57 protein-coding genes (2 of these 57 cut by a window edge) are annotated in these 56,621 nt (G+C 54.7%); 42 read left to right on the top strand and 15 right to left on the bottom strand.

Translation table 11 applies throughout. From position 1 onward, the window contains the following. The 19 genes from flhD to flhE all read left to right on the top strand — a co-directional run. A protein-coding gene (flhD, locus tag ACQ3G7_RS10520; protein ID WP_263100435.1) for a flagellar transcriptional regulator FlhD crosses the window boundary here: on the top strand, positions 1-287 show its 3' portion. Its footprint begins 64 nt before the window's first position; only the last 287 of its 351 coding nucleotides appear in the window; the start codon falls outside the window, past its left edge; the stop codon is at positions 285-287. Between the two features lie 2 nt (positions 288-289). Continuing rightward, on the top strand, positions 290-868 hold the full coding sequence (flhC, locus tag ACQ3G7_RS10525) for a flagellar transcriptional regulator FlhC (protein WP_263100436.1): 579 nt from the start codon (positions 290-292) through the stop codon (positions 866-868). Positions 869-991: 123 nt separating this feature from the next. Beyond that, positions 992-1,879, top strand: a complete 888-nt coding sequence (gene motA / locus ACQ3G7_RS10530; RefSeq protein ID WP_263100437.1) for a flagellar motor stator protein MotA — start codon at positions 992-994, stop codon at positions 1,877-1,879. Further along, positions 1,876-2,823: a flagellar motor protein MotB gene (gene motB, locus ACQ3G7_RS10535; protein ID WP_263100438.1), complete on the top strand. Its 948-nt coding sequence runs from the start codon at positions 1,876-1,878 to the stop codon at positions 2,821-2,823. Before motA ends, motB begins: the two co-directional genes overlap by 4 nt. A 4-nt stretch (positions 2,824-2,827) precedes the next feature. Continuing rightward, positions 2,828-4,900, top strand: a complete 2,073-nt coding sequence (cheA, locus tag ACQ3G7_RS10540) for a chemotaxis protein CheA (RefSeq protein WP_430889772.1) — start codon at positions 2,828-2,830, stop codon at positions 4,898-4,900. 22 nt (positions 4,901-4,922) lie between these two features. After that, positions 4,923-5,426 (top strand): chemotaxis protein CheW, encoded by a 504-nt coding sequence (cheW, locus tag ACQ3G7_RS10545; protein ID WP_061494351.1) that lies wholly within the window; start codon positions 4,923-4,925, stop codon positions 5,424-5,426. A gap of 392 nt (positions 5,427-5,818) precedes the next feature. After that, positions 5,819-6,388, top strand: coding sequence for a Csu type fimbrial protein (locus ACQ3G7_RS10550; RefSeq protein ID WP_430889773.1), 570 nt, complete (start codon positions 5,819-5,821; stop codon positions 6,386-6,388). 91 nt (positions 6,389-6,479) lie between these two features. After that, the gene (locus tag ACQ3G7_RS10555; protein ID WP_430890127.1) at positions 6,480-6,953 is read left to right on the top strand and encodes a Csu type fimbrial protein; all 474 of its coding nucleotides are present in this window, start codon (positions 6,480-6,482) and stop codon (positions 6,951-6,953) included. 14 nt (positions 6,954-6,967) lie between these two features. Then, positions 6,968-7,729, top strand: a complete 762-nt coding sequence (locus tag ACQ3G7_RS10560; RefSeq protein ID WP_430889774.1) for a fimbrial biogenesis chaperone — start codon at positions 6,968-6,970, stop codon at positions 7,727-7,729. Then, positions 7,705-10,098, top strand: a complete 2,394-nt coding sequence (locus tag ACQ3G7_RS10565; protein WP_430889775.1) for a fimbria/pilus outer membrane usher protein — start codon at positions 7,705-7,707, stop codon at positions 10,096-10,098. Before ACQ3G7_RS10560 ends, ACQ3G7_RS10565 begins: the two co-directional genes overlap by 25 nt. Next, the gene (locus tag ACQ3G7_RS10570; RefSeq protein WP_430889776.1) at positions 10,098-11,063 is read left to right on the top strand and encodes a Csu type fimbrial protein; all 966 of its coding nucleotides are present in this window, start codon (positions 10,098-10,100) and stop codon (positions 11,061-11,063) included. The genes ACQ3G7_RS10565 and ACQ3G7_RS10570 overlap by 1 nt, the downstream gene beginning before the upstream one ends. Positions 11,064-11,149: 86 nt before the next feature. Beyond that, entirely contained in the window at positions 11,150-12,805 is a 1,656-nt protein-coding gene (gene tar, locus ACQ3G7_RS10575) for a methyl-accepting chemotaxis protein II (RefSeq protein WP_430889777.1), read from the top strand. A 241-nt stretch (positions 12,806-13,046) separates the two neighbouring features. Then, on the top strand, positions 13,047-13,916 hold the full coding sequence (gene cheR / locus ACQ3G7_RS10580; RefSeq protein WP_061494354.1) for a protein-glutamate O-methyltransferase CheR: 870 nt from the start codon (positions 13,047-13,049) through the stop codon (positions 13,914-13,916). Further along, positions 13,913-14,962, top strand: a complete 1,050-nt coding sequence (locus tag ACQ3G7_RS10585; RefSeq protein WP_263100445.1) for a protein-glutamate methylesterase/protein-glutamine glutaminase — start codon at positions 13,913-13,915, stop codon at positions 14,960-14,962. The genes cheR and ACQ3G7_RS10585 overlap by 4 nt, the downstream gene beginning before the upstream one ends. 17 nt (positions 14,963-14,979) lie before the next feature. Next, positions 14,980-15,369, top strand: coding sequence for a chemotaxis response regulator CheY (cheY, locus tag ACQ3G7_RS10590; protein ID WP_023480048.1), 390 nt, complete (start codon positions 14,980-14,982; stop codon positions 15,367-15,369). Positions 15,370-15,380: 11 nt separating this feature from the next. Beyond that, complete coding sequence (gene cheZ, locus ACQ3G7_RS10595) at positions 15,381-16,025, top strand: protein phosphatase CheZ (protein ID WP_263100447.1); 645 nt, start codon at positions 15,381-15,383, stop codon at positions 16,023-16,025. A gap of 218 nt (positions 16,026-16,243) precedes the next feature. Beyond that, positions 16,244-17,395, top strand: coding sequence for a flagellar biosynthesis protein FlhB (flhB, locus tag ACQ3G7_RS10600; protein ID WP_430889778.1), 1,152 nt, complete (start codon positions 16,244-16,246; stop codon positions 17,393-17,395). After that, entirely contained in the window at positions 17,388-19,466 is a 2,079-nt protein-coding gene (gene flhA, locus ACQ3G7_RS10605; RefSeq protein WP_430889779.1) for a flagellar biosynthesis protein FlhA, read from the top strand. The genes flhB and flhA overlap by 8 nt, the downstream gene beginning before the upstream one ends. Then, positions 19,466-19,876 (top strand): flagellar protein FlhE, encoded by a 411-nt coding sequence (gene flhE, locus ACQ3G7_RS10610; protein WP_263100450.1) that lies wholly within the window; start codon positions 19,466-19,468, stop codon positions 19,874-19,876. The genes flhA and flhE overlap by 1 nt, the downstream gene beginning before the upstream one ends. Before the next feature lie 28 nt (positions 19,877-19,904). On the opposite strand, the gene ACQ3G7_RS10615 is transcribed toward flhE, so the two are convergent. Continuing rightward, the gene (locus ACQ3G7_RS10615) at positions 19,905-20,087 is read right to left on the bottom strand and encodes a hypothetical protein (RefSeq protein ID WP_430889780.1); all 183 of its coding nucleotides are present in this window, start codon (positions 20,085-20,087) and stop codon (positions 19,905-19,907) included. An 89-nt stretch (positions 20,088-20,176) separates the two neighbouring features. On the opposite strand from ACQ3G7_RS10615, the gene ACQ3G7_RS10620 reads away from it, so the two are divergent. Together ACQ3G7_RS10620 and bglB are read left to right on the top strand one after the other, a co-directional pair. After that, positions 20,177-21,754, top strand: coding sequence for an MFS transporter (locus ACQ3G7_RS10620; protein ID WP_430889781.1), 1,578 nt, complete (start codon positions 20,177-20,179; stop codon positions 21,752-21,754). A 10-nt stretch (positions 21,755-21,764) separates the two neighbouring features. After that, positions 21,765-22,904, top strand: coding sequence for a beta-galactosidase BglB (bglB, locus tag ACQ3G7_RS10625; RefSeq protein ID WP_430889782.1), 1,140 nt, complete (start codon positions 21,765-21,767; stop codon positions 22,902-22,904). A gap of 113 nt (positions 22,905-23,017) precedes the next feature. On the opposite strand, the gene argS is transcribed toward bglB, so the two are convergent. Then, the gene (gene argS, locus ACQ3G7_RS10630) at positions 23,018-24,751 is read right to left on the bottom strand and encodes an arginine--tRNA ligase (RefSeq protein ID WP_430889783.1); all 1,734 of its coding nucleotides are present in this window, start codon (positions 24,749-24,751) and stop codon (positions 23,018-23,020) included. Positions 24,752-24,897: 146 nt separating this feature from the next. On the opposite strand from argS, the gene ACQ3G7_RS10635 reads away from it, so the two are divergent. Beyond that, positions 24,898-25,458 (top strand): VOC family protein, encoded by a 561-nt coding sequence (locus tag ACQ3G7_RS10635; protein ID WP_430889784.1) that lies wholly within the window; start codon positions 24,898-24,900, stop codon positions 25,456-25,458. Positions 25,459-25,529: 71 nt separating this feature from the next. Next, positions 25,530-26,273 (top strand): copper homeostasis protein CutC, encoded by a 744-nt coding sequence (gene cutC, locus ACQ3G7_RS10640; protein WP_430889785.1) that lies wholly within the window; start codon positions 25,530-25,532, stop codon positions 26,271-26,273. Between the two features lie 85 nt (positions 26,274-26,358). On the opposite strand, the gene cmoB is transcribed toward cutC, so the two are convergent. Genes cmoB through ACQ3G7_RS10665 form a run of 5 tightly spaced genes read right to left on the bottom strand, consistent with a single transcriptional unit; the run spans position 26,359 to position 29,936 of the window. Then, positions 26,359-27,330 (bottom strand): tRNA 5-methoxyuridine(34)/uridine 5-oxyacetic acid(34) synthase CmoB, encoded by a 972-nt coding sequence (gene cmoB / locus ACQ3G7_RS10645; RefSeq protein ID WP_263100457.1) that lies wholly within the window; start codon positions 27,328-27,330, stop codon positions 26,359-26,361. Further along, on the bottom strand, positions 27,327-28,067 hold the full coding sequence (cmoA, locus tag ACQ3G7_RS10650; protein ID WP_430889786.1) for a carboxy-S-adenosyl-L-methionine synthase CmoA: 741 nt from the start codon (positions 28,065-28,067) through the stop codon (positions 27,327-27,329). Before cmoA ends, cmoB begins: the two co-directional genes overlap by 4 nt. A gap of 39 nt (positions 28,068-28,106) precedes the next feature. Continuing rightward, positions 28,107-28,502, bottom strand: coding sequence for an MAPEG family protein (locus ACQ3G7_RS10655; RefSeq protein ID WP_263100459.1), 396 nt, complete (start codon positions 28,500-28,502; stop codon positions 28,107-28,109). Between the two features lie 52 nt (positions 28,503-28,554). Continuing rightward, the gene (locus ACQ3G7_RS10660; protein ID WP_430889787.1) at positions 28,555-29,373 is read right to left on the bottom strand and encodes a DUF72 domain-containing protein; all 819 of its coding nucleotides are present in this window, start codon (positions 29,371-29,373) and stop codon (positions 28,555-28,557) included. Continuing rightward, positions 29,370-29,936: a hydrolase gene (locus ACQ3G7_RS10665; protein WP_430889788.1), complete on the bottom strand. Its 567-nt coding sequence runs from the start codon at positions 29,934-29,936 to the stop codon at positions 29,370-29,372. The genes ACQ3G7_RS10660 and ACQ3G7_RS10665 overlap by 4 nt, the downstream gene beginning before the upstream one ends. Positions 29,937-30,202: 266 nt before the next feature. Here ACQ3G7_RS10665 and aspS point away from each other — a divergent pair, with 266 nt between their 5' ends. From aspS to ruvC, 4 genes are read left to right on the top strand one after another with little or no spacing between them, the layout of a single operon-like run. After that, on the top strand, positions 30,203-31,981 hold the full coding sequence (gene aspS / locus ACQ3G7_RS10670) for an aspartate--tRNA ligase (RefSeq protein WP_430889789.1): 1,779 nt from the start codon (positions 30,203-30,205) through the stop codon (positions 31,979-31,981). A gap of 1 nt (position 31,982) precedes the next feature. After that, positions 31,983-32,426 carry a dihydroneopterin triphosphate diphosphatase gene (nudB, locus tag ACQ3G7_RS10675; protein WP_411554197.1) on the top strand — a complete coding sequence of 148 codons (444 nt, stop codon included), beginning with the start codon at positions 31,983-31,985 and terminating at the stop codon, positions 32,424-32,426. Between the two features lie 26 nt (positions 32,427-32,452). Beyond that, positions 32,453-33,193 (top strand): YebC/PmpR family DNA-binding transcriptional regulator, encoded by a 741-nt coding sequence (locus tag ACQ3G7_RS10680; RefSeq protein WP_430889790.1) that lies wholly within the window; start codon positions 32,453-32,455, stop codon positions 33,191-33,193. 34 nt (positions 33,194-33,227) lie between these two features. Continuing rightward, the gene (ruvC, locus tag ACQ3G7_RS10685; RefSeq protein ID WP_061496707.1) at positions 33,228-33,749 is read left to right on the top strand and encodes a crossover junction endodeoxyribonuclease RuvC; all 522 of its coding nucleotides are present in this window, start codon (positions 33,228-33,230) and stop codon (positions 33,747-33,749) included. A 25-nt stretch (positions 33,750-33,774) separates the two neighbouring features. On the opposite strand, the gene ACQ3G7_RS10690 is transcribed toward ruvC, so the two are convergent. Beyond that, on the bottom strand, positions 33,775-34,593 hold the full coding sequence (locus ACQ3G7_RS10690) for a helix-turn-helix transcriptional regulator (protein ID WP_430889791.1): 819 nt from the start codon (positions 34,591-34,593) through the stop codon (positions 33,775-33,777). Between the two features lie 95 nt (positions 34,594-34,688). On the opposite strand from ACQ3G7_RS10690, the gene ACQ3G7_RS10695 reads away from it, so the two are divergent. From ACQ3G7_RS10695 to ruvB, 3 genes are all read left to right on the top strand, one after another. Beyond that, entirely contained in the window at positions 34,689-35,570 is an 882-nt protein-coding gene (locus ACQ3G7_RS10695; protein WP_430889792.1) for an SDR family oxidoreductase, read from the top strand. A gap of 99 nt (positions 35,571-35,669) precedes the next feature. Continuing rightward, complete coding sequence (ruvA, locus tag ACQ3G7_RS10700) at positions 35,670-36,281, top strand: Holliday junction branch migration protein RuvA (RefSeq protein ID WP_430889793.1); 612 nt, start codon at positions 35,670-35,672, stop codon at positions 36,279-36,281. An 8-nt stretch (positions 36,282-36,289) separates the two neighbouring features. Next, on the top strand, positions 36,290-37,300 hold the full coding sequence (gene ruvB / locus ACQ3G7_RS10705) for a Holliday junction branch migration DNA helicase RuvB (RefSeq protein ID WP_430889794.1): 1,011 nt from the start codon (positions 36,290-36,292) through the stop codon (positions 37,298-37,300). A 43-nt stretch (positions 37,301-37,343) separates the two neighbouring features. Here the strand turns inward: ruvB and znuB are convergent, their stop codons facing one another. Both znuB and znuC read right to left on the bottom strand, forming a co-directional pair. Further along, entirely contained in the window at positions 37,344-38,129 is a 786-nt protein-coding gene (znuB, locus tag ACQ3G7_RS10710; RefSeq protein ID WP_430889795.1) for a zinc ABC transporter permease subunit ZnuB, read from the bottom strand. Continuing rightward, positions 38,126-38,881, bottom strand: a complete 756-nt coding sequence (znuC, locus tag ACQ3G7_RS10715; protein ID WP_430889796.1) for a zinc ABC transporter ATP-binding protein ZnuC — start codon at positions 38,879-38,881, stop codon at positions 38,126-38,128. Before znuC ends, znuB begins: the two co-directional genes overlap by 4 nt. Positions 38,882-38,959: 78 nt before the next feature. Between znuC and znuA the strand changes: the two genes are divergently transcribed. The 3 genes from znuA to lpxM all read left to right on the top strand — a co-directional run bounded on the left by znuA (position 38,960) and on the right by lpxM (position 42,353). Beyond that, positions 38,960-39,904, top strand: a complete 945-nt coding sequence (gene znuA, locus ACQ3G7_RS10720; RefSeq protein ID WP_430889797.1) for a zinc ABC transporter substrate-binding protein ZnuA — start codon at positions 38,960-38,962, stop codon at positions 39,902-39,904. Between the two features lie 15 nt (positions 39,905-39,919). Beyond that, on the top strand, positions 39,920-41,251 hold the full coding sequence (gene mepM / locus ACQ3G7_RS10725) for a murein DD-endopeptidase MepM (protein ID WP_430889798.1): 1,332 nt from the start codon (positions 39,920-39,922) through the stop codon (positions 41,249-41,251). A 130-nt stretch (positions 41,252-41,381) separates the two neighbouring features. Further along, positions 41,382-42,353 (top strand): lauroyl-Kdo(2)-lipid IV(A) myristoyltransferase, encoded by a 972-nt coding sequence (lpxM, locus tag ACQ3G7_RS10730; protein WP_263100472.1) that lies wholly within the window; start codon positions 41,382-41,384, stop codon positions 42,351-42,353. 53 nt (positions 42,354-42,406) lie between these two features. On the opposite strand, the gene pyk is transcribed toward lpxM, so the two are convergent. Together pyk and ACQ3G7_RS10740 are read right to left on the bottom strand one after the other, a co-directional pair. Beyond that, the gene (pyk, locus tag ACQ3G7_RS10735; RefSeq protein ID WP_263100473.1) at positions 42,407-43,849 is read right to left on the bottom strand and encodes a pyruvate kinase; all 1,443 of its coding nucleotides are present in this window, start codon (positions 43,847-43,849) and stop codon (positions 42,407-42,409) included. 126 nt (positions 43,850-43,975) lie between these two features. Further along, entirely contained in the window at positions 43,976-44,845 is an 870-nt protein-coding gene (locus ACQ3G7_RS10740; RefSeq protein WP_263100885.1) for a MurR/RpiR family transcriptional regulator, read from the bottom strand. 340 nt (positions 44,846-45,185) lie between these two features. Here ACQ3G7_RS10740 and zwf point away from each other — a divergent pair, with 340 nt between their 5' ends. The 3 genes from zwf (at position 45,186) to kdgA (ending at position 49,386) form a co-directional block, all read left to right on the top strand. Continuing rightward, a complete protein-coding gene (gene zwf, locus ACQ3G7_RS10745) occupies positions 45,186-46,661 on the top strand; it encodes a glucose-6-phosphate dehydrogenase (protein ID WP_061496682.1) in 1,476 nt (491 codons plus the stop codon). A 234-nt stretch (positions 46,662-46,895) separates the two neighbouring features. Further along, positions 46,896-48,707 (top strand): phosphogluconate dehydratase, encoded by a 1,812-nt coding sequence (gene edd / locus ACQ3G7_RS10750; protein ID WP_430889799.1) that lies wholly within the window; start codon positions 46,896-46,898, stop codon positions 48,705-48,707. A gap of 37 nt (positions 48,708-48,744) precedes the next feature. Then, entirely contained in the window at positions 48,745-49,386 is a 642-nt protein-coding gene (gene kdgA / locus ACQ3G7_RS10755; RefSeq protein WP_430889800.1) for a bifunctional 4-hydroxy-2-oxoglutarate aldolase/2-dehydro-3-deoxy-phosphogluconate aldolase, read from the top strand. A 65-nt stretch (positions 49,387-49,451) separates the two neighbouring features. On the opposite strand, the gene purT is transcribed toward kdgA, so the two are convergent. Next, positions 49,452-50,630 (bottom strand): formate-dependent phosphoribosylglycinamide formyltransferase, encoded by a 1,179-nt coding sequence (gene purT, locus ACQ3G7_RS10760; protein ID WP_430889801.1) that lies wholly within the window; start codon positions 50,628-50,630, stop codon positions 49,452-49,454. Between the two features lie 132 nt (positions 50,631-50,762). Here purT and ACQ3G7_RS10765 point away from each other — a divergent pair, with 132 nt between their 5' ends. The 4 genes from ACQ3G7_RS10765 (at position 50,763) to ptrB (ending at position 54,419) form a co-directional block, all read left to right on the top strand. Next, positions 50,763-51,104, top strand: coding sequence for a YebG family protein (locus ACQ3G7_RS10765; RefSeq protein ID WP_430889802.1), 342 nt, complete (start codon positions 50,763-50,765; stop codon positions 51,102-51,104). Positions 51,105-51,162: 58 nt separating this feature from the next. Next, positions 51,163-51,516, top strand: a complete 354-nt coding sequence (yebF, locus tag ACQ3G7_RS10770; RefSeq protein ID WP_430889803.1) for a protein YebF — start codon at positions 51,163-51,165, stop codon at positions 51,514-51,516. An 87-nt stretch (positions 51,517-51,603) separates the two neighbouring features. Next, positions 51,604-52,266, top strand: coding sequence for a tellurite resistance TerB family protein (locus tag ACQ3G7_RS10775; protein ID WP_430890128.1), 663 nt, complete (start codon positions 51,604-51,606; stop codon positions 52,264-52,266). A 77-nt stretch (positions 52,267-52,343) separates the two neighbouring features. After that, a complete protein-coding gene (gene ptrB, locus ACQ3G7_RS10780; protein ID WP_430889804.1) occupies positions 52,344-54,419 on the top strand; it encodes an oligopeptidase B in 2,076 nt (691 codons plus the stop codon). Here the strand turns inward: ptrB and exoX are convergent. Then, positions 54,401-55,063 (bottom strand): exodeoxyribonuclease X, encoded by a 663-nt coding sequence (gene exoX / locus ACQ3G7_RS10785; RefSeq protein ID WP_263100480.1) that lies wholly within the window; start codon positions 55,061-55,063, stop codon positions 54,401-54,403. The genes ptrB and exoX overlap by 19 nt on opposite strands. An 11-nt stretch (positions 55,064-55,074) precedes the next feature. Then, entirely contained in the window at positions 55,075-55,305 is a 231-nt protein-coding gene (locus ACQ3G7_RS10790; RefSeq protein ID WP_263100481.1) for a DNA polymerase III subunit theta, read from the bottom strand. A gap of 137 nt (positions 55,306-55,442) precedes the next feature. Between ACQ3G7_RS10790 and yobA the strand changes: the two genes are divergently transcribed. Together yobA and copD are read left to right on the top strand one after the other, a co-directional pair. Next, complete coding sequence (gene yobA / locus ACQ3G7_RS10795) at positions 55,443-55,817, top strand: CopC domain-containing protein YobA (RefSeq protein ID WP_430889805.1); 375 nt, start codon at positions 55,443-55,445, stop codon at positions 55,815-55,817. A 2-nt stretch (positions 55,818-55,819) separates the two neighbouring features. Continuing rightward, positions 55,820-56,621: the 5' portion of a copper homeostasis membrane protein CopD gene (gene copD / locus ACQ3G7_RS10800; RefSeq protein ID WP_430889806.1), read on the top strand. 68 nt of this gene lie beyond the right edge of the window; only the first 802 of its 870 coding nucleotides appear in the window; the start codon lies at positions 55,820-55,822; its stop codon lies beyond the right edge, outside the window.

Below are 56,621 nucleotides of genomic sequence, written 5' to 3' on the forward strand. Positions count from 1 at the left end.
AGCGTTTGATCAGCCAGGACAAAGCGTCCGCAATGTTCCGTCTTGGCATTAACGAAGAAATGGCTACCACACTGGGTGAGTTAACCCTTCCGCAAATGGTAAAACTGGCTGAAACTAACCAGCTTATCTGCCAGTTCCGTTTTGACAGTCACCAGACCATTACTCGTCTGACCCAGGAATCACGCGTGGATGACTTACAGCAAGTCCACACCGGGATTTTACTTTCCACACGCCTGCTTAATGAGTCTTCACAGACCGGCGATGCGGCCAGAAAGAAAAGGGCTTAAAGATGGGCGAAAAAAGCATTGTTCAGGAAGCCCGCGACATCCAGTTAGCAATGGAACTGATCACGCTGGGCGCACGTTTGCAAATGCTGGAAAGTGAGACGCAACTGAGCCGTGGTCGTCTCATTAAACTCTACAAAGAGTTGCGTGGTAGCCCGCCGCCGAAAGGCATGCTGCCATTTTCCACCGACTGGTTCATGACCTGGGAGCAAAATATCCATGCATCCATGTTCTGTAACGCCTGGCAATTTTTACTGAAAACAGGTCTGTGCAGCGGTGTTGATGCGGTCATCAAAGCATACCGACTCTACCTCGAACAATGCCCTCAAGCTGAGGAAGGACCACTGCTGGCGCTGACCCGCGCCTGGACGCTGGTTCGTTTCGTGGAAAGCGGAATGCTGGAGTTGTCTCGCTGTAATTGCTGCGGTGGTAATTTTATTACTCATGCACACCAGCCTGTTGGTAGTTTCGCCTGCAGTTTATGCCAGCCGCCGTCTCGCGCGGTAAAAAGACGTAAACTTTCCCGCGATGCTGCCGATATTATTCCACAACTGCTGGATGAACAGATCGATCAGGCTGTTTGACCGAATCAGGTGGAAAACACTCCAGCAGCGGTGCAGTAATGCCGCTGCTTTTTTTTGCCTCCGATTCGTTAACTCTCTGAAATGTTTATCCCTAGCCTTAGTCATTAGCAGAAGGATGATGTCGTGCTTATCGTATTAGGTTACCTGGTTGTTCTTGGCGCAGTCTTTGGCGGTTATATGATGACCGGCGGAGAACTCGGCGCACTTTATCAACCGTCTGAACTGATCATCATCGGTGGCGCGGGTGTTGGTGCATTCATTGTAGGCAACAACGGTAAAGCCATCAAAGGAACGCTGAAAGCGATGCCTTTGCTGTTTCGCCGTTCGAAATACACCAAAAGCATGTATATGGACTTGCTGGCGTTGCTTTATCGCCTGATGGCGAAATCACGCCAACAGGGTATGTTCTCTCTGGAACGCGATATTGAAAACCCCAAAGAGAGCGAGATTTTTGCCAGTTATCCACGGATTCTCGCGGACGCAACCATGCTTGAATTTATCGTGGATTACCTGCGACTCATCATCAGTGGCAACATGAATACCTTCGAAATTGAAGCGCTGATGGATGAGGAGATCGAAACGCACGAAAGCGAGGCCGAAGTTCCGGCGAATGCGCTGGCGGCGGTAGGGGATTCTCTCCCGGCATTCGGTATCGTGGCGGCGGTTATGGGCGTGGTGCACGCACTGGCGTCGGCGGACCGTCCGGCGGCTGAGCTGGGTGCATTGATTGCTCACGCGATGGTGGGGACGTTCCTCGGTATTCTGTTGGCGTACGGTTTTATCTCTCCGCTGGCCAGCGTACTGCGCCAGAAGAGTGCTGAAACTGCCAAAATGATGCAGTGCGTGAAGATCACATTGCTGTCGAATCTTAACGGTTACGCACCGCCAATCGCGGTCGAGTTTGGTCGTAAAACGCTGTACTCCAGTGAGCGTCCGTCGTTTGTCGAACTGGATGAACACGTGCGTGCGGTGAGAAACCCTAACCAACAGACGACGACTGAGGACGCATGAAAAATCAGTCCCATCCAATCGTTGTTGTAAAACGAAAAAAACATAAAGGCCACGGCGGCGGCGGTCACGGCTCCTGGAAGATAGCCTATGCCGACTTTATGACGGCGATGATGGCGTTTTTCCTGGTGATGTGGTTGATCTCCATCTCCAGCCCGAAAGAACTTATCCAGATTGCGGAATATTTCCGCACGCCGCTGGCAACTGCGGTCACGGGTGGGCCGAGAATTTCTAACAGCGACAGCCCGATTCCGGGCGGTGGCGATGACTACACACAGCAAAAGGGCGAAATACAAAAACAGCCCAACATTGATGATTTGAAAAAACGCATGGAGCAATCGCGCCTGAGTAAATTGCGCGGTGATCTGGACCAGTTAATTGAAGCCGATCCCAAGCTGCGCGCATTACGTCCGCATCTGAAAATCGACCTGGTGCAGGAAGGGCTACGCATTCAGATCATCGACAGCCAGAACCGGCCGATGTTTAAGACCGGCAGTGCGGAGGTTGAGCCCTATATGCGAGATATTTTACGGGCGATTGCGCCAATACTAAATGGGATCCCCAACAGGATCAGCCTGTCGGGCCATACCGATGATTTCCCTTACGCCAACGGCGAGAAAGGGTACAGCAACTGGGAGCTCTCCGCCGATCGCGCCAACGCGTCGCGCCGTGAGCTGGTTGCCGGAGGGCTGGACAACGGCAAGATCCTTCGGGTGGTCGGCATGGCAGCAACAATGCGCATGGCTGACGCAGGTCCGGATGAAGCAATCAACCGCCGAATTAGTCTTTTGGTTCTTAATAAGCAGGCAGAACAGGCCATTCTGCATGAAAACGCCGAAAGTCAGAATGCGCCAGTAAGCGCGATTACACAGCCAGAGGCAGCGGGTGCAACCGCGCCAGCGTCTCCGGCAGCAGTTTCCACATCGCCACAAGCCGAACCGAGGTGATAGCGTGAGCATGGATATTAGCGATTTTTATCAGACATTTTTTGATGAAGCTGACGAGTTGTTGGCCGATATGGAACAACACTTGTTGGATTTGGTGCCCGAAGCACCGGATTCAGAACAGCTCAACGCCATCTTTCGTGCTGCGCACTCAATAAAAGGTGGTGCTGGCACATTTGGCTTCACCATCTTGCAGGAAACCACCCATTTAATGGAAAACCTGCTCGATGAGGCGCGGCGTGGAGAGATGCAGCTCAACACCGATATTATCAACCTGTTTTTGGAAACCAAAGATATTATGCAGGAACAGCTCGACGCCTATAAAAGCTCGCAAGAGCCAGATGCCGCCAGCTTTGAATACATCTGCAATGCTCTGCGCCAGTTGGCGTTGGAAGCAAAAGGAGAGGTTGTTCCCGCCGCTGCGAGCGCCGCGAAACTCTCCGTTGTTGATGCTGCTGCGCCGGAATCTGAAACCGCTGCCGCGCCGGCCGCTGAAAGCGACGGTAAACTGCGTATTGTTCTGTCTCGCCTGAAAGAGAGCGAAATTGGATTACTGGAAGAAGAGCTCAGCAATCTGGGTACGCTCAGCGATGTCGTGAAGGGCACTGATACCCTGAGCGTGACGCTGGATGGCGGTGTTGGCGAAGACGATATCATTGCGGTGTTGTGCTTTGTGATTGAAGCCGACCAAATCGCGTTTGAAAAATCTGCGGCGGCATCTGCGCCTGCTGCGGCCGAAACGGCGGAGGCTGCTACTGCGGCTGTCGACGATACGACAGAAGCTGCGCCGCAAGCGGTTGTGCCGGTAGTGAAACCTGCTGCGGCGCCTGCGCTGAAAGCGGTGGCGAAAGAGCAACCGGCAGGCCGTGAAAAACCCGCCGCTCGCGCCAGCGAATCCACCAGTATTCGTGTTGCCGTTGAGAAAGTGGACCAGTTGATTAACCTGGTGGGTGAGCTGGTTATCACCCAGTCAATGTTGGCGCAGCGTTCCAACGAACTGGATCCGGTCACCCATGGCGATCTGATCACCAGCATGAGTCAGCTTCAGCGCAACGCCCGCGACCTGCAGGAATCGGTGATGTCCATCCGTATGATGCCGATGGAATATGTCTTCAGCCGTTTTCCTCGCCTGGTTCGCGACCTGGCCAGCAAGCTGGATAAACAGGTTGAGCTGACCTTGCAGGGGAGTTCAACTGAACTGGATAAGAGCCTGATCGAGCGCATTATTGACCCGTTAACGCACCTGGTGCGTAACAGCCTCGACCATGGGATTGAGTCTCCGGAGAAACGTGTTGAAGCCGGCAAATCTCCGGTGGGCAACCTGATCCTCTCGGCGGAGCACCAGGGCGGGAACATCTGCATCGAAGTGACCGACGATGGTGCAGGTCTGAACCGTGAACGTATCCTGGCGAAGGCGATTTCTCAGGGTATGGCCGTCCACGAAAATATGACCGATGAAGAAGTGGGGATGCTGATTTTTGCACCGGGCTTCTCTACCGCAGAACAGGTGACTGACGTTTCCGGTCGCGGTGTCGGTATGGACGTGGTGAAACGTAACATCCAGGAAATGGGTGGTCACGTTGAGATCAAGTCTAAGCAAGGATCTGGCACAACAATTCGTATTCTGCTGCCGCTGACGCTGGCGATCCTCGACGGGATGTCAGTGAAAGTGAACGACGAAGTCTTCATTCTGCCGCTGAACGCAGTAATGGAATCTTTGCAGCCGCGTGAAGAAGATCTGCACCCGCTCGCGGGTGGGGAACGTGTACTGGAAGTGCGCGGTGAGTATCTGCCGCTGGTGGAACTGTGGAAAGTGTTTGACGTCATGGGCGCGAAAACCGAAGCCACGCAAGGTATCGTCGTGATTCTGCAGAGTGCTGGTCGTCGTTATGCACTGCTGGTTGATCAACTGATTGGTCAGCACCAGGTGGTGGTTAAAAACCTGGAAAGTAACTATCGCAAAGTGCCGGGGATTTCTGCGGCCACCATCCTTGGTGATGGTAGTGTCGCGCTGATCGTCGACGTATCGGCGCTGCAGGGATTAAATCGTGAACATCGTATGGCGCACACAGCTGCCTGATTTAGTTAAAAAGGTATAAAACATGACCGGTATGAGTAATGTAGCAAAACTGGCGGGCGAGCCATCAGGTCAGGAATTCCTGGTATTCACTCTGGGCGATGAAGAATACGGTATCGATATTCTCAAAGTGCAGGAAATTCGTGGCTATGATCAGGTGACGCGTATCGCCAATACCCCCGACTTTATCAAAGGCGTCACCAACCTGCGTGGTGTGATTGTGCCGATTGTCGACCTGCGTGTGAAGTTCAGCCAGGGCGACGTTGAGTATGATGACAACACCGTGGTTATCGTGCTGAATTTCGGCCAGCGTGTGGTGGGGATTGTGGTGGATGGCGTGTCTGATGTGCTCTCTCTGGCATCCGATCAGATTCGTCCGGCGCCGGAATTCGCCGTTACCCTGTCTACCGAATACCTGACGGGCCTGGGCGCGCTCGGCGACCGTATGCTGATTCTGGTAAACATCGAAAAACTGCTCAACAGCGATGAAATGGCGCTGCTGGACATCGCTGCGACCCACGTAGCGTAATTATTCGGGCGAGTGACAGTCGTCACTCGCCCTTATTTTCTCTTCTCTCCACTCCCTTCCCAAAATATATTCTGTAGCCAAAATGGAATGCGGATAAATGCTTTCGCAGGCTGTGTTTTGCTTTTGAAATATATAGTGACATTTATCACATTTTAATTCATATATCCTTTGCATAAAGCCATTCAGACAGTGTTTTTCATGGTTAATTAATTGATTTTATTGGTTTAATTAAAGAAAAACTTCGTTACATTCTGCAACCTTTCGCTAAGTGGTTGAAGCGTCCGGGGTAAACTAAATTTCAGTTATTCCAGCTTTGTTTTTTGGCGTGTTTTCCCGGTGGCTTATTCATTCGTGGTTAACGGCACGCTTTATTATTTCCGGAGGCGATAGCGATGAACAGAAAACTTCTCATTGTCCTTGCAGGTGGGACGCTGGCGTTGATCGGGCATAATGCCCAGGCGGTAAACAGCAGCGGCACTATTGGTGCAACATTGACGCTGACGAATGGCTGCCTTATTAACGGCTCTCCCAGCCAGAATGGCATCAACTTCGGTACGCTGGATTTTGGTACACACCCGGCCACATTTTCGCAATTAACCACACAATTAACGGGCGCCAGCGGCGGCAACAGCTTTGGCATCCAATGCACGACCACGGATTACACCGTACAGATCACGGGCAATACAAACTCCACAGCGCCAGGGACCGTCGTCGGAACACCTGGTACGCCCGCACGTTATTTAGTGAATACTGCCAACACCACCCAGGGCGTTGCCTACAGCCTCTACAGCGATAGCGGCTTCAGTAACGTCATCACCAATAACACCAATATCCCGAGAGCATCGACCAGCGGTGGTGTAGACAACTACACCCTGTATGGCCGGATCTCCGGCGGTGGAAACAGCGTGAGCGTCGTGCCGGGTACGTACACCGATACGATCAACGTGAGCGTGACGTACTAATTCTCTGCACATGATATCAGCCGGCACTGGCGCTTCCTTCACGGGAAGCGGGGGGATCCTGCGCGCAATTTCAGGCGTGATATTGCTGGTAATGCTGGCGCGGCAGGATGCGCTTGCGGTGACGACGCAGACGTTCACCGTGGGGGCGACAATAGCGCCGGGCTGTTCGGTCGCGAGCGGCAGCGGCGGTGTGTTTGGCACGCTCAATTTCGGTACCCGTACCGGAGTTCAAAGCGGGCAAGTCTCTACCAGTTTTGTGCCTGGCGCAGCGCTGTCTTTGGGGTGTACTCCAGGCGTGGCGCTAAGCATGAGCATTAACGGCGGGCAGAATTACTCCACGGTGCGCAACCTGCAACGCACTGGCGGCACCGACCGCGTGCCCTATCGGCTCTACAGCAGCAGTACGCTGGCGGCGAACACGGAAATCGGCGTTAACCAGTCCGTTTCTGTTGCCTATACCGATAGCAATAACATCGCGTTATCCATTTTTGGCGCGGCAACATTGACCGGGTTCAGCCCGGCGGGAACCTATACCGATCAACTGACCGTGACCTTGTCATGGTAATAAGGGAGACGTGCATGAAAGCGACCTTATCCGCCCGGGTGGCAGGATTCATGCTGGCAGCCGGGCTGATGACAGCAGGCTATGTGCAGGCTACGGCGACGATTTTATTGTGGCCCATCGATCCGTGGATGGGGGCAAACACGAATGCGACTGAATTGTGGATCCAGAATCAGGGTGAAACACCGGCCACCATGCAGGTGCGCATTGTGCGCTGGCGTCAGGAGGGGGGACTTGAACGCTACCAGCAACAACATGATGTGGTCGCCAGCCCACCGATCGTACAAATCGAAAAGGGCAGTAAGCAGTTGATCCGCTTGATTAAACAAACACAAATCCCGGCAGGTGTTGAACAAGCTTATCGCATCATTGTTGACGAAATCCCGCAGAAGGATGATCCGGAGACGCCAAAGATTGGCCTGAAACTGCAAATGCGTTACTCCATTCCGCTGTTTGTCTACGGTCAGGGTATCGCCACGTATGCCGGGCGTGCTCACCCTGCGTTGGTTGATGCCAGTGACTTACACTGGCGTATTGTGCGTGACAAAGGTCAACCTGCGCTTGAAATTCGCAATAACGGGGATGTGCATGTCCGGTTAAGTAAAGTGACGGCGCGCCAGGGCGGGCAAACACGCCAGATTGCCGAGGGACTACTCGGGTATGTTTTGCCGCACAGTGCGCGTAGCTGGCCGTTGCCAGCAGGCGTGACCAGCCCCACAGAGCTGAATGCGACGATCAATGCCCGGGAAAGCCAATGGCAGTCATCCGCAGGCAACTGATCGTGGCGTTGACCGCGATGCTGCTGGTGAGTGCCGTTCGGGCTGAGCCGGGTGACGATATGCTACCGCCGCCGCCCTCTGCAAACGCGATGAATGAGCAGGCGGTGTTTCATTTGAGTCTGGTGATTAACCACTTTGACACGCAACAGGTGGTGCCGGTTACCCGGCGTCAGCAGGATTTTTATATTGCCAGCGCCGACCTGCTTCGGGCAGGTATTCCGGCAGAACATGTGCCGCCGGGCGAGGTCAATCTCTCAAACATGCCGGACGTGCATGCTGACTACGATAGCGAAGGCCAGCGATTAATGCTGTCCGTGCCCAAAGAGTGGGTTCCTGAGCGATTCACTGACTTTAATAATGAGGGACCGCGCAGCCTGCTCCATTACGGCCGTGGGGCGTTAATGAATTACGACGTCTATACCAGCACCACCGAACATGTGGGTGGTCAGGTGGCGCTCTGGCATGAATTCCGCTATTTCAATGGTAATGGTGTGCTCTCCTCAACGGGGACCGTACGCAAGACGCTCACCGGCGATCTGCGGCAAAAAGAGGGATACGTGCGTTACGACTCTACGCTGACCTTCAGCGATGAAGACGACGCCATTGAATGGAACATCGGAGATGTGATCTCGGATGCATTAAGCTGGAGCAGCAGCGTTCGTGTTGGCGGTATCAGCTATGGCCGCGACTTCTCTTTGCGCCCGGATCTCGTCACCTGGCCACTGCCTGCGTTCTCCGGGGAAGCGGCGGTGCCGACCTCGGTTGATGTCTTTATTAACGGTTATCGCGCGGGTAACACACAGCTTCAGCCTGGCCCGTTTACCCTCACCAATATGCCATTCATCAACGGTGCGGGGGACGCGGTGCTGGTAACGAAAGACGCACTGGGGCGGCAGGTGAGCACCACGCTTCCTTTTTATGTTGCCAGCAATTTGCTGAAACCGGGGTTGAGCGATGGCGCAATCACGGTGGGTGCCTTGCGGCGTCGCTACGGCGTTGAAAATTTTGATTACGGGCCGCCCGTGGGCAGTGGATCGTATCGCTATGGCATGACCGATTATCTGACGCTGGAGGGGCATGCGGAAGCGGCAGAATCGCTGGTGCTTGGCGGTGCCGGTGCCGTGCTGAAACTCGGACGTCTGGGTGTCGTGAACGGGGCATGGACAGAGAGCCGGATGTTCGGCGCCAGTGGTAACCAGCTCAACTGGGGTTATCAATACAACACCAGTCGGTTCAGCGTCAGCACACAGCACAGTCGACGCAATCGCGGCTTCGGTAACCTGGCGTTGTACGACCAGCGCGCGGTCTATAACAATGTGCGCGATCCCGGGCAGTACGCGTTTGCCAGCCTGAGCCGCAATACCGATCAATATTCGCTGACGTTTACGATGGGGGATTATGGCAATGTCGGCGCAGCCTGGATTGGCGTGCGCAGCTTTGATGATAAAAAAACGGAACTGTTGAACCTGTCATGGAGCCGGAATCTGTGGGGCGACAGCAGTATTTACCTGGCGGCAAGCCGCGATAACCAACAAGGTGACTGGACATTCGCTATGTCACTGCAAATCCCGCTTGGTGACAGCGACAGCACCGCTATCAACATGGAAAGTACGCCGAACGCAGGGTCAACGCAGCGTATCAACTACAACCATGTCATGCCTACCGATGGCGGCTTTAGCTGGAATATGGCGTTGGCCAATCAGTCACAGTCACGCTTTTATCAACAAGGCACGGTGGGCTGGCGCAACAATAATGTCGAGTTCCAGGGCGGGGGCTACGGTGAAAACACCATGATGACCTGGTGGGGGGAAGCACTGGGGGCGGTGGTATTCATGGATGGCGAACTGTTTGCCGCCAACCGCATTAACGACGCGTTTGCGGTGATCAGTACCGAAGGCCACGCCGGGGTTCCGGTAAACTATGAGAACCAGCCGGTTGGTAAGACTAACCATAATGGTTACCTGTTGGTGAGCGGCGTTTCTGCTTATTACCCGGCCAGTTACCGTATCGATACGCTGGATTTACCCGCTGACACGCAGATAAAAGATACCGAGCGCAAGATTGCACTGCGTCGTCGCAGTGGCTATCTGGTGGAATTCCCGATGGTGCAGGAGCGTGTTGCCAGCGTGATCCTTCACGATGAACAGGGCGAAGACATTCCGGTTGCCAGCCAGGTGATACGTCAGGGGAAGGCCAACGCCACGGTGGGGTACGACGGGATAGCGTGGCTGGAAAATCTGGATGAAGTCAATACGCTGCGCGTCATGCTGCCGGATGGCGCCAGCTGCGATGCCCGCTTTACGCTTCTCGCCAATCCCGATCATAAATTGCAAACCTACGGACCGCTTATTTGTCAGAGGAGCCCATAATGCGACGGCTGATAGTGATTCTGGTTCTGCTGTGCAGCGCATTTCCGGCATGGTCGGCGTGTACCGTCAGCACCACCAACGGCGCGTTTGGCTCCGTGACCTCATTTGTCCTGAACAGTAATGTGCAGACAACAACGGCTAACCTGATCGTCAGGTGTGATGCGGCCCTCAACCTGCTGACGAATGACTCCGTCACGCTCACTCTGACGGGCGCATCGGCGACCGCATCGAACCGTGGAACCCTGAAGCGAACCGATGACGCAACCATAACGGATGCAATTCCGGTGCGAGTTTGCGGGCAAAGCGGTTGTGCAAATAGCAGCGAAGCGACGATCAGCGGCAACAGCTATACCTGGAGCGGCGCAGTATTACTGGCGCTGCTGGGAACGCGCACCTACACCTTACCGCTCTATTTTCAGACGGTTGCCGGGCAGAATGTAACGGCCGGTCCCTATCAGGTTACGCTCAACTTCAGCGTGGCCTATAGCGTCTGTTCGGTGGGCGTCCTGAACCTGTGCTCAACGGCGCAAACCGGAACGGCGACAACCAGCTTGCAACTGAACATGACGGTCACCAATGACTGCACCACCATCAGAGCACCGAATGTCAACTTCGGTAGCGCCCCGCTGGTACGCAATTTCCCGACAGTTTCACAATCCATTGCAGTGACCTGCACCAAAGGCAGTACCTATACGGTCGGGATTAATGATGGAGGTTATGCCAGCGGCGGCATACGCAATATGGCCAGTGGCAGTAATCGTCTGAGTTATGAGATCTATAAAGCGGCGACCACGAACCGCTGGGGGAGCAGCGGGGCAGAGCGCTGGTCCAGCGGCACATCATCACAAGTGAGCACGGATGGTTTGCTGCGCACTTACAATTACACCGCCAAAGTCCTTCCCACCCAGACCACACCTGCCGGGGGAGCTTATAGCGATACATTAACTGTGGATATTGCGTTTTAAGTCACAATTTAATTCCCTTTCGCAAATGTAAAGTTCCCTGGCTGCATGCCGATAACACCGTTAAGAACTTATCAAGAAGGTGTTGCATGTTGAACCGTATCCGCGTCGTTACAATGCTTATGAGCGTGCTGGTGGTGTTTGCACTGTTGCAGCTCGTCTCTGGCGGTCTTTTTTTCTCGTCACTTAAGCAAAACCAGCAAAGCTTCGCAGTCTCCAATGACCTGCGTATGCAACAAACTGAGCTGGGCAAAGCCTGGGAGTTAATGCTGCAAACCCGCATTAACCTGAGTCGTTCTTCCGCACGTATGCTGCTCGATCCGGGTAACCAGCAGAGCAGTGCGAAAACCGATCTGCTGAACAGTGCGAAAAACTCACTGGCGGACGCCGCAAAACATTACGACGCCTTCCGTGCACTGCCTTCGCTGCCGGAAATGGATGACGCGCGCCAGAACCTGGATGAAAAATACCGCACCTATAATGCCGCCCTCAGCGAGCTGGTGCAGTTCCTTGAAAACGGCAATATCAACGGTTTTATGGCGCAACCGACTCAGGGGATGCAAAACGCCCTCGGCGATGCGATGACCAAATACGCAGGATTGAGTGAAAACTTGTATCGCAACGCCTGGGATCAGAGCGTCAGTGACTATACTTTTGCCAAATGGCAGATGGCGATCCTCGCGCTGGCGCTGGTGATCGTGCTGGCGGCAGTCTGGTATGGCATTCGTCGAATTCTCCTGTCGCCATTATCGTCTGTTATCCGTCATATTCGTGAGATTGCCGGCGGCAACCTGACGCATACGCTGACCATTGCCGGGCGTAGTGAGATGACCGAACTGGCGCAAAGCGTTGATCATATGCAAAACGCGCTGATCGAAACGGTCACCAATGTTCGCCAGGGGTCCGATGCGATTTATGCCGGCACCAGCGAAATTGCCGCCGGTAACAACGATCTTTCTTCCCGTACTGAAGAGCAGGCATCCGCCCTGGAACAAACCGCCGCCAGTATGGAAGAGTTAACCGCCACGGTGAAACAGAACGCTGACAACGCTCGTCAGGCCTCTCAACTGGCACAAAGCGCCTCCGAAACGGCTGAGCGCGGCGGCAAAGTGGTGGATAGCGTAGTGAAAACAATGCACGACATCGCAGCCAGTTCGCAGAAAATCGCCGATATTATTAGCGTCATCGACGGTATCGCATTCCAGACCAACATCCTTGCCTTAAACGCAGCGGTAGAAGCCGCGCGTGCAGGCGAGCAGGGGCGCGGTTTTGCGGTGGTTGCGGGAGAAGTGCGCAATCTTGCCAGCCGTAGTGCCCAGGCAGCCAAAGAAATTAAAGCTTTGATTGAAGATTCTGTCTCCCGTGTCGATACCGGATCTGTACTGGTTGGTAGCGCCGGGGAAACCATGTCGGACATTGTTAATGCGGTTACGCGGGTGAACGACATCATGGGTGAAATTGCATCGGCGTCTGATGAGCAGAGTCGTGGCATCGACCAGGTTGCGCTGGCGGTATCCGAAATGGATCGCGTCACGCAGCAGAACGCGTCGCTGGTGCAGCAATCGGCAGCCGCGGCGGCTGCTCTTGAAGAACAAGCCAGTTTACTGACGATGGCGGTATCGGCCTTCCGCCTCTCTGCAGTATCCGGCGCTCCGGCGCGACGCGCTTCTACACCGGCGGCACAGACCCCGGCGAGAAACCGCCCGCAAACAGCCGGGCAAGAAGAAAATTGGGAAACGTTTTAACCCTTTTTTTGCGGATAGTTTGCCGCTTGAAGACTTAACATCACAGCGAAGTACGCAAGCCGCTTATCAGGCCTGCGTAACGACAAGGAGCATCAGTTGATCTGTCGTGATAATAACCTGTCGTCATATTTTATGACTGTACTGACGGCGGTGTTAAAGATTAAAGAGTGGGTCGAAAGACCTCAAGCGGCACCGCCCAACGCTGTGCCTGTTGAATACTGAACCTAGTTGAGAAGGCGCTATGACATCATCTATGCCCAGCGGGCAGACGTCATCAATATTACAGCAGATGACACAACGCCTGGCGCTGTCCGACGCGCACTTTCGTCGGATATGTCAATTGATTTACCAGCGTGCGGGGATTGTCCTCGCAGATCACAAACGCGACATGGTTTACAACCGACTTGTCCGCCGTTTGCGTTCGCTAGGATTAGATGATTTTGGTCGTTATCTGAGCATGCTGGAAGCGAACCAGAACAGCGCTGAGTGGCAGGCGTTTATTAATTCGCTCACCACCAACCTCACCGCGTTCTTCCGGGAAGGGCATCACTTTCCTGTGCTGGCTGAACATGCGCGTAAGCGTACGGGTGAATACCGGGTCTGGAGCGCGGCGGCATCAACGGGAGAAGAGCCGTACTCTCTTGCCATCACGCTTGCCGATGCTCTGGGCATGGCACCCGGGCGCTGGAAAGTGTTTGCCAGCGATATCGATACCGAAGTGCTGCAAAAAGCGCGCGCCGGTGTGTATCGCCAGGATGAACTGAAGACGCTCTCGCCCCAGCAGATGCAACGCTACTTTATGCGTGGCACTGGCCCTCATGCCGGGTTGGTGCGCGTCCGGCAGGAACTGGCGAATTACGTTGATTTCACCACGGTGAACTTGCTGGACAAGCAATACAACGTACCGGGGCCGTTTGACGCAATTTTTTGCCGTAACGTTATGATTTATTTTGATAAAACGACGCAACAGGACATTCTGCATCGTTTCGCTCCGCTGCTTAAGCCGGACGGATTACTGTTTGCCGGGCATTCGGAGAACTTCAGCAACCTCGTGCGTGAGTTTACCCTGCGTGGGCAAACCGTTTATGCGCTGAGTAAGGATAAAGCATGAGTAAAATCAGGGTATTGTCCGTCGATGATTCCGCATTGATGCGCCAGATCATGACAGAAATAATCAATAGCCACAGTGATATGGAAATGGTTGCGACGGCGCCAGACCCGTTAGTCGCCCGGGATTTAATCAAAAAATTTAACCCGGATGTCTTAACGCTGGATGTGGAAATGCCGCGTATGGACGGACTGGATTTCCTTGAAAAATTAATGCGCCTGCGCCCGATGCCCGTTGTGATGGTCTCTTCCCTGACGGGAAAAGGATCGGAAGTGACACTGCGTGCGCTGGAACTGGGGGCGATTGACTTCGTCACCAAACCCCAGATCGGTATTCGTGAAGGGATGCTGGCCTATAGCGAGATGATCGCCGAGAAGGTACGTACGGCTTCACGTGCGCGTCTGTCGGCGCATAAACCGATGGCAGTACCGGCCACATTAAAAGCCGGGCCGCTACTCAGCTCGGAAAAATTGCTGGCAATTGGCGCGTCAACCGGAGGAACAGAGGCAATTAGGCATGTACTCCAGCCATTGCCTCTCTCAAGTCCTGGTATTCTTATCACTCAGCACATGCCGCCGGGTTTTACCCGCTCATTTGCTGAGCGTTTGAATAAGCTGTGTCAGATAAGCGTAAAAGAAGCCGAAGATGGCGAGCGCGTCTTGCCAGGACATGCCTACATTGCGCCCGGCGATCGGCATATGGAACTGGCGCGCAGCGGGGCAAACTATCAAATTAAGATCCATGACGGACCGCCGGTGAATCGGCACCGTCCGGCTGTGGATGTGCTGTTTCATTCGGTGGCGAAATATGCGGGGCGCAACGCCGTGGGGGTTATTCTCACGGGGATGGGCAACGACGGCGCAGCCGGAATGTTAGCGATGCACCAGGCAGGCGCCTGGACCATCGCACAAAACGAAGCAAGTTGTGTGGTGTTCGGCATGCCGCGCGAAGCTATCAATATGGGTGGCGTCAGCGAAGTGGTCGATCTTAGCCAGGTAAGCCAGCAGATGCTGGCGAAAATCAGTGCCGGACAGGCAATACGTATTTGAACTAGGAGTAAAATTTTATGGCGGATAAAGAGCTCAGATTTCTGGTTGTGGATGATTTCTCCACGATGCGTCGAATCGTACGCAACCTGTTAAAAGAGCTGGGGTTCAACAACGTCGAAGAAGCCGAAGACGGCGTTGACGCGCTGAATAAACTCCAGGCCGGCGGCTTTGGATTTGTCATCTCTGACTGGAACATGCCGAACATGGACGGTCTGGAGTTGCTGAAAACCATCCGTGCGGACAGCAACATGGCCTCCATGCCGGTATTGATGGTAACGGCCGAAGCGAAAAAAGAGAACATTATCGCTGCAGCGCAGGCGGGTGCCAGCGGCTACGTAGTGAAACCGTTTACGGCAGCAACCCTGGAAGAGAAGCTCGGCAAGATCTTCGAGAAACTTGGCATGTGAGGACTGGATAAATGATTCAACCTTCGATTAAACCAGTGGAAGAACATTCACCCAGCGATATTATTGCCCGGATCGGCAGTCTGACTCGCATGCTGCGCGACAGCTTGCGCGAATTGGGTCTGGACCAGGCGATTGCTGAAGCAGCGGAAGCGATTCCCGATGCCCGTGATCGTTTGGACTATGTAGTACAAATGACCGCGCAAGCGGCAGAGCGTGCGCTGAACAGCGTGGAAGCCTCTCAGCCACATCAGGATGAGATGGAACGTGGTGCGAAAGACCTGAGCAAGCGTTGGGACGAGTGGTTTGAAAACCCCATCGAGCTGGCGGACGCCCGTGAACTGGTGACCGATACCCGTAAATATCTGGGTGACGTCCCGGGGCATACCAGCTTCACCAACGCACAGTTGATGGACATCATGATGGCGCAGGATTTCCAGGACCTTACCGGTCAGGTTATCAAACGCATGATGGATGTGGTTCAGGAGATCGAACGTCAGTTGCTGATGGTTCTGCTGGAAAACATTCCGGATCAGAGCGCGCGTCCGAAACGCGAAAACGACAGCCTGCTCAACGGACCTCAGCTCGACGCCACCAAAGCGGGCGTTGTGGCAAGCCAGGACCAGGTGGACGATTTGCTGGACAGCCTGGGCTTCTAATCTTTTTAGAATCAGTATTTTACCAAAAATCGGGTAGGGGAGAGACTACCCGATTTTTGGCTTTCCCGCCGTTTTAACTCCACATTTATCGCTGCAACAGCGCAACGATTGCTCTGCTCAAATGGCGAAAACCCCCCGTTTTTATGCCTTACTCTGCCCATTAGACCGTATTGACTCTGGCATTATGTCATCAAACCTGTAACCCGTGGATGTACGCCGTGGCCTCTGAAGACAGCGACGACAAAACAGAAGCCCCCACAGCGCACCGACTAGAAAAGGCGCGCGAAGAAGGGCAGATCCCCCGATCCAAAGAGCTGACATCCGTGCTTATCATGTTGGCGGGCATTTGCATCCTGTGGTTTGGCGGGGAATCATTCGGTCGCCGGTTGTCAATCATGCTCTCCACCGGGTTACGTTTTGATCACCATATCGTCAACGACCAGAACCTGATCCTCGGGCAAATTATCATCATGCTGAAAAACGCATTGATAGCCATGTTGCCGCTGTTGACCGGCGTCGTGATCATTGCATTAGTTGCGCCGGTGATGCTCGGGGGGCTGGTATTCAGCACCAAATCACTGGCGTTTCAGTTCTCCAAACTGAACCCGTTAAGCGGGATTAAGCGTTTGTTCTCTGCGCAGGTCGGGGCCGAGCTTGTTAAAGCGCTGATGAAGGCGCTGTTTATGGGCGGCGTGGCGGGCGTGTTTCTCTGGCACCACTGGCCAGACATGATGCGTCTGATGAGCGAGTCGCCGTTTAAAGCGATGGCCAGCGCCCTTAATCTGACCGGACTGTGCGCATTACTGGTGGCGTTGAGCATTATCCCGATGGTGGGATTTGACGTGTTCTGGCAGATCTACAGCCACCTGAAAAAACTGCGCATGTCCCGTCAGGATATCCGCGATGAATTTAAACAGAGCGAAGGCGACCCGCATGTGAAGGGCCGTATTCGCCAGATGCAGCGCGCGGCGGCGCGCCGCCGGATGATGGCCGATGTGCCAAAAGCTGATGTGATTGTCACCAACCCGACGCATTACGCCGTGGCGTTGCAGTATGACGAGAACAAAATGAGCGCGCCCAAAGTGGTGGCGAAAGGGCAGGGGCTGGTGGCACTGCGTATTCGCGAACTGGGCACTGAAAATCGCGTACCGATTCTGGAAGCACCGCCATTGGCGCGTGCACTCTATCGCCATGCTGAGATCGGTCAGCAAATCCCCGGTCAGCTCTATGCGGCGGTTGCCGAAGTGCTGGCGTGGGTATGGCAGTTGAAACGCTGGCGTTTGTCAGGCGGACAACGACCCGTTAAACCTGAGAATCTTCCGGTGCCAGAGGCGCTGGACTTTTTGAACGAGAAGGACACTGATGGCTAATCTGGTAGCAATGCTGCGTCTGCCCAGCAATCTGAAATCGACCCAATGGCAGATCCTTGCCGGGCCGGTGCTCATCATGCTTATTCTGTCGATGATGGTGCTGCCGCTGCCAGCGTTTGTCCTCGACCTGCTGTTTACCTTTAACATCGCGCTGTCGATCATGGTGCTGTTGGTGGCCATGTTCACCCAGCGTACCCTGGAATTCGCTGCGTTCCCGACCATCCTGCTGTTCACGACCTTGCTACGCCTGGCACTGAACGTTGCCTCGACCCGTATCATCCTGATGGAAGGGCATACCGGTTCCGCTGCGGCTGGGCGGGTGGTAGAAGCATTCGGCCACTTCCTCGTTGGCGGTAACTTCGCCATCGGTATTGTGGTGTTCGTGATCCTCGTCATCATCAACTTTATGGTTATCACCAAGGGTGCCGGACGTATCGCTGAAGTTGGCGCGCGTTTCGTGCTCGACGGGATGCCGGGTAAACAGATGGCGATCGATGCGGACCTCAACGCCGGGATCATTGGCGAAGACGAAGCAAAACGCCGCCGTTCAGAAGTGACGCAAGAAGCGGACTTCTACGGTTCAATGGACGGTGCGAGTAAATTTGTTCGCGGGGATGCCGTCGCCGGTATCCTGATTATGGTGATCAACATCATCGGCGGTCTGCTGGTAGGGGTTTTGCAGCATGGCCTGTCAATGGGCGACGCGGCTGAAAGCTATACGCTTCTGACCATCGGTGATGGCCTGGTTGCGCAGATCCCGGCGCTGGTTATCTCCACCGCGGCGGGCGTTATCGTTACGCGTGTCAGCACCGACGAAGACGTCGGCCAGCAAATGGTGGGGCAACTCTTCTCCAACCCGCGCGTGATGATGCTGAGTGCAGGCGTTCTGGGGCTGTTGGGTCTGGTGCCTGGCATGCCGAACCTTGTGTTTCTGCTGTTTACCGGTGCGTTGCTTGGCCTTGCCTGGTGGTTACGTGGTAAAGAACAGAAAGCGCCAGTGGAAGCCGCGCCGGTCAAATTACCGGAAAACACGCAGGCGGTGGAAGCCACCTGGAGCGATGTGCAGCTCGAAGACTCGCTGGGCATGGAGGTCGGCTATCGTCTGATCCCGATGGTGGACTTCCAGCAGGATGGCGAACTGCTGGGGCGTATTCGCAGTATTCGTAAGAAATTCGCGCAGGATATGGGCTTCCTGCCGCCAGTGGTGCATATCCGTGACAACATGGATTTACCACCGGCCCGTTATCGCATCCTGATGAAAGGTGTTGAAATTGGTAGCGGTGAGGCGTATCCGGGCCGCTGGCTGGCGATAAACCCAGGCACCGCAGCCGGCACGTTACCTGGTGAACAGACCGTTGACCCGGCCTTTGGTCTGACGGCTATCTGGATCGAGAGCGCGCTGAAAGAGCAGGCGCAGATCCAGGGCTTTACGGTGGTGGAAGCCAGTACCGTGGTGGCGACGCACCTCAACCATTTAATTGGTCAGTTTGCATCGGAACTGTTTGGCCGCCAGGAAGCACAGCAGTTGCTTGACCGGGTAAGCCAGGAAATGCCGAAGCTGACTGAAGATCTGGTGCCAGGCGTGGTCACGCTGACCACCCTGCATAAAGTGCTGCAAAATCTGCTGGCCGAGAAAGTGGCGATTCGCGATATGCGCACGATTCTGGAAACGCTGGCGGAACACGCGCCGATGCAGAACGATCCGCACGAACTTACTTCCGTCGTGCGCGTGGCGCTGGGGCGTGCTATTACCCAACAGTGGTTCCCTGGCAATGACGAAGTTCAGGTGATTGGCCTTGATACCCCGCTGGAGCGTTTGCTGCTGCAGGCCCTTCAGGGCGGTGGCGGTCTGGAGCCGGGGCTGGCCGATCGTCTGCTCGAACAGACTCAGGAAGCGCTGGTACGCCAGGAAATGCTGGGCGCGCCGCCGGTGCTGTTGGTCAACCATGCGTTGCGTCCGTTGCTGGCCCGCTTCTTACGTCGCAGTCTGCCGCAACTGGTGGTGTTGTCGAATATGGAAATGTCGGATAACCGCAATATCCGTATGACGGCCACTATCGGAGGGAAGTAATGCGTTATTTTGCCTGGTTACTTGCGTTACCGCTGTTTGCTCACGCCGCCGGAGAGGGCGCGTGGCAGGCCAGCAGTATTGGCATTACGCTGAATAATCGTGGTGTGTCCGCCTCGTCAGCGCCGCTGGCTTCATCTCAGCCGGTGAACGGCTTAATGACGCTGGTTGCCTGGCGTTATGAACTGAACGGGCCGACCCCGGCGGGCTTATTAGTTCGCCTCTGTTCGCAAACGCGCTGTGTTGAGCTTGATGGTCAGAATGGCACAACCACCGGCTTTACCGGTGTCCCGGCCATTGAACCATTGCGTTTTGTCTGGGAAGTCCCTGGTGGTGGGCGCCTGATACCGGCGTTGAAAGTGCAGAGTAATCAGGTGATCGTCAATTACCGCCAGCCCGCTAACAACGGGTAGCCGTTTCGTTGTTAACCCTCTCAATCAGTTAGTCTTCTTCGTCGTGTAAATCCTGCCGTTTGGCAGGATTTTGCTGTCGGCATCTCATTTTTGACCCCGTCTTTTGAAGCAAAAGAAACGCTGTTTTATAAATCAGTGAAGCGCGTGATGGCTCTCTTTGCATTTTTGCCAGTGCCGCCCTTTTACTGGCAGAAACAGAAAGGTTTCCCATGGCGCATCCTCTTACTTTAGCCGTGTAAGAATTTCCTTTGGCGCAGCCGTAATGCCAGGGGTCCCCAATAATGAATAGGGTTGACGGCAATGAAAACACGAAAAATTGGATTGGCTAATTACCTCGCCTACGGCTCAGGCGATTTTCTGGGGGCGGGCACGACCGCGTTGACCGCAGCATGGTTACTTTATTTCTACACAACCTTCTGTGGCCTGACGCCTATCGAAGCGACATTTATCTTTGCAGCCGCGAGGGTGCTGGATGCTGTCGTCAGTCCGCTGATGGGCTTTTTAACCGATAACTTTGGCACAACCTGGCTGGGTAAACGCTTCGGTCGTCGTAAGTTCTTTATCCTGCTCGGTATTCCCTGCGTCTTCAGCTACTCGATTATGTGGGTAGGGGAGATGAGTTTCTGGTATTACCTGCTGACCTATCTGCTGTTCGATGTGGTCTACACCATGATTCTGGTACCGTACGAAACGCTGGTACCGGAAATGACCGATGACTTTAAACAGAAAACCAAATTCTCCGGGGCGCGCATTTCTATGGCGCAAATGTCAGCCATTCTGGCCTCTTTCCTGCCCGGTATTCTGCTGACGCACTTCGGTAAAGAAAACCCGATCTCCTTCTTCTACGCAAGCCTGGTGTTCTCGGTACTGTGTGCAATGATGCTGACGTTTGTCTGGTGTTTCACCTGGGAACGCCCGCGTGAAGAGTGGACAGAAGCGGCTCTGCGCGCAGAGGCAGAGAAAAAGAGCCTCACTCTTGGGCAGAGTCTGCGCCGCTTGTTTGTTGAGCTTAGCTCGACGCTGCGTATCAAAATTTTCCGCCAGCACCTTGGTATGTACCTCGGCGGTTACATCGCACAAGACGTATTTAACGCGGTATTCACCTATTACGTGGTGTTTGTTCTGATGCAGGAAGCCTCCCTCGCATCTAACCTGCTCGGCACGATGGCGATTTTCCAGTTTATCGCCGTTATCGCCATGATCCCGTTGTGCATCCGCTTCGGACCTGCGCCGTCATACCGTATGGTCGTGGTGTTGTTTGGTTTGAGTGCTGCTTCTTACGGCGTCCTTTATTGGGCGGGATTAAGCGACATTTATGCGTTGCTGCTGCTGGTTTCCGCCATTGCGGGCCTGGGCCGTGGCGGTATCAACTATGTTCCGTGGAATACCTACACCTACATTGCCGATATTGACGAAGTGGTGACCGGTCAGCGTCGCGAAGGTATCTTCGCTGGCATCATGACCCTGACACGCAAAGCCTCGCAGGCAGGTGCGGTGATGCTGGTGGGGATTGTGATGCAGGCGTCGGGCTTTGTTTCCGGGCAAAAAACGCAGGTGCCGGAAGTGAGTCATACCATCCTGATGATCATGTGCTTCGGCACCATTGCGGTGCTGTGCTGCGGCTTCCTTGTCTCGCTGCGTTTTAAACTGAACCTGAAAACGCACAGCGTGTTGCGCGAAGAGACGGCCAAAATGCGCCAAAGCGGTCGCGCCATGCCGGAAAACATCACACCACAAGCGCGTGAAACCGTGGAGATGCTGGCGGGGATGCCATACGAATCGCTGTGGGGCAATAACAACATCGGCTACCTGAATCGTAATAAACCTGCCGCGCCTTCCCTGAAGAAAGGTGCGTCACTGAAATCGACTTATAACTGAGGTGAGAAATATGAAGGTTTGGCCTGTCAAACACAGTCCGTTATTGCGTCAGCCAGAGCGTTTTATCGCCCGTGATGAACTGAAGGCGTTGATCCGCAAGATCACGCATAACCTGGTGAATATTCACGATAACACCGGCGAGTTTTTATTGCGGCTCGACGATGGGCGTGTGATTGATACCAAAGGCTGGGCCGGCTGGGAGTGGACACACGGTGTCGGTTTGTACGGCATGTATCAGTATTATCGCCAGACAGGGGATGAAACCGTCCGCGAGGTGATTGATAACTGGTTCGCCGACCGCTTTGCCGAAGGCGCCACCACGAAGAACGTCAACACCATGGCGCCCTTTCTGACGCTGGCGTATCGCTATGAAGAAACCGGCAACCCGAGCTATCTGCCGTGGCTGGAAAGCTGGGCTGAGTGGGCAATGTACGAGATGCCGCGCACTGAGCATGGCGGTATGCAGCACATCACGCTGGCGGAGGAAAACCACCAGCAGATGTGGGACGACACCCTGATGATGACCGTTCTGCCGCTGGCAAAAATCGGTAAGTTGCTTAACCGGCCGGAGTATGTCGAAGAGGCGGTGTATCAGTTCCTGCTCCATGTGCAGAACCTGATGGACAGAGAAACTGGCTTGTGGTTCCACGGCTGGAATTACGACGGGCAGCACAACTTCGCACGTGCCCGTTGGGCGCGCGGCAATAGCTGGTTGACCATCGTGATCCCGGACTTCCTCGAACTGGTGGATCTGCCGGAAAATAACGCGGTGCGCCGCTATCTGGTGCAAGTGCTGAATGCGCAGATCGCCGCGCTGGCCAATTGTCAGCATGAGAGCGGGTTGTGGCATACGCTGCTGGATGATGCCGACTCTTATCTCGAGGCTTCCGCCACCGCCGGGTTTGCGTACGGCATCCTGAAAGCGCTGCGTAAGCGCTATATCCGCGCCGATTACGCAGAAGTGGCGGAGAAAGCGGTGAAGGCGATTGTCGGCCACATTTCACCGGAAGGGGAGTTGTTGCAGGTGTCGTTTGGTACCGGGATGGGCAGTAATCTGGCGTTTTATCGTGAGATCCCACTGACCTCCATGCCGTATGGCCAGGCGATGGCGATGCTCTGTCTGACGGAGTATTTACGCAAATATTTCTGACAATACGGTAAAAGAAAAACCCCGGAATTCCGGGGTTTTTTATGCCTGACGATAAGGGCAAGTGCGATTGGGCAGGACGGGTAACACGCGTGTCAGCCACCCGGCATTAACGCTTACATACGCTCGACGGTCTCGATCCCCAGCGTATCCAGACCCAGCTTCAGCGTTTTCGCGGTCAGCAGCGCCAGTTTCAGGCGGCTAAGACGGATTTCGTCACTCTCCGCGCTGAGGATCGGGCAATGCTCATAGAAACCAGAGAACAGACCGGCCAGATCGTACAGATAAGCGCACATCACATGCGGCGTGCCTTCGCGGGCAACCACGCTCAGGGTTTCTTCAAACTGCAACAGACGTGCGGCCAGCTGTGATTCGCGCTCTTCGTTAATGACCACCGGAGCATTTTCCAGCACGCTCTCTTCAATGCCCGCTTTGCGGAACACCGACAGCACGCGGGTATATGCATATTGCATATACGGCGCGGTGTTGCCTTCGAAAGCCAGCATATTATCCCAGTCGAACACGTAGTCAGTGGTGCGGTTTTTCGACAGATCCGCATATTTCACGGCGCCAATACCGACAGCGTTTGCCAGTTTTTCCAACTCATCGGCAGGCATATCCGGATTTTTCTCCGCCACCAGGCGACGAGCGCGTTCCAGCGCTTCATCCAGCAGATCGGCGAGTTTAACCGTGCCACCCGCGCGGGTTTTGAACGGTTTGCCATCTTTGCCCAGCATCATGCCGAACATATGGTGCTCCAGCGGCACGGAATCCGGCACATAGCCCGCTTTGCGCACAATCGTCCATGCCTGCATCAGGTGTTGGTGCTGACGGGAGTCGATGTAGTAGAGCACGCGATCGGCATGCAGCGTTTCATAGCGGTATTTGGCGCAGGCGATATCCGTGGTGGTGTAGAGGTAGCCGCCATCCTTTTTCTGGATGATGACGCCCATCGGCTCACCTTCTTTATTCTGGTATTCGTCGAGGAATACCACCGTCGCGCCTTCACTCTCGACCGCCAGACCTTTCGCCCGCAGATCGGCAACAATACCCGGCAGCATCGGGTTATACAGGCTTTCGCCCATCACATCTTTACGGGTCAGGGTGACGTTTAAGCGTTCGTAGGTTTTCTGGTTCTGACTCATGGTGATGTCAACCAGCTTGCGCCACATTTCACGGCAGTACTCGTCGCCGCCTTGCAGTTTCACCACATAACCGCGTGCGCGTTCGGCAAAGGCGGCGTCTTCGTCATAATGCTTTTTGGCTTCACGGTAGAAACCTTCCAGGTCGGCCAGAGCCATTTCGCCCGCGTTTTCCTGCTGTTGCAGTTCCAGATAAGCGATCAGCATACCGAACTGGGTGCCCCAGTCGCCGACGTGGTTCGCGCGAATCACGTTATGACCGAGGAATTCGAGTGTCCGTACGGAGGCATCACCAATGATGGTGGAACGCAGGTGACCAACGTGCATCTCTTTTGCCACGTTCGGCGCAGAGTAATCGATAACGATGGTTTGCGGCTGTGGACGGGTGACGCCCAGACGATCCGACGCCAGCGCCAGGGTGACCTGCTGCGCAAGAAATTCCGGCGCAAGAAAAATATTGATAAAGCCCGGACCGGCGATTTCAACCTTACTGGCAATCCCGTCAAGAGAGAGGTGCGTCAGAACCTGCTCGGCCAGTTGTCGCGGCGCCATGCCCAGTTTTTTTGCAACTGCCATCACGCCATTAGCCTGATAGTCGCCAAACTGAACTTTTGCGGACTGACGTACCTGCGCTTCGCAATCTGCGGGAGCGCCTGCAGCAATCATGGCCTGACTGACTTTTTCTGAGAGAAGAGCCTGAATATTCACCGGGATACCTTACATTTAGGACGCCGCGTAACAGGGGCGGCGTCCGGGTGTTTAATAAAGGCGGGAGTATACTGCAAATGCCCGGTGGCGTCAGCACTGCATAACACGGTAGATTATGCGCTTTGTTATGACTTACGAGCACTGTTATGAGTAATTGGCAAACTATCGAAGAGTTGCAGGATATCGTGGAAGATTTGCCGCGTTTCACTAACGACTTGCAGAAATTCACTACCCGTCTTGGACTGAATATCGCACCATTAAACGCCGACCATATTTCACTGCGTTGCCACCAAAATACCACTGCAGAGCGCTGGCGGCGCGGTTTTGAACAGTGCGGCGAACTGCTCTCAGAGAACATGATCAATGGTCGACCGATTTGCCTGTTTAAACTGCATGAACCACTGTGCGTTGCGCACTGGCAATTCACCGTCGTTGAGCTGCCGTGGCCAGGTGAAAAACGCTATCCCCATGAAGGCTGGGAACATATCGAGATCGTGCTGCCGGGTGCGCCGGAGACATTGAATGCGCGCGCGCTGGCGCTTCTGGCGGACGAAGGCCTGAGCCAGCCGGGGGTGGCAGTAAAAACCAGCTCACCTAAAGGCGACCGCGAGCGGCTGCCAAACCCGACGCTGGCGGTGACAGATGGCAGAGTGACGGTGAAGTTTCACCCCTGGACGATTGAAGAAATCGTCGCCAGCGAGGATTGAAACACCAGCCTGTGAAGGCGCGCAGAACCCGGCTGAACGAAGCATGCCATGATAAAGAAAAGGGAGGAGAGATGAGCATACTGGAAATTTGTTGTTATGGCGTTGAAGACGCGGTAATCGCCCAGCAGTCCGGCGCAGATCGCATTGAATTTTGTGCCGCGCCTAAAGAAGGGGGGTTAACCCCGTCATATGGCGCGCTGAAAAGCATTCGCCAGGCGGTGACGATTCCGGTGCATCCGATAGTGCGGCCGCGCGGCGGTGATTTTTGCTATCGCAAAGATGAGTTTGCCGCCATGCTCGACGATATTCACTTTCTCCATCAACTCGGTTTTCCTGGCCTGGTCACTGGCGTTCTTAATGAGGACGGTGATGTTGATATGGCGCGAATGCGTGAGGTGATGAGCGCGGCGCAAGGGATGGCGGTCACTTTTCATCGGGCTTTTGATATGTGTGCCGATCCTGCGCAAGCAATTGATTCATTGGCAGAATTAGGCGTTTCGCGCATTCTGACCTCCGGGCAACAGGCATCGGCGGAAAAAGGACTTTCATTAATCACGGAACTTAATGCCCGGTCCGGTGCTCCAATCATTATGGCAGGCGCAGGGGTGCGCCCGGATAACCTCTCACTGTTTCTCACCGCGGGTGTGAAAGAGGTGCATAGCTCGGCAGGTTGCTGGACAGCGTCGCCGATGCGTTATCGCAACAAGGGATTGTCGATGTCTTCCGATGCCAGTGCGGATGAATATGCCCGCTATGGCGTTGACGGAAATGCCGTGGCGTTGATGAAGCAAATGATGGTTGATTATCGCCACTGAAACCCGTTTTTACCGCGCATCATGTCGCCCAATGTGATGCTTGCTCGTACCAGGCCCCTGCCATTAACAGGGGCCTTTTTTTGTCTTACGGCTTACGGGCGATCAGTACAGCGCGCAGCGGAGCAGGATAACCTTCAATGGTTTTTGTGTTGTCCGCCGGGTCGAGGAAATCCGCCAACGATTCGCTGGTCATCCATGACGTGCGCCGTTGCTCATCGGTGCTGGTGACACTCATATCGGCGATACGCACGTCGACAAAACCGCATTTCTCCAGCCAGTTTTTCAGCGCCAGCGCGGAAGGAATAAAGTAGACGTTGCGCATCTGCGCATAGCGATCGCCTGGCACCAGAACGGCATGCTCATCACCTTCGATCACCAGCGTTTCCAGTACCAGTTCACCCTCTTTCACCAGTTGATCTTTTAACTGCCACAGGTGTTCCAGCGGTGAGCGGCGATGATAGAGCACGCCCATCGAAAAGACGGTGTCAAAGGCGTTGAGCGCCGGCAGTTGTTCGATTCCCAGCGGTAACAAATGGGCACGGCGATCGTCGCCCAACAATTTACGTACCGCTTCAAATTGACATAAGAACAGTTGCGTTGGGTCTATCCCCACCGCCAACGATGCGCCCGCGCCAATCATGCGCCACAGGTGATAGCCGCTACCGCATCCAACATCGAGGATAGTGCGCCCGGTTAAATCGGAGAGATGCGGCAGAACGCGTTCCCATTTCCAATCGGAACGCCACTCGGTATCGATATCAATACCGTAGAGTGAAAACGGCCCTTTGCGCCATGGCATCAGATTGCGCAGCAGGGTTTCCATCCCTTTCAGTTGCCCCGCGCTCAGTGGTTCAGCGCTGGTCGCACTCACGCCATGAACCAAATCCCGTTCCGCCGGTGTGATAAGAGGCAAAAACTCAACGGCGTTATTCCACTGTTTAAACTGCCCGTGCAGTGCTTCACGCTGCCAGGCGGAGAGTTGGGGGGGCAGGGTATCCAGCCAGTGCGCTAAGGGACCCACGGCAATTTGCTGATAAAAACGACCAAACTCAATCATGCCGCATCCGCCTTCAGGGCCACCAGAGAGCCAAAGTTAAAGCACTGGAACCACAGCTCGCTGTGTTCAAAACCGGCGGCACGCAGGCGCGCTTTATGCGTTTCAACGGAGTCCGTTAACATGACGTTTTCCAGCATGCTGCGCTTCTGGCTGATTTCCAGCTCGCTGTAACCGTTTGCACGTTTGAAGTCATGGTGCATGTTGAACAGCAGTTCGCCGACGACGTCGTCTTCAAAACTGAATTTCTCCGATAGCACCAGTGCGCCACCGGGGTTCAGCCCCTGGTGGATCTTCTTCAACAGCACCAGACGATCGTCGGGTTCGAGAAATTGCAGGGTAAAATTGAGCACGACCATCGAGGCGTTTTCGATTGGAATATCGCGGATATCGCCTTCAATAACGCTGACCGGTGTCGGGGCTTTATAGGCATCAATATGGCGACGGCAACGTTCGACCATCGCCGGGGAGTTGTCCACCGCGATAATTTTGCACGCCGGCTGTGCAATGTTACGGCGCACGGAGAGCGTAGCGGCACCCAGTGAACAACCCAAATCGTAGACCTGCGTAGCGGGCTGCACGAAGCGCTCCGCCAGCATGCCGATCATCGAGATAATATTGGAGTAACCCGGTATGGAACGCTGGATCATATCCGGGAAGACTTCAGCTACCCGTTCATCAAAAGTCCAGTCGCCCAGGCTGGCGATAGGCGCGGAAAAAAGCGTGTCGCGGTGAGACATAGTGTAAATATCCGGGAAAACAAAGGGGCGTATTGTGCGCTAATGCAGGGAGAAAACCAACTCCCAGGGCATATACCACAGGTTTACCAGCACCATCAGCACCAGTGAACACCAGGTGGCGCTCATGCCGGAACGACGCCAGCGGAACAGCCGATGATAGTAGCCATAATAATGCATCAGGCGACCCGCGATCAGCAGCAGCCCGCAAACATGCACTATCCAGGTTTGCGCGCCGTCCATCTCCATAAAGAGCAGCAGGATGAGCGCGATGGGGATGTACTCCACCGCGTTGCCATGGATTCGAATCGCGCTTTGTAGCTCGCTAAATCCGCCATCCCCATAGCTCACGCGATACTGCATACGCAGGCGGACAACATCAAATGAAAACTTCAGCAGTAACAACGCACCCAACACGGCATAAAGCGCGCTAACCATACAAACTCCCTTTAAGGCTCTGGTGACCGCTTTACAATGATAGGTGGTTCATTCAGAAAAGAGAAGATTGCCGGGGAATGGCGGGCGCGTCGCCAATGGAGGGCAGTACTGTATATAAATCCTGCCATAGCGTTTCCACCAGTTCTGGTGCCTGGGCAATATCCGGCGTGTGTAAAAAGAGATAGGGCGTGGTGGTTTGTTCCCAGAGCGGCAATTTACTTAGCCATACGGTAAACAATTCACGGTTTTGTTGCATATTATCGCTGCCGATAAAACGCACCAGCGGGTTGTTAGCAGTGACCAACGCATGCACTGGTACTTTGGGTTTTTTACGCTGTGCTTCTTTAACGGCTTCACTGTGCGCAACGGCGCTGTGCACCGGACGGCTGTCCAGGATCACTCGATTGACGCCGCGGGCATGTAGCCCCTGGTTCAGCGCTTTTTCTTCCTCACCTTTGGTAAAAAAAGCCGGATGGCGGACTTCAACCCCATAGGTGAACGCGGCCGGCAGGGTGTCAATAAAAGCCCACAGTGCAGGTAAATCCTGCGGGCCGAACGTGGCAGGCAACTGGATCCAGTACTGACCAATACGGTTTGCCAGCGGCGACAGGCGGGTAAAGAATTCCGTGGTCAGGTCGGCGCAGTTGCGCAGCGCTGCCTGGTGGGAAATGGTCGCAGGAAATTTAAAGCAGAAGCGAAAATCGTCGGTGGTTTGATCGCGCCAGCGGCTCACCACCTCTGCTTTGGGCAGTGCGTAGAGCGTGGTATTGCCTTCGACGCAATTAAAATGCCGGGCATACTCTTCGAGACTGGTGATGCCAAGGCGCACCCATTTCGGGTGCGACCATTGCGGCAGGCCGATGTAAATCATAATGCGTTGACGATCTCATCCGTGCTGCGAACACGGCCAATACGCGGGAAAATGTGGGTGATGCTGCCTTGATGCTGTTCGCTGCTGCCCGCGCTGCAGGCATCTTCTGCGATCACCAGCGAGAAGCCGAGTTCCCAGGCATTACGGGCGGTGGACTCGACGCCAATATTGGTCGAAATACCGCACAGCACAATGGTGTCAATGCCGCGACGGCGTAATTGCAACTCCAGATCGGTGCCGTAGAACGCGCCCCACTGACGTTTCGTCACTTCGATGTCACTCGCTTTTTTACCCAGCGCGAGCGGGTAATCCCACCAGTTAGCGGGCAGGGCGTGACCACCGGCTGGTGCATCTACCGGTTGTTTCAGCGCTTCGGCGAAATCGGCTGACCAGCCCACGCGCACCAGCACGACCGGCGCGCCTTTGGCGCGAAAGGTTTCCGCCAGCACAGCGGCGCGCTGCACCACATCCTGCGCGGTGTGCGGGCCACCGGCGAAAGGCAGAATGCCTTCCTGCAAATCGATCACCACCAGCGCGGTTTTCTCAGCGTTGAGTTCCAGCATAATAACTCCTGAAAAATGAATGACGTCGGTAGCTACCTTACGCGTTCTGGCGTCGTGCGCGGTTTACAAATTTTGTTAAATTTTGTGAGAATGCGCAATAAGCGCGCAGCAAACGCGCGTACAGTCAGTCGCGGGCTTATCGTCAGGCAGAATTTCCAGTATAATAGCCCCCTTTTTTCATCCAGTTGTGACATACGAAAATAGCTGCTACCTAAGCGCCTGCACCGCAGGTGACGGGTCGCACGCAGCTAATTAAGGGATATCTCATGCGTACAGTATATTGCGGGCAGCTCAATCAGTCCCATGTGGGACAGCAAGTAACGCTTTGTGGGTGGGTCAATCGTCGTCGTGACCTCGGTAGCCTTATCTTTATTGATATGCGCGATCGTGAAGGCATCGTGCAGGTGTTTTTCGACCCGGACCATCAGGATGCGTTCCAGCTCGCTTCCGAACTGCGTAATGAGTTCTGCATTCAGATTACCGGCACCGTACGCGCCCGCGATGCGAAAAACGTCAACAAAGATATGGCTACCGGCGAAGTGGAAGTGTTCGCGACTGCGCTGAACATTATCAACCGCGCCGAAGCCTTGCCGCTCGACTCCAACCACGTCAACACCGAAGAAGCGCGTCTGAAATACCGCTATCTCGATTTGCGTCGTCCGGAAATGGCTCAGCGCCTGAAAACGCGTGCGAAAATCACCAGCTTTGTCCGTCGCTTTATGGATGACCATGGCTTCCTCGACATCGAAACCCCGATGCTGACCAAAGCCACGCCGGAAGGCGCGCGCGACTACCTCGTGCCAAGCCGTGTGCATAAAGGCAAATTCTACGCGCTGCCGCAGTCCCCTCAGTTGTTCAAACAGCTGCTGATGATGTCCGGTTTTGACCGCTACTATCAGATCGTAAAATGTTTCCGTGACGAAGACCTGCGTGCTGACCGCCAGCCGGAATTCACCCAGATCGATGTGGAAACCTCCTTTATGACCGCACCGCAGGTGCGTGAAGTGATGGAAGCGCTGGTTCGCCAGTTGTGGCTGGAAATCAAAGGCGTGGATCTGGGTGACTTCCCGATCATGACCTTTGCTGAAGCTGAACGTCGTTACGGTTCCGATAAACCGGATCTGCGTAACCCGATGGAGCTGGTGGACGTTGCTGACCTGCTCAAAGAGGTTGAGTTTAAAGTCTTCTCCGGTCCGGCGAACGACGCAAAAGGTCGCGTTGCCGCGCTGCGTGTGCCAGGCGGCGCACAGATCAGCCGTAAACAGATTGACGACTACGGCAAATTTATCGAAATCTACGGCGCGAAAGGTCTGGCCTATATTAAGGTCAATGAAGCGGCAAAAGGCCTGGAAGGCATCACCAGCCCGGTGGCGAAGTTCCTCAATGCCGATATTGTGAATGCAATCCTGGCACGCACTGGCGCACAAGATGGCGATATGATTTTCTTCGGCGCGGACCACAAAAAAGTGGTTGCCGATGCGCTGGGCGCGCTGCGTCTGAAGGTGGGCAAAGACCTGAACCTGACCGACGAAGCCAAATGGGCGCCGCTGTGGGTGATTGATTTCCCAATGTTTGAAGATGACGGTGAAGGCGGTCTGACGGCAATGCACCACCCGTTCACCTCACCGAAAGACATGTCTGCCGCAGAGCTGAAAGCAGCGCCGGAAGATGCCGTTGCCAACGCCTACGATATGGTCATTAACGGTTATGAAGTGGGCGGCGGTTCCGTGCGTATCCACAACGGCGAAATGCAGCAGACCGTGTTCGGTATTCTGGGCATTAACGATCAGGAACAGCGTGAGAAGTTTGGCTTCCTGCTGGACGCGCTGAAATACGGTACGCCGCCGCACGCAGGCCTGGCGTTTGGCCTGGATCGCCTGACCATGTTGCTGACCGGCACGGACAATATCCGTGACGTTATCGCCTTCCCGAAAACAACGGCGGCTGCGTGTCTGATGACCGAAGCACCGAGCTTCGCCAATCCGGCGGCACTGGCCGAGTTGGGTATTGCGGTACTGAAAAAAGAGTCTGCGGAGAATAAGTAACATGCCATTTAAGCATCCCGTTTCCGTGCTGGTCGTGATTTACGCGCAGGATTCGAAACGGGTGCTGATGCTGCAGCGACGCGACGATCCCGATTTCTGGCAGTCGGTAACCGGCAGCCTGGAAGCAGGGGAAACCGCGTTGCAGGCCGCTGTGCGTGAAGTAAAGGAAGAGGTCGACATCGATATTGCTCTTGAGCAACTGACCTTAGTCGACTGTCAGCGCACGGTGGAGTATGAAATTTTTAGTCATTTACGTCATCGCTACGCACCAGGCATTACGCATAACAGCGAGTCCTGGTTTTGTCTCGCGTTGCCACACGAGCGGCAGATTGTTTTTAGCGAACATCTGGCCTACCGCTGGGTTGATGCGCCGCAAGCGGCTGCATTAACCAAGTCGTGGAGCAACCGGGAGGCGATTGAAGAGTTTGTAATTCATACCGCCTGATCGGGCGGTTTCTTGGAGAGTTTTTTATGGCAGGTCATAGTAAATGGGCCAACACCAAACACCGCAAAGCAGCACAGGATGCCAAGCGCGGTAAGATCTTCACCAAAATCATTCGTGAGCTGGTCACGGCGGCGCGTCTGGGTGGCGGCGATATCGGCTCCAACCCGCGTTTGCGTGCGGCAGTGGATAAAGCTCTGGGCAATAACATGACCCGTGACACCCTGAACCGCGCCATTGCACGCGGTGTCGGCGGTGATGACGACGCGAACATGGAAACCATCATTTATGAAGGTTACGGCCCTGGCGGCACCGCGGTGATGGTGGAGTGCCTGAGTGACAACCGTAACCGTACCGTTGCCGAAGTGCGTCATGCGTTCAGCAAATGCGGTGGTAACCTGGGCACCGACGGTTCTGTGGCTTATCTGTTCAGCAAAAAAGGGGTGATCTCCTTTAATGCCGGCGATGAAGACACCATCATGGAAGCGGCGCTGGAAGCCGGTGCAGAAGATGTGGTGACCTTTGATGACGGCGCAATTGACGTTTACACCGCGTGGGAAGAGATGGGTGCTGTGCGCGACGCGCTGGAAGCGGCCGGTCTGAAAGCCGACAACGCGGAAGTGTCGATGATCCCGTCTACCAAAGCGGACATGGATGCAGAAACAGCGCCGAAACTGCTGCGTCTGATCGACATGCTGGAAGATTGCGACGACGTGCAGGAAGTTTACCATAACGGTGAGATCTCTGATGAGGTCGCAGCGACGCTCTGATGTCGCTTAATCCGCATAAAACCGGAGACGCATGATGGCGATTATTCTCGGTATCGACCCGGGGTCACGCGTCACCGGTTATGGTGTGATCCGCCAGACCGGGCGGCAGTTAACCTATCTTGGTAGCGGCTGTATCCGGACAAAAGTGGACGATTTACCGTCGCGTCTGAAGCTGATTTATGCAGGCGTGACGGAAATCATCACCCAGTTTCAGCCCGATTTTTTTGCCATCGAACAGGTGTTTATGGCGAAAAACGCCGACTCGGCGCTCAAGCTGGGACAGGCGCGCGGCGTGGCGATTGTTGCTGCCGTGAATCAGGCGTTACCGGTATTCGAATATGCCGCCCGTCAGGTGAAACAGACGGTTGTTGGCATCGGTAGCGCGGAAAAGAGCCAGGTGCAGCATATGGTGCGTACCTTGCTGAAACTTCCCGCTAACCCGCAGGCGGATGCCGCAGATGCGCTGGCTATCGCCATTACCCACTGCCATGTTAGCCAGAATGCCTTACAGGTAAGCAGTTCCCGGCTTAATCTGGCGCGCGGAAGATTACGTTGAAAAGCGCCTCATGCTGGCGCTTTTTTTATAACAGCGAACTGATTTTTTGCGCATCATCTTCGCTGGAAGGGTTATAGACCACCATCGTCAGATCGGGTTGCCCCTCAACGGAAAAACTCGAGTACTCAAGCGACAGCCTGCCAACATGACCGTGCAGCAGGATCTTCGTCCCTTCCGCCATCTCCTCGATATCATTACTCTGCCATAGCCGGGCAAACTCCGGTGAAGCGGCGCTCAGTTCCTCGATCAACGGACGGATCTCAGCGGAAGCGCCGGCACGGGTTGCATCGGCGCGAAAAGCCGCCACCAGAAAACGCGTCAGGCCGTGCCAGTCCGTTTGCATGGCACGCACATGAGGATCCAGAAACATGCGCCGCAAGATATTGCGCTGCTGAGGGGGGAGGGAGGGGTAATCCGCCAGTACCACCGTGGCCGCTTTATTCCATGCCACTACATCCCAGGTGGCGTTACGGATCATCGCCGGGCTGAGCGGCATATGATCCAGCACCTTTTGCAGGCGTTCACTCACGGTTCCCGTCGGGTTGTAATGCACGCCAGGCGCTCGCCCCAGCCCGAGGTGAAACACATGCTCGCGCTCACGCTCAGAGAGGTGTAGCGCCTGGCAAATCCGTTCCAGTACTTCTGCGGAAGGCGTACCGCCACGTCCCTGCTCAAGCCATGTGTACCATGTCGCGCTGATACAGGCCAGATGCGCCACTTCCTCCCGACGCAGCCCGGGCGTGCGCCTGCGCGCGGTATGGAAACCCAGCGCGAGAGGATCAAGCTGCGCGCGGCGGGATTTCAGGTACTGACCGAGATCTTTCGGCTGAGTCACGCTTTGCATCCTGTTAGTCCTTATACCACGATAATGTCACTACTTTTCTCCGTTATGGATATTCATCAGGATAACGGCGCGAGTCAACATAAGGAGACATACGCATGCATGTTTTTCTGACAGGCGCTACCGGTTGGGTTGGCGCAACAGTGGCGGCGGAATTACTGGCTGCCGGGCACCAGGTGAGCGGACTGGCGCGGAACCCGGGCAAAGCGCAGGCATTACTGAACGCCGGGGGGAAGGCGGTATACGGAACGCTGGATGACCATCAACTGCTGTTTGATGCCGCAGCAAAGGCGGATGCGGTAATCCACACGGCTTTCAATCATGACTTCTCCCGTTTTGCGGATAACTGCGCGCAGGACCAGCGTGCCATTGAGGTCCTGGGCGAGGCTTTATTGGGGAGCGAACGCCCGTTGCTGGTAACTTCCGGCCTTGCGAGGCTGGTGCAAGGGCGTCTGGCGACGGAAGACGATAAACCGGGCACGGGCCCCGAATACCTGCGCCGTTCGGAACAGGCCGCACAGGCGCTGGCGGAAAAAGGTGTACGCACCGCCAGCATTCGTCTCGCTCCAACGGTTCATGGCATTGGCGATCATGGTTTTGTGCCGAACCTGATTGCACTGGCGAAAAAAACCGGCGTTGCCGCCTGGCCGGGAAATGGGGAAAACCGCTGGGCAGCGGTTCACCGGCTGGATGCAGCAAAGGTGTACCGGCTGGCGCTGGAAACGGGTGTCACCCAGTCGGTTTACCATGCCGTGGCGGAAGAGGGGATCCCGATGCGCGACATCGCTTTCGCCATAGGCACTATGCTCGGGATACCAGCAGAATCACGCGGTGCGGAACATTTTGGCTGGTTCGCCGCTTTTGCCGCCACGGAAATGGCGGCGTCCAGCGAGCGCACCCGCAACGTTCTGGGCTGGCAACCTGAGCAGCGTGATTTACTTACGGACCTTGCAGAGGCCGCGTATTACGCGAATTCCTGAATCGCGCTCGCGCTTTTCCCGTATATTCGGCTGGATATCTATCCAGCCTTTTTTTATGATACAGCATTACAACTTCAGCCCTTAGCGCAGGAGCGTCACGTGATAGGCAGACTCAGAGGCATTATTGTCGAAAAACAACCCCCGTTAGTGGTGCTGGAAGCAGGAGGGGTGGGGTATGAAGTCCATATGCCAATGACCTGTTTTTACGAGTTACCGGATGCCGGTAAAGAGGCCATTGTCTTTACCCATTTCGTGGTGCGTGAAGATGCGCAACTGCTGTTCGGTTTTAACAATAAACAGGAACGGACGCTGTTTCGCGAGCTGATAAAAACCAACGGCGTCGGCCCGAAACTGGCGCTGGCGATCCTCTCTGGCATGTCGGCGCAGCAGTTTGTCAACGCGGTCGAGCGTGAAGATCCCGCCGCGCTTATCAAATTGCCAGGTATTGGCAAGAAAACCGCTGAGCGCCTGATTGTGGAAATGAAAGACCGCTTTAAAGGTCTGCATGGCGATCTGTTCACGCCTGCTGCTGACCTGGTGCTGGCTTCGCCGGCAAGCCCGGTGACTGACGATGCGGAGCAGGAAGCGGTTGCCGCGCTGGTGGCGCTGGGCTATAAACCACAGGAAGCCAGCCGGATGATCAGCAAAATCGCCCGTCCGGACGCTAACAGTGAAACCCTGATCCGTGAAGCGCTGCGCGCGGCGTTGTGAGGTAGAGGATGATTGAAGCAGACCGTCTGGTGGCGCCTGCCAGTAGCAACATAGAAGAGGTTGCGGATCGCGCTATTCGACCGAAAATGCTCGACGAGTATATTGGTCAACCGCAGGTGCGTTCGCAAATGGAGATCTTTATCCAGGCGGCTAAACTGCGCGGCGATGCGCTGGACCATCTGCTGATCTTCGGCCCGCCAGGGTTAGGGAAAACCACGCTGGCCAATATTGTGGCGAACGAAATGGGCGTCAACCTGCGCACAACGTCCGGTCCGGTACTGGAAAAAGCGGGCGATCTGGCGGCGATGCTGACGAATCTTGAACCACACGACGTGTTGTTTATTGATGAAATCCACCGTCTTTCACCCGTTGTGGAAGAGGTGCTCTATCCGGCGATGGAGGATTATCAGCTGGATATTATGATTGGCGAAGGCCCGGCGGCGCGCTCAATCAAAATTGATTTACCACCGTTTACCCTGATTGGCGCGACAACCCGTGCGGGCTCGCTGACCTCTCCGTTGCGCGATCGTTTCGGTATTGTGCAGCGGCTGGAGTTTTACCAGGTGGCGGATTTGCAGCACATTGTGGGTCGCAGCGCGCGGTATATGGGGCTGGAAATGAGCGACGAAGGTGCACTGGAAGTGGCGCGTCGCTCGCGTGGTACGCCACGTATCGCGAACCGCCTTTTGCGTCGGGTGCGTGATTTTGCCGAGGTGAAGCATAACGGCGATATTTCCGCTGACATTGCCGCCCAGGCGCTCGATATGTTGAATGTGGATGCCGAAGGGTTTGATTATATGGATCGCAAACTGCTGCTGGCGGTGATTGATAAGTTCTTCGGCGGGCCGGTTGGTCTGGATAACCTGGCGGCGGCCATTGGTGAAGAGCGGGAAACCATCGAAGATGTGCTGGAGCCGTATCTTATCCAGCAGGGCTTTTTACAACGTACCCCGCGCGGAAGAATGGCAACGGTCAGGGCGTGGAATCACTTCGGTATTACGCCGCCGGAAATGCCGTAAAACTTAATGCCGGGAGCAGAACGCATCGCTCCCGGCACACCATTCAACTGGCGGTTTTCTTCATCATACTGCAGATAAACAGCAGCGCAGCGCACAGCACCACGGACGGGCCCGCCGGGGTATCGTACAGCGCGGAGAAAGCCAGTCCCCCCGTCACCGCAATCATTCCAATCCCAACAGCCACGCCCGCCATTTGTTCCGGCGTGCGGGCGAAACGGCGTGCAGTGGCGGCGGGGATAATCAGCAGCGATGTAATAATCAGCGCGCCGACAAATTTCATCGCCACACCGATGGTCAGGGCGGTAACCAGCATCAGCAACAGTTTTACGCGCTGCAGTTTTACGCCATCGACAAAGGCCAGTTCGGGGCTGATGGTCATCGACAGTAAGTTACGCCACTGCCAGAGTAAAATCCCCAGAACAATCGCCACGCCGAGCGCAATAGCAAGTAAATCCTCCGGTGTGACTGCCAGCAGGTCACCGAACAGATACGCCATCAGATCGACGCGAATATTCGACATCAGACTGACCACGACCAGACCCAGCGACAGCGCACTGTGCGCCATGATACCGAGCAGCGTGTCGATCGCCAGATGCGGGCGTTTCTCCAGCCAAACCAGACCGGCCGCCAGTAACAGCGTCACGACGATAACGGCATAAAAAGGATTCACATCCAGCAGAAAACCAAATGCCACACCCAGCAGAGAGGCATGTGCCAGCGTATCGCCAAAATAGGACATCCGACGCCAGACCACAAATGAGCCCAGCGGCCCGGCGGCGCAGGCCAGCATAATCCCGGCAAACCAGCCGGGCAGTAATAATTCAATCATGAGCGTCCATTACCCTGGCGCAATACAATGCGTCCCTGTAAATCGTGGCGGTGGTTATGGTTATGGCGATAGATGCCGAGCTGTTCGGCACCACGCTGGCCAAACATGGAGATAAACTCAGGGTGCATTGAGACAACTTCCGGCGTACCGGAACAGCAGATGTGATGATTCAGACACAGTACTTCGTCGGTTTTCGCCATCACCAGATGCAGGTCGTGCGACACCATCAGTACGGCACAATCCAGCTCTTTACGAAGCTGGTCGATCAGATCGTACAGTGCGACCTGCCCGTTGACGTCCACGCCCTGAGTGGGCTCATCAAGCACCAGTAATTGCGGGCGGTTGAGCAATGCGCGGGCAAGCAATACACGCTGAGTTTCCCCGCCGGAAAGTTTTTGCATCGGCGCATCAACCAGATGGGCAGCCTGTACCCGTTTCAGCGCCGGAACGATCTCGTCTTTGCGTGTGCCCGGACGCAGGCGCAGAAAACGCCCCACGGTCAACGGCAGGGTCGTGTCCAACTGCAATTTTTGCGGCACATAGCCGATACGCAGGTTTTCGTCGCGCTTGATCACCCCTGCATCGGGTGCTACCAGCCCAAGCACCACACGCACCAGCGTGGATTTGCCCGCGCCATTAGGACCGAGCAGGGTCAGAATTTTACCGGGGCATAATTTAAGCGAAATGTCAGATAAAACGCGCCGTTGGCCAAACGCGACGGTGACTTTTTCGAGCGTTACAAGATTCGTCATAGCATTTAAGGGGTTGCACAAGTTGTCGAATGTTATAATATCACATCCCACACACTCATTACGATCAATAGTCGCATTATGTTACATAAAAATACGCTTCTTTGCGCAGCGTTATCCGCTGCTCTCCTCGGCGGGGCAGCACAAACTGCTAACGCTGCCGTCGTAACCTCGTTAAAGCCGCTGGGTTTTATTGCTTCGGCCATTGCAGATGGCGTCACCACGACGGAAGTTTTGCTACCCGATGGTGCCTCAGAGCATGATTATTCACTCCGCCCTTCTGATGTAAAACGCTTACAGAACGCGGACTTAGTCTTTTGGGTCGGACCGGATATGGAAGCGTTTATGGCGAAGTCCGCGCAGCAAATTCCGGCGAATAAAAGAGTGACAATGGCGGAACTTGACGGCGTGAAAACGCTACTCATGAAAGGGGCTGACGACGACGAGCATGATCACGAAGGTGATTCCCATGAAGGCGAAAAAAGTGACGAACATCACCATCATGGCGATTACAACATGCACCTGTGGCTCTCGCCAGAGATAGCGCGGCTGTCAGCGGTTGCAATCCACGATAAATTAGTGGAAGTTATGCCGCAAAGTCGAGCAAAGCTGGACGCCAACCTGCAGGCATTTGAGGCATCATTAGCCCGGGCCGATCAACAGGTCGGAGACGAGCTGGCACCGCTGAAAGGGAAAGGGTATTTCGTTTTTCATGACGCCTACGGCTACTTTGAAAAACACTACGGGCTGACACCACTCGGCCATTTTACCGTCAACCCCGAAATTCAACCCGGTGCGCAGCGTTTACATGAAATCAGAACACAGTTGGTTGAGCAAAAAGCAACCTGCGTTTTTGCTGAGCCACAGTTCAGGCCAGCGGTCGTTGAAGCTGTTGCCAGAGGGACATCCGTTCGAATGGGGACGTTGGATCCACTCGGGATCAGTATCAAGTTAGGCAAAGAGAGCTATCCGCAGTTCCTTGCCCAACTGTCTAACCAGTATGCGAGCTGCCTGAAAGGAGAATAACGAGGAAGTGAATACGTGCAACAGATAGCCCGCTCTGTCGCCCTGGCATTTAACAATTTACCGCGACCCCATCGCGTCATGCTGGGGTCGCTTACCGTTCTCACTCTCACGGTCGCCGTCTGGCGGCCTTATGTTTATCATCCGGAAGCGACTTCCGCGCCGATCGTCAAAACCATTGAACTCAAAAAGAACGAAATCCGTTCTCTGCTGCCCGAAGCCAGCGAACCTATCGATCAGACCATGCCTGACGAAGTGGAAGATATCCCGCAGGATGACCTGGATGACAAAACCGCCAGCGAAGCTGGTGTGCATGAATATGTGGTTTCTACAGGCGATACCCTGAGCAGTATCCTCAATCAATACGGCATTGATATGGGCGATATCAGTCAGCTCGCCGATGCGGATAAAGAGTTGCGCAACCTGAAAATTGGTCAGCAGCTTTCCTGGACATTAACCGCGGATGGCGATCTGCAACGCCTGACCTGGGAGATGTCCCGTCGTGAAACCCGCACATACGATCGTACCGAAAGCGGTGCGTTCAAAATGAGCAGTGAGCTGCAACAGGGCGACTGGGTGAATACGGCGATGAAAGGCACCGTTGGCGGGAGTTTTGTCGCCAGCGCACGCGACGCCGGGCTGACCAATAGCGAAATTAGCTCAGTAATCAAAGCCATGCAGTGGCAGATGGATTTCCGTAAGCTGAAAAAAGGGGATGAGTTCTCTGTGCTGATGTCCCGCGAGATGCTGGAGGGTAAGCAGGAGCAGAGTCAGCTTGTGGGCGTGCGTCTGCGCTCAGACGGCAAAGATTATTACGCTATCCGTGCTGAAGACGGTAAGTTCTATGACCGCAACGGCACCGGGCTGGCGAAAGGTTTCATGCGTTTCCCGACCTCGAAACAGTTCCGCGTTTCGTCGAATTTTAACCCGCGCCGTCTGAACCCGGTAACCGGGCGTGTTGCGCCACATAAAGGCGTCGATTTCGCTATGCCACAGGGTACGCCTGTGCTGTCTGTGGGCGACGGTGAAGTGGTTGTGGCGAAGCGTAGCGGCGCGGCAGGCTATTATGTCGCTATCCGCCACGGTCGCACCTACACCACACGCTATATGCACTTGCGTAAACTGCTGGTGAAAGACGGGCAGAAAGTGAAACGTGGCGATCGTATTGCGCTCTCCGGGAATACCGGGCGGTCTACGGGTCCGCATCTGCATTATGAAGTGTGGATCAACCAACAGGCGGTAAACCCGTTAACGGCGAAGTTACCAAGGACGGAAGGGCTGACAGGGTCGGATCGTAAAGATTACCTGGCGCAGGTGAAAGAGGTTGTACCGCAGCTCGGTCTCAACTGATTCGCCTAAGAAATGTGCGTATAAAGCCGATGCCTTAACCGCGTCGGCTTTTTCTTTTGTGTGAAAGATAACGGCTCGCTACACTATCTGATTATCTTTTCTGACTTGATTTTTGGCCTGCGGAAGATGCATGGAAACGAAAAAAAATAACGGTGAATACATTCCGGAATTCGAACCTGAATTCCGGCATCCGCGCAACTGGGGCGCGTGGCTGGGCGTGCTGGCATTTGCTGGCGTGGCGATGATCCCCCCTTCACTGCGCGATCCGCTGCTGGGTAAACTGGGACGCCTGGCGGGGAAATTCGGTAAAAGCGCGCGTCGTCGGGCGCAAATCAATTTGTATTACTGCTTTCCGGAAAAAAGCGAAGCGGAAAGGGAAGCGATCATTGACGAGATGTTCGCCACCGCGCCGCAGGCCATGGTATTGATGGCCGAACTGGCGATTCGCGGCCCGGAAAAAATCTTACCGCGTGTGGAGTGGCAGGGAAAAGAGATCATTGATGCGTTGCGCCGCAACGATGAGAAAGTGATTTTTCTGGTTCCACATGGCTGGGGCGTGGATATTCCGGCAATGTTGCTGGCATCGCAGGGGCAGAAAATGGCGGCGATGTTCCATAACCAGGGCAATAAAGTGTATGACTACGTGTGGAACACGGTGCGCCGCCGTTTTGGCGGGCGTCTGCACGCACGTAATGACGGTATCAAGCCTTTTATCCAGTCTGTACGTCAGGGGTACTGGGGCTATTATCTTCCGGACCAGGATCACGGCCCGGAACAGAGTGAGTTTGTTGATTTCTTTGCCACCTATAAAGCGACGTTGCCGGCCATTGGTCGTCTGATGAAAGTCTGCCGCGCACGCGTGGTGCCGCTTTTCCCGGTGTATGATGCCAGCACGCATCGTCTGATTGTTCAGGTGCGCCCGCCGATGGACGATCTGCTGACCGCAGACGATAACACCATTGCCCGCCGGATGAACGAAGAGGTGGAGGTGTTTGTTGGTCCGCATCCGGAACAATACACCTGGATCCTGAAATTGCTGAAAACGCGCAAACCTGGCGAGACCGAGCCGTACAGGCGCAAAGAGCTGTATCCCAAAAAATAACGGCATAAAAAAGGCCTCCTGAAACGGGAGGCCTTTTGCATTCTACACGGTCATCATTCGACGGTCAGAATACGCGTGGTATTGGTGGTGCCGATGGTGCTCATCACATCGCCCTGAGTCACAATGACCAGATCGCCGGAGAGCAGGTAGCCTTTATCACGCAGCAGGATAACTGCATCGTTGGCTGCGGCAACGCCATCGGTATAGCTATCGAAATAAACCGGCGTAACACCACGGTACAACGCGGTCAGGTTCAGCGTACGCTCGTGGCGGGAGAGGGCGAAAATCGGCAGACCAGAACTGATGCGTGACGTCATCAGCGCCGTACGCCCTGATTCGGTCATGGTGATGATAGCGGTGACACCCTTCAGGTGGTTCGCGGCATACATTGCCGACATCGCGATGGCTTCTTCCACGTTGTCAAACTGAATATCCAGGCGGTGTTTGGAGACGTTGATGCTGGGGATCTTCTCTGCGCCCAGGCAAACGCGCGCCATCGCAGCAACGGTTTCAGAAGGGTACTGACCGGCGGCAGTTTCCGCAGACAACATGACCGCATCGGTGCCGTCCAGGACGGCGTTGGCGACGTCCATCACTTCCGCACGAGTTGGCATCGGGTTGGTGATCATTGACTCCATCATCTGGGTTGCGGTGATCACCGAGCGGTTTAGCTGACGGGCGCGACGGATAAGCGCTTTCTGGATACCCACCAGCTCCGGGTCGCCAATCTCAACACCGAGGTCGCCGCGGGCAACCATCACCACATCGGATGCGAGGATCACATCATCCATCGCTTCCTGGTTACAAACGGCTTCCGCACGCTCAACTTTTGCCACGATTTTTGCGTCACAACCTGCGTCGCGCGCAAGGCGGCGCGCATAGTTCAGATCTTCGCCGCAGCGCGGGAAGGAGACGGCCAGGTAATCAACACCAATCATCGCAGCGGTAACGATATCCGCTTTGTCTTTATCCGTCAGCGCTTCTGCGGACAGACCGCCACCGAGTTTGTTGATGCCCTTATTGTTGGACAACGGGCCGCCGACGGTGACTTCGGTGAACACTTTCATGCCCTGAACTTCCAGCACTTTGAGCTGCACGCGACCATCATCCAGCAGCAGGATATCGCCGGGCACGACATCAGCCGGCAGACCTTTATAGTCGATGCCGACTTTTTCTTTGTCGCCTTCACCTTTACCCAGGTTGGCGTCGAGCAGGAATTTATCACCGATATTCAGGAAGACTTTACCTTCCTTAAAGGTGGAAACGCGAATTTTTGGCCCTTGTAAGTCGCCGAGGATAGCAACATGACGTCCCAGTTTTGCCGCAATCTCACGCACCTTGTCGGCACGTAATTTATGATCTTCCGGTGTTCCGTGTGAGAAGTTCATACGCACCACGTTAGCGCCGGCGGCAATAACTTTCTCAAGGTTGTTATCGCGATCGGTTGCCGGGCCTAAGGTGGTAACGATTTTGGTTCTGCGAAGCCTTCTGGACATGTAATACTCCGTTGACTGAAACAACTTGGTGTTGCGTGAACATGAATTCGGTCATCTAGCGCCCTGCTGTGAAGAGCAATTCGTCTGGCCGAACAGCGTAAGAGGTTACCGCTTTATTATTAACTATTAATGGTTATCGCTTTTGACAAGCAACTCCTTATCAAAGCGCGATTCTTTCAGTGCTTCTTTGACTCGCTTCAAGTTATCCCTGAATTTTGCTCCCCTGCGCAACGTGAACCCGGTTGCCAGCACGTCGATGACCGTCAGTTGCGCAAGACGGGAAACCATGGGCATGTAAATGTCGGTATCTTCCGGAACATCCAGCGTGATCGCAAGCGTCGCTTCACGTGCAAGCGGGGTTCCGGCGGAGGTCAGCGCAATGACCATGGCGTCGTTTTCACGCGCCAGTTGCGCAAGTTCGACCAGGTTTTTGGTTCGCCCGGTATGTGAAATCAGCACGACCACGTCATCGTCGCTACAATTCATACAACTCATGCGTTGCAGGACAATGTCGTCGGAATAGACCACCGGAACATTGAAGCGGAAAAATTTGTTCATGGCATCGTGCGCCACGGCGGCGGACGAGCCAAGACCGAAGAACGCAATTTTTTTCGCCTGGGTCAGTAAATCTACGGCACGGTTTACCGACGCCATATCCAGCGACTGGCGCACGTGATCGAGGCTGGCCATCGCCGATTCGAAGATTTTGCCGGTATAGGCTTCCACACTGTCATCTTCATCGACATTGCGATTAACATAAGGCGTGCCGTTGGCAAGACTTTGCGCCAGATGCAGTTTAAAATCAGGGAAACCGCGCGTATCGAGGCTGCGGCAGAAACGGTTCACCGTCGGTTCGCTGACCCCCGCTTCTTGCGCAAGCGCGGCAATACTGGAGTGAATGGACTGCTCCGGCGTTGCGAGGATCACTTCCGCCACTTTACGTTCGGATTTGCTAAGGTTTTCCAGTCGCGACTGGATCTTTTCCAGCATATTCATGGGTGATAAAGCGCTCATGGTAAAACGATTCCACAAGGGGAAATCGTGATGCGATTGAATCTGATATTACCCCTGCGCGTCGCAGAAAAGTAAGCGGTTGTGAAAAACGATGTTGTTTTTTTTCATTACTTGATCAACGTCGGATTTTATCGGCTGCGTCCTGGGCAAACATCCAGCATTTTCAGGGCGAAAAAACGTATTTTTCGTCACAACAAAATAACGCACTTCCTGACAAGGCTTAACAGTTTCGGGAATGACGTAAAAGCAGTACATTGTACTGTAATAAAATTACAACTAAGACCTGGCTAAAGTACCAGGATAGCCAACTGAGGAGAATGACATGGCGGTAATACAAACAGCCCAGGCGTGTGACCTGGTCATTTTCGGCGCGAAAGGCGACCTCGCACGCCGGAAATTGCTGCCTTCCCTGTATCAACTGGAAAAAGCGGGTCAGATCCACCCGGATACGCGTATCCTGGGGGTCGGGCGTGCCGACTGGGATAAAGAAGCTTATACCCAGGTGATCCGTGAAGCGCTCGAAACCTTCATGAAGGAGAAGATCGACGAGAGCCTGTGGGACAAGCTCAGCGGCCGTCTTGATTTCTGCAATCTCGACGTTAACGACACTGCTGCGTTTAAACGCCTCGGCGACATGCTGGATCAAAAAAATCGCACCACCATCAACTATTTTGCGATGCCGCCAAGCACCTTCGGCGCCATCTGTAAAGGGCTGGGTGAAGCCAAACTGAACGCCAAACCGGCGCGTGTCGTGATGGAAAAACCGCTGGGAACCTCACTGGCGACCTCGCGGGAAATCAACGACCAGGTGGGTGAATATTTCGAAGAGTGCCAGGTTTACCGTATCGACCACTACCTGGGTAAAGAGACGGTGCTTAACCTGCTGGCACTGCGTTTTGCCAACTCCCTGTTTGTGAACAACTGGGATAATCGCACCATCGACCACGTGGAAATCACCGTGGCGGAAGAGGTGGGTATTGAAGGTCGCTGGGGCTATTTTGACCAGGCAGGTCAAATGCGCGATATGATCCAGAACCACCTGCTGCAAATCCTGTGCATGATTGCGATGTCGCCGCCGTCAGACCTGAGTGCTGACAGCATCCGCGATGAGAAAGTGAAAGTGCTGAAATCATTGCGTCGCATCGACCGCACCAACGTGCGTGAAAAAACCGTACGCGGTCAGTACACCGCCGGTTTTGCGCAAGGCAAAAAAGTGCCGGGCTACCTGGAAGAAGAGGGTGCTAACAAGTCCAGTAATACCGAAACGTTTGTTGCTATCCGCGTGGATATCGACAACTGGCGCTGGGCTGGCGTGCCGTTCTACCTGCGCACCGGCAAACGTCTGCCGGCGAAATGCTCTGAAGTTGTCGTGTACTTCAAAACGCCGGAACTGAATCTGTTCAAAGAGTCGTGGCAGGATCTGCCGCAGAACAAGCTGACTATCCGTCTGCAACCGGATGAGGGCGTGGATATTCAGGTACTTAACAAAGTGCCGGGTCTGGATCACAAGCATAATCTGCAGATCACCAAACTTGACCTCAGCTACTCGGAAACCTTTAACCAGACGCACCTTGCAGATGCTTATGAGCGTTTGCTGCTGGAGACCATGCGCGGGATCCAGGCGCTGTTTGTGCGTCGTGATGAAGTGGAAGAGGCGTGGAAATGGGTGGACTCCATTACCGAAGCCTGGGCTGCGGATAATGACTCGCCGAAGCCTTATCAGGCAGGCACCTGGGGCCCCGTTGCTTCCGTAGCAATGATCACCCGCGATGGCCGTTCCTGGAACGAGTTTGAGTAACTGTGCTGCCGTTCAGACTCTGTTATTTTACCGGTAACATGATCTAACACAGAAATCAGGACAATTTTTCATCTTTCAGGCCCCGACTGGATTCACCAGCGGGGCTTTTTTTATTACACTGGCTGAAGCGATTTTGCCTTTGGGGCGCAGTACTCCGGTGTTTTCGGGCTGGCAGGATAAACCGTTCATACCGTGCGCATTGTTTCCCCGGACAGATAAATTTCAGGAGCCTCTATGAACCCGAATATGTTACGCGTAACAAATCGTATTGTTGAACGTTCGCGCGAAACCCGCTCAGCCTACCTTGCACGCATTGAACAGGCGAAAAGCAACACCGTACGCCGCTCATCGCTTGCATGCGGCAATCTGGCGCACGGATTCGCCGCCTGCCAGCCCGACGATAAAGCCTCGCTCAAAAGCATGTTGCGTAACAACATCGCTATCATCACCTCCTACAACGATATGCTTTCTGCGCACCAGCCCTATGAGACCTACCCGGATATCCTTCGTAAAGCGCTGCATTCTGTTAATGCGGTAGGGCAGGTTGCCGGCGGTGTACCGGCGATGTGTGATGGCGTTACTCAGGGGCAGGACGGTATGGAGCTTTCACTGCTCAGCCGTGAAATTATCGCCATGTCAGCCGCAGTAGGCCTCTCGCACAATATGTTCGATGGCGCGTTGTATCTCGGCGTGTGTGACAAAATTGTTCCCGGCCTTGCGATGGCGGCGCTCTCATTTGGTCATTTACCCGCGCTGTTCGTGCCGTCAGGCCCGATGGCCAGCGGTCTGGCGAACAAAGAAAAAGTGCGTATCCGCCAGTTGTATGCCGAAGGCAAAGTCGATCGCATGGCACTGCTGGAATCTGAAGCCGCTTCGTATCATGCGCCGGGTACCTGTACTTTCTATGGCACGGCCAACACCAACCAAATGGTGATTGAATTTATGGGCATGCAGTTACCGGGTTCCTCTTTTGTGCATCCGGATGCGCCGCTGCGACAGGCGCTGACAGAAGCGGCTGCCCGGCAGGTAACGCGTCTCACTGGCAATGGCAATGAATGGATGCCGCTTGGCAAGATGATCGACGAGAAAGTGGTGGTCAACGGTATCGTTTCGTTGCTGGCAACGGGCGGCTCAACCAACCACACCATGCACCTGGTGGCGATGGCTCGCGCGGCGGGCATCATTATCAACTGGGATGATTTCTCTGACCTTTCTGATGTGGTGCCGTTGCTGGCGCGTCTCTATCCGAATGGTCCGGCCGACATTAACCACTTCCAGGCGGCGGGCGGGGTTCCGGTACTGATGCGAGAACTGCTCAAAGGCGGTTTATTGCATGAAGACGTGAATACGGTGGCGGGTTTTGGTCTGACTCGCTACACCAACGAACCGTGGCTGAATAATGGCGAGCTTGACTGGCGTCCGGGCGCTGACGCCTCGCTCGATGCCGATGTCATTGCCACCTTTGATAAACCGTTCTCCAAACACGGCGGCACCAAAGTACTGAGCGGTAATCTTGGGCGCGCTGTCATGAAGACCTCCGCCGTACCGGTGGAAAATCAGGTTATCGAAGCGCCGGCGATTGTTTTTGAAAGCCAGCATGACGTGTTACCGGCCTTCGATGCGGGTTTGCTGGACCGCGATTGCGTGGTTGTTGTGCGTCATCAGGGACCGAAAGCGAACGGAATGCCAGAATTACATAAACTCATGCCGCCACTTGGTGTATTATTGGACCGCCGTTTCAAAATAGCTTTAGTAACCGATGGACGGCTCTCAGGTGCATCGGGTAAAGTGCCGTCGGCGATCCACGTTACACCAGAGGCTTTTGATGGTGGATTGCTGGCGAAAGTGCGTGATGGCGATATCATCCGGGTCAACGGGCAGACGGGAGAATTAACGCTGCTGGTGGATGAAAACGAACTTGCCGCACGTCAGCCACATATTCCTGACCTGAGCGCGATGCGCGTGGGCACAGGGCGCGAAATGTTTGGCGCACTGCGGGAGAAACTTTCCGGTGCGGAGCAGGGCGCAACCTGTATCACTTTTTAAGACGACAAGATTTTAGTTCTGGCGAGAGAAAAACCTGATGAAAAACTGGAAAACGAGTGCAGAAACAATCCTGAAAACTGGCCCGGTTGTGCCGGTGATCGTAGTGAACAAACTGGAACACGCGGTGCCGATGGCGAAAGCGCTGGTTGCCGGTGGCGTTCGCGTTCTGGAAGTGACTCTGCGCACCGCTTGTGCCATTGACGCTATCCGCGCGATTGCCAAAGAAGTGCCGGACGCGATCGTCGGTGCGGGGACTGTGTTGAACCCGCAGCAACTGGCGGAAGTGACCGCCGCTGGCGCGCAGTTCGCCATTAGCCCGGGTCTGACCGAGCCGCTGCTGAAAGCGGCGACTGAAGGAACCATCCCGCTGATCCCGGGTATCAGCACCGTTTCCGAACTGATGCTGGGCATGGACTACGGTCTGAAAGAGTTTAAATTCTTCCCGGCTGAAGCGAATGGCGGCACTAAAGCGCTGCAGGCCATTGCTGGTCCGTTTGCGCATGTGCGTTTCTGCCCGACTGGCGGGATTTCTCCGGCAAACTACCGTGACTACCTGGCGCTGAAAAGCGTGCTGTGCATCGGCGGTTCCTGGCTGGTGCCGGCGGATGCGCTGGAAGCGGGTGATTATGACCGTATCACCAAACTGGCGCGTGAAGCGGTAGAAGGCGCGAAACAGTAACCGTGCGGCGGGTATAACCCCGCCAGACATAAAGCCCGCTCAGTGTTAACACTGAGCGGGCTTTTTTATCCCTGAACGTCAACGGCCTTCGCCGCTGCAATCGCGCGTTGCACGGCGGTTTCGACATTGTCGGCCACCGCCAGCGCTACACCCAGACGACGGGAACCGTCGATTTCCGGCTTGCCGAACAGGCGCAACTGTACGCCTGCGCCCACCGCATTATGCACATTATCGAAGGTCACATTCTGGCTGCTCAGACGAGGCAGAATGACCGCAGAAGCAGACGGACCATACTGGCGGATGTCGCCAACAGGCAAGCCGAGGAAGGCACGCACGTGCAACGCGAACTCGGAGAGATCCTGCGAAATCAGCGTGACCATGCCGGTATCATGTGGGCGCGGAGAAACTTCGCTGAAGATGACGTCATCGCCACACACGAACAACTCCACGCCAAACAGACCGTGACCACCGAGCGCCAGTACGACTTTGCGGGCAATCTCTTCCGCGCGTTGCAGTGCGACAGTGGACATCTGCTGCGGCTGCCAGGATTCTCGATAATCCCCGTCTTCCTGACGGTGGCCGACCGGGGCGCAAAAATGCACGCCATCTACCGCGCTGATAGTCAGAAGCGTGATTTCAAAATCAAAGTGGACCACGCCTTCGACAATCACCCGACCGGCGCCGGCGCGCCCGCCTTGTTGCGCATATTCCCAGGCTTTGGCTAACTGGTCAGCGCGTTTAATAAAGCTCTGGCCTTTGCCCGACGAACTCATTACCGGCTTAACAATACACGGCAGACCAATCTCTTCAACGGCCTGATGGAACGCGGCTTCACTGTCGGCAAAACGGTAACTGGACGTCGGGAGCTGAAGTTCTTCTGCCGCAAGACGACGAATGCCCTCACGGTTCATTGTCAGCTTTGCAGCACGGGCGCAGGGGACAACGTGCTGGCCCTGTGCTTCCAGCTCAATCAGCGTATCGGTGGCGATGGCTTCGATTTCCGGCACAATGAAATGGGGTTTTTCTTGCGCCACCAGCGCCTTCAGCGCTTCGCCATCCAACATGTTAATGACATGCGAGCGGTGGGCGACATGCATTGCCGGAGCGTCGGCGTAGCGGTCAACGGCAATCACTTCGATGCCGAGACGTTGGCACTCAATGGCCACTTCTTTGCCCAGTTCGCCGGAACCGAGTAACATCACGCGAGTTGCTGCAGGGCGCAGCGCAGTACCTAAAAGAGTCATAGCAGCTTACCGTTGGGAAAAAAACTGCGCGCAGTATAAACGAAAACGTTTGCGTCTGTCTTTTATCACTTGCGATGGTTTTTTCATCGCGCTACTATACTGTATAAATAAACAGTTAAATGAGGCTGCATCATGGCGGTAGAAGTTAAATACGTAGTCATTAGAGAAGGTGAGGAAAAAATGTCTTTTGCCAGCAAAAAGGAAGCGGATGCTTACGATAAGATGCTCGATCTGGCGGAAGTGCTGGGTGACTGGTTAGGCGCAGGTCCGGTCACGCTGGAAGATGAAACACGTGACCAAATGGCGCTGTGGCTTGCCGAACAAAAAGAGGCGCTTAGCAGCATTCTTAAGTCCGGTAAATTGCCTGGCGCAGAAGCGCAAGAACCTGCAGCGTCTCCGGCAACGGATGATGAGAGTGAGCCGACAGATACTGTCGATATTAAAAGCGCAGCCAAACGCGCAAAAGTCGCCTGATCTTGCACTGCCTGTAATTTGTACCATGCTTTGAAGGGGTAAAAACCAGGAGATAAGCATGAAAATAGCAGGGGTTTTCGCCAGTTTTCTTTTGCTGGCGGGCAGTGTGGCGGCGCATGCCGCAAACGATAAGTCGGTGAAATTTCCCTCGTGCGAGGGGCTTAACGCTGAAGGCATTGCCGCCAGCGTTAAGCGTGACTATTTGCAAAATCGCATCGTTCGTTGGGCAGACGATCAAAAAAAACTTGGCCAGGCCGATCCGGTGGCCTGGATCAGCACCAAGGATATTGTCGGCAAGGGTGATAAGTGGACTGTACCGTTAACCGTGCGCGGGAAAAGCACCGATATCCACTATAAAGTGGCTATCGACTGCAAAGCCGGTACGGCGGACTATCAACCGCAACCCAACTGACACAATTTTCCCATCTTTTGCAGAGTCAGACATTTCCTGACATCCCCTCGCTTACTCTGAGCGCACCATTATCAGTAGGCGAGGGACATCATGAGTTGGTTAAATCAATTACAATCGCTGCTTGGTCAGAAAGACGGAGCAGCATCTTCATCCTCTGGCGAGCAGGGGTTAAGCAAACTGCTGGTGCCCGGCGCGCTGGGTGGTCTTGCCGGGCTGCTGGTTGCCAGTAAATCATCGCGTAAACTTCTGACCAAATATGGTACCAGCGCGTTGTTGGTCGGTGGCGGTGCGGTGGCCGGTAGCGTGCTGTGGAATAAATACAAAGACCGTATCCGCGATGCTCACCAGAATGACCCCCAGTTTGGTCAACACCCTTCACCGTTAGATGTGCGCACAGAGCGCCTGATCCTGGCGCTGGTCTTTGCAGCCAAAAGTGATGGTCATATTGATGACAAAGAACGCGCGGCTATCGAACAACAACTTCGCGAAGCGGGCGTGGAAGAGCAGGGACGGGCGCTGGTCGCGCAGGCCATTGAGCAACCTCTTGATCCAGAGCGTCTGGCACGAGGAGTCACCAACGAAGAAGAAGCGCTGGAAATCTATTTCCTCAGCTGCGCCGCTATCGATATCGATCACTTTATGGAGCGGAGTTACCTTAACGCATTGGGCGATGCGCTAAAAATTCCTGCCGATGTGCGTGAAGGGATTGAAGAGGATCTTAAGCAGCAAAAACATGCTCTCCCGCAATAACAACTGCGACGTTTCGCTTGCATCGCGCGTGGGTTTTGCCACCCTTATAGGTATGTAAAACTAAAAAGAACAGTGCTATGCCGCCGAAAGCGAAAAAAATCCCCCATGCTATGACTGTGCATGGTGATACTCGTATCGATAATTATTACTGGCTGCGGGACGACGCGCGTTCGCAGCCAGATGTTCTGGACTATCTTCAACAGGAAAACCGCTACGGGCATGAGGTGATGGCGTCGCAACAGGCGCTTCAGGACCGTGTGCTTGGGGAGATCATCTCGCGCATTCCGCAGCGTGAGATGTCTGCACCTTATATCAAAAATGGCTACCGTTACCGGCATATTTACGAACCTGGCAACGAATATGCTATCTATCAGCGTCAGTCCGCGCTCAGTGCGGAGTGGGATGAGTGGCAGGTGCTCCTTGATGCGAACCAGCGCGCGGCGCACAGTGAGTTTTATACCCTCGGCGGCATGTCCGTTTCGCCGGATAACACCATTATGGCGATTGCGGAAGATTACCTGTCCCGTCGGCAATATGGCCTGCGGTTTCGCAATCTTGACACTGGGAACTGGTATCCGGAGATGCTCGATAATGTCTCGCCAGAGTTCGTCTGGGTCAATGATTCTGAAACGCTCTATTATGTACGCAAACATGCGACCACGCTGCTGCCGTATCAGGTGTGGCGACATACTATTGGTACGCCCGCGCAACATGATGAACTGGTCTACGAAGAGCAGGATGAAGCGTTCTATGTCGGATTGAGCAAAACCACCTCGCAGCACTACATCACTATCCATCTGGCCAGCGCCACGACCAGCGAAGTTCTGCTTCTTGATGCGGAATTACCCGATGCCCAACCGCTGCGTTTTTTACCGCGGCGTAAAGACCATGAATACAGCCTCGATCACTACCAGCACACTTTCTATCTGCGATCGAATCGGGACGGCAAAAACTTTGGTCTCTATCGCACCAAAGTACGTGATGAAAAGCGCTGGGAAGTGCTGATCCCGGCCCGAGACCAGGTGATGCTGGAAGGGTTTACCTTGTTTACCGACTGGCTGGTGGTTGAAGAGCGGCAGCGCGGGTTGACCAGTCTGCGGCAAATTAACCGGAAAACGCGCGAAGTTGTTGGCATTGCGTTTGATGATCCGGCGTATGTCACGTGGCTTGCTTATAACCCCGAGCCGGAAACGTCGCGGCTACGCTACGGTTACTCATCGATGACCACCCCGGACACACTGTTTGAGCTGGATATGGACAGCGGTGAACGGCGCGTCATCAAGCAGATTGATGTGGCGGGTTTTGACGCCAGCCAGTACCAAAGCGAGCATTTATGGATCCATGCACGGGATGGTGTCGAAGTGCCGGTATCGCTGGTGTACAACAAAAATCATTTCCGCTCCGGGCAAAATCCGTTGTTGGTTTATGGTTACGGATCTTACGGTGCCAGTATGGATGCCGATTTCAGCAGCAGCCGGTTGAGCCTGCTTGACCGCGGTTTTGTGTGCGCGATTGCGCATGTGCGTGGCGGGGGAGAATTGGGGCAGGCATGGTACGAAGAGGGCAAATTTCTTCGTAAGAAAAACACCTTCAACGATTTCATTGACGCTACCGACAGCTTACTGGCGCAGGGGTACGGTTCGCCGCTGTTCTGTTATGGCATGGGCGGGAGTGCGGGCGGACTGTTAATTGGCGCGGTAATTAACGAACGGCCATCGTTATTTCATGGTGTGATTGCCCAGGTGCCCTTTGTCGATGTGGTTACCACCATGCTGGATGAGTCGATCCCCCTTACCACCGGTGAGTTTGAGGAGTGGGGGGATCCCCAGGATGAAACCTACTACCGGTACATGAAAAGCTACAGTCCCTATGACAACATCGGCGCGCACGGTTATCCGCACATGCTGGTCACTACCGGCCTGCATGACTCGCAGGTGCAATACTGGGAACCGGCAAAATGGGTTGCCAAACTGCGGGAGTATAAAACCGATGACAACGTACTGTTACTCTGCACAGACATGGATTCCGGACATGGCGGGAAATCAGGACGGTTTAAATCCTATGAAGGTGTAGCGCTGGAATATGCCTTCCTGATAGCCCTGGCGCAGGGAACCCTGCCGGGGCAAAGCGCGGATTACTCTTCGCCTAAATAGTGTTTCAGCGTCAGACGCAGTTCCGGGCTCATGCGCTCAAGGTTATTGAATAACCACCGCAGGTAGCCCGGATCGCGATCGGCGATTTCGGATACCGGTTTGCCCCGGTATTTACCGAACGTAAACGTCGTCAGCAGCGCGGGGCGACCGGTAATCGTCGCCATTTCATCTGCGGACCAGCCTGATACCTGCATAATATCAATCAGCAAGGCGGCGGTAATATAGCAGTCGTAAAGCGCCCGGTGATGATGCAGACCCGGCGGCGTCTGCACGCTGAGCTTGCGGGATTTATACAGCGCCATATTACTGTATTTAATGCCCGGCCACAGGCGACGCGCCAGTTTCATCGTGCAAATCCACTCGCCAGGCATTTCCGGCAGGACGCGGCGATCAAAGCTGGCATTGTGGGCGACATACCAGTTGCTGCCGTAATAATTCGGCACAATCTCTTCTATCCATGGCTGGTTGGCTACCATCGATTCGGTGATCCGGTGTATCGCCATGGCTTGTGAACTGATGGGGCGGTCAGGGCGAACCAGATGGCTCATCGGATTGACGATTTGCCCGTCCACGACGTCAACGGAGGCAATTTCGACAATGCCCCCTTGCAGATCGCAGGTTTCGGTATCGATAACACGCAACATACCCGACTCCGTTATTTCGCTTTAGGCTCATAAGGTAAGCGGGAAAGCGACACTGAGGCCAGCCGATGCGCAATCAAGCGCTCGCGAAACCAGGTACGCAGGTGCTCTGGCTGTTCACGCTCGATGGCTTCAGCAACCACAGGCATGTTATAGCGCTCTTTAAATGCGACGCCTGCCGCGGCAAGATCGACATTGATCTTATCCATTTCGTCCTGCTCAAGTTGCGCAAGGTTCGTTGTCATGATTTTCTCCTGGGTTCACGCGGCAAAAGTTACTAAGCCTGCCACATAAAGACAAGCACGCCGACGATGATACTCGACGCGATTATTATACAGGGTTATTCTCTGTCCCATATGTATAACAAAAAGGAATGAACAATATGCTCACATCTGCTGTTCGCCGCTGGCGCACGATCACGCTGATCGCCACGCTTTTTGCCGCTCCCGCCGCGCTGGCGCATGCGCATTTGAAAAACCAGTATCCGGCAGCGGGGGCGGAGGTTACTGCAGCACCGCAGGAGCTAACGCTCACCTTTTCTGAAGGTATCGAACCGCAGTTCAGCGGTATCAGCGTCACCGGGAGTCAGCAACAAATTATCACGACCGGCACAATCAAACGCAATGAGAATGACAAAACGCAAATGATCGTGCCGCTGGAGCAGCCGCTCATGCCGGGCCATTATACTGTTAACTGGCATGTAGTTTCCGTCGACGGGCACAAAACTCACGGCCAGTATCAATTTTCCGTGAAGTAACCATGCTGGCGACGGGGTATGTTGCGCTGCGATTCGTTCATTTTGCAGCCCTGATGATGATTTTCGGTTGCGCACTGTTCAGTGCGTGGCTGGCTCCGCATAACCTGCGCCGTTTGCTGACGCATCGTTTTCGCACGCTGCAACACGTCTGTTTGTGGTTGAATGCGGTGAGTACCGTGCTGATATTCGGCGTGCAGGGCGGAATGATAGGTGACGGCTGGCAGGATGTTTTGCGCCCGGAAATCTGGCTGGCGCTGACCGGCACACAGTTCGGTTCGGTCTGGACGCTACAAATCCTGATAGCCTTGTTAACCCTGACTGTTGCCCTGTTGCAACCGCAGAACCAGCAACGACTGCTGTTGCTGGGGGCTATCCAGTTTTTGCTGGCGGCAGGCGTTGGACATGCTGCGATGCGAGAGGGAATGGCGGGTGTATTGCAACGTGGTAATCACCTTTTGCATTTGCTCTGTGCTGCGGTCTGGCTTGGCGGATTGCTTCCGGTGCTGTTTTGCATGCAACTGGCGCGTGGGCGCTGGCATGCTGCGGCGATAGCGACAATGATGCGCTTTTCTCGCTACGGGCATTTTGCCGTCGCCGGGGTTATTCTGACCGGTATCATCAATACCCTGATGGTTCAGGGGAGCGTTTTGCCGTGGAACAGTGCCTGGGGGCGAATGCTGTTGCTGAAATGTGCGCTTGTGGCGCTGATGGTGGTAATTGCCCTTGTGAATCGGTATGTTCTGGTGCCACGACTGAGCCTGAAAAATGACATTGCCCGGCAGCAGTTTATACGTATGACATGGG

Source organism: Kosakonia sp. N21 (genome assembly GCF_050587465.1).
Lineage (GTDB): Bacteria > Pseudomonadota > Gammaproteobacteria > Enterobacterales > Enterobacteriaceae.

Bases quoted from the DNA above. Each gene is read 5' to 3' on its own strand.
- ACQ3G7_RS10690 (WP_430889791.1), bottom strand. From the start codon at position 34,593: ATGCAAAGCGTGACTCAGCCGAAAGATCTCGGTCAGTACCTGAAATCC.
- yebF (WP_430889803.1), top strand. From the start codon at position 51,163: ATGAAAATAGCAGGGGTTTTCGCCAGTTTTCTTTTGCTGGCGGGCAGT.
- flhE (WP_263100450.1), top strand. From the start codon at position 19,466: ATGCGTTATTTTGCCTGGTTACTTGCGTTACCGCTGTTTGCTCACGCC.
- ACQ3G7_RS10555 (WP_430890127.1), top strand. From the start codon at position 6,480: ATGCTGGCGCGGCAGGATGCGCTTGCGGTGACGACGCAGACGTTCACC.
- flhA (WP_430889779.1), top strand. From the start codon at position 17,388: ATGGCTAATCTGGTAGCAATGCTGCGTCTGCCCAGCAATCTGAAATCG.
- ACQ3G7_RS10560 (WP_430889774.1), top strand. From the start codon at position 6,968: ATGAAAGCGACCTTATCCGCCCGGGTGGCAGGATTCATGCTGGCAGCC.
- aspS (WP_430889789.1), top strand. From the start codon at position 30,203: ATGCGTACAGTATATTGCGGGCAGCTCAATCAGTCCCATGTGGGACAG.
- pyk (WP_263100473.1), bottom strand. From the start codon at position 43,849: ATGTCCAGAAGGCTTCGCAGAACCAAAATCGTTACCACCTTAGGCCCG.
- edd (WP_430889799.1), top strand. From the start codon at position 46,896: ATGAACCCGAATATGTTACGCGTAACAAATCGTATTGTTGAACGTTCG.
- ACQ3G7_RS10585 (WP_263100445.1), top strand. From the start codon at position 13,913: ATGAGTAAAATCAGGGTATTGTCCGTCGATGATTCCGCATTGATGCGC.
- znuC (WP_430889796.1), bottom strand. From the start codon at position 38,881: ATGACGAATCTTGTAACGCTCGAAAAAGTCACCGTCGCGTTTGGCCAA.
- cheW (WP_061494351.1), top strand. From the start codon at position 4,923: ATGACCGGTATGAGTAATGTAGCAAAACTGGCGGGCGAGCCATCAGGT.
- nudB (WP_411554197.1), top strand. From the start codon at position 31,983: ATGCCATTTAAGCATCCCGTTTCCGTGCTGGTCGTGATTTACGCGCAG.
- ACQ3G7_RS10570 (WP_430889776.1), top strand. From the start codon at position 10,098: ATGCGACGGCTGATAGTGATTCTGGTTCTGCTGTGCAGCGCATTTCCG.
- ACQ3G7_RS10790 (WP_263100481.1), bottom strand. From the start codon at position 55,305: ATGACAACGAACCTTGCGCAACTTGAGCAGGACGAAATGGATAAGATC.
- ACQ3G7_RS10740 (WP_263100885.1), bottom strand. From the start codon at position 44,845: ATGAATATGCTGGAAAAGATCCAGTCGCGACTGGAAAACCTTAGCAAA.
- cheR (WP_061494354.1), top strand. From the start codon at position 13,047: ATGACATCATCTATGCCCAGCGGGCAGACGTCATCAATATTACAGCAG.
- ruvB (WP_430889794.1), top strand. From the start codon at position 36,290: ATGATTGAAGCAGACCGTCTGGTGGCGCCTGCCAGTAGCAACATAGAA.
- ACQ3G7_RS10565 (WP_430889775.1), top strand. From the start codon at position 7,705: ATGGCAGTCATCCGCAGGCAACTGATCGTGGCGTTGACCGCGATGCTG.
- cheY (WP_023480048.1), top strand. From the start codon at position 14,980: ATGGCGGATAAAGAGCTCAGATTTCTGGTTGTGGATGATTTCTCCACG.
- znuB (WP_430889795.1), bottom strand. From the start codon at position 38,129: ATGATTGAATTATTACTGCCCGGCTGGTTTGCCGGGATTATGCTGGCC.
- bglB (WP_430889782.1), top strand. From the start codon at position 21,765: ATGAAGGTTTGGCCTGTCAAACACAGTCCGTTATTGCGTCAGCCAGAG.
- ACQ3G7_RS10765 (WP_430889802.1), top strand. From the start codon at position 50,763: ATGGCGGTAGAAGTTAAATACGTAGTCATTAGAGAAGGTGAGGAAAAA.
- ptrB (WP_430889804.1), top strand. From the start codon at position 52,344: ATGCCGCCGAAAGCGAAAAAAATCCCCCATGCTATGACTGTGCATGGT.
- ACQ3G7_RS10615 (WP_430889780.1), bottom strand. From the start codon at position 20,087: ATGGGAAACCTTTCTGTTTCTGCCAGTAAAAGGGCGGCACTGGCAAAA.
- kdgA (WP_430889800.1), top strand. From the start codon at position 48,745: ATGAAAAACTGGAAAACGAGTGCAGAAACAATCCTGAAAACTGGCCCG.
- cmoA (WP_430889786.1), bottom strand. From the start codon at position 28,067: ATGTCTCACCGCGACACGCTTTTTTCCGCGCCTATCGCCAGCCTGGGC.
- exoX (WP_263100480.1), bottom strand. From the start codon at position 55,063: ATGTTGCGTGTTATCGATACCGAAACCTGCGATCTGCAAGGGGGCATT.
- cutC (WP_430889785.1), top strand. From the start codon at position 25,530: ATGAGCATACTGGAAATTTGTTGTTATGGCGTTGAAGACGCGGTAATC.
- ACQ3G7_RS10655 (WP_263100459.1), bottom strand. From the start codon at position 28,502: ATGGTTAGCGCGCTTTATGCCGTGTTGGGTGCGTTGTTACTGCTGAAG.
- ruvC (WP_061496707.1), top strand. From the start codon at position 33,228: ATGGCGATTATTCTCGGTATCGACCCGGGGTCACGCGTCACCGGTTAT.
- ACQ3G7_RS10680 (WP_430889790.1), top strand. From the start codon at position 32,453: ATGGCAGGTCATAGTAAATGGGCCAACACCAAACACCGCAAAGCAGCA.
- yobA (WP_430889805.1), top strand. From the start codon at position 55,443: ATGCTCACATCTGCTGTTCGCCGCTGGCGCACGATCACGCTGATCGCC.
- znuA (WP_430889797.1), top strand. From the start codon at position 38,960: ATGTTACATAAAAATACGCTTCTTTGCGCAGCGTTATCCGCTGCTCTC.
- ACQ3G7_RS10550 (WP_430889773.1), top strand. From the start codon at position 5,819: ATGAACAGAAAACTTCTCATTGTCCTTGCAGGTGGGACGCTGGCGTTG.
- ACQ3G7_RS10660 (WP_430889787.1), bottom strand. From the start codon at position 29,373: ATGATTTACATCGGCCTGCCGCAATGGTCGCACCCGAAATGGGTGCGC.
- zwf (WP_061496682.1), top strand. From the start codon at position 45,186: ATGGCGGTAATACAAACAGCCCAGGCGTGTGACCTGGTCATTTTCGGC.
- motB (WP_263100438.1), top strand. From the start codon at position 1,876: ATGAAAAATCAGTCCCATCCAATCGTTGTTGTAAAACGAAAAAAACAT.
- purT (WP_430889801.1), bottom strand. From the start codon at position 50,630: ATGACTCTTTTAGGTACTGCGCTGCGCCCTGCAGCAACTCGCGTGATG.
- flhC (WP_263100436.1), top strand. From the start codon at position 290: ATGGGCGAAAAAAGCATTGTTCAGGAAGCCCGCGACATCCAGTTAGCA.
- ACQ3G7_RS10695 (WP_430889792.1), top strand. From the start codon at position 34,689: ATGCATGTTTTTCTGACAGGCGCTACCGGTTGGGTTGGCGCAACAGTG.
- lpxM (WP_263100472.1), top strand. From the start codon at position 41,382: ATGGAAACGAAAAAAAATAACGGTGAATACATTCCGGAATTCGAACCT.
- ACQ3G7_RS10665 (WP_430889788.1), bottom strand. From the start codon at position 29,936: ATGCTGGAACTCAACGCTGAGAAAACCGCGCTGGTGGTGATCGATTTG.
- cmoB (WP_263100457.1), bottom strand. From the start codon at position 27,330: ATGATTGAGTTTGGTCGTTTTTATCAGCAAATTGCCGTGGGTCCCTTA.
- ACQ3G7_RS10620 (WP_430889781.1), top strand. From the start codon at position 20,177: ATGAAAACACGAAAAATTGGATTGGCTAATTACCTCGCCTACGGCTCA.
- ACQ3G7_RS10635 (WP_430889784.1), top strand. From the start codon at position 24,898: ATGAGTAATTGGCAAACTATCGAAGAGTTGCAGGATATCGTGGAAGAT.
- cheZ (WP_263100447.1), top strand. From the start codon at position 15,381: ATGATTCAACCTTCGATTAAACCAGTGGAAGAACATTCACCCAGCGAT.
- tar (WP_430889777.1), top strand. From the start codon at position 11,150: ATGTTGAACCGTATCCGCGTCGTTACAATGCTTATGAGCGTGCTGGTG.